The following is a 57671-nucleotide window of genomic DNA, read 5'->3' on the forward strand; positions in this document are numbered from 1 at the left end:
GCTCGGCGCGGGCGAGGGCCGCCCCGATCGTGGGGAACGCGCCGGGCCGCCCGCCGCCCACCGTCAGTACCTGTCGACTCATCAGGGGTCACCCCTTCTTCCCGGCAAGCGGTCGGACGAGACCGGGAAGCACGCCGAAGCGACCGGCCGAGGCGGTGCCGATCCGGCGACGGGGGTCCGCACCGGCCCACCGGTCGAGACTGCGACGCAGTGAGGTGACGGCCAGTTCGTCGAGCGACAGCCGGTTCCGGTCGACCCGACCGTCGTCGTCGATCTCGTTGGCGCCGATCTCGCGGAGCAGGACGGCCCCCCGACGGCCACCCTCCGGTTCCGTCACCTCCAGGATCTTGAAGTGGGTCCCGGGCAGGAACACCACCCGGTCCTCCACCCGTTCGTCCCCCTCCGGCTCGAGCAGGGCGGTCCGGCGGGCGGTCATCGACCAGACCAGTACGTCGGTGTCACCGTCCTGGCCGGCGCAGGGCGCGGTCAGCATGGTGACGAAGCCCCAGTCGGTGACCAGGCGGCGGTCCCGGTACAGGCCCCACTCCACGCTGCCCGGCGTCGCCCGGACGACGGTGCTGCCCCGGAAGGACGGCAGCCGGGACAGGCCGGAGACCGCGCACCGGGCCAGGGGCACGTGCGGGCCGTTCTCGCCGGACCGGAGGCCGGCGTCGATACCGGCACCCCGGGGGGTCAGGAACAGTCGGGCCGCCACCGAGTCGACCAGGATGTCGTCGTCGGCAGCCCGGTCGCCGCTGGACTTCATGCCCGGATGTTCCGACATGAGCCGGGACACCGAGCTGGCCATCGCGTCGAAGTCCCGGCTGAGCGAGCGGCGTACCCAGGCCCGCTCCTCGGCCAGCCCACGTCGGGGCAGCAGGGCGGAGGCGGCCGGCGTCACCACCGGCTGCAACCGGACCCCGGCCGACCCCGTCGGTCCGGCGGCCGGCGCGCCGGACACCCCCGGCGCGTCCGCCGGCCCGGTGGGCGGCACGTCCGCGACCGGTTGCCCGGGTGACCCGGCGGCGACCGCCGGTACGTCCGCTTCCGCCGGCGCGCCGGACGGCGGTGCCTCCGGCGGCGACGGAGGCTGCGGCGAAGGCTCAACGGGCGATGCAGGCACGACCGGTGGGACGGGCGGCGCTGGCACGACCGACGGGACCGACGGGACCGACGGGACCGACGACGAGGGCTCGGCCGACGGCGAAGACGCAGCCGGCGTGGACGACGCGACCGACGGTGAAGGCACGACCGGTGGTACCGGCGAAGGCGCGACCGACGGGGCCGGCTCGGCCGGAAACGACGGCTGGGCCGGCGGAGCCGGCTCGGCGGGGCCGTCGATCGCGGACGGGATCGGGAACGCCACCGGAGCGGGCGGCCCGGCCGGCCCGGCCGTTGGGGGCGGTGGCAGGTCGATCGGGTCGGGAATGGCGGTGACGTCGGCGGCCGGCAGGCTCGCCTGCGCGGGGCCGCCCGACTTCGGTGCCGGTGCCAGTACCGACGCCGGGAACAGCACGCTGTCCTGGCCCACGCTCCGCTCGATCCGGGCGGCCAGGTCCGCGGCCAGTTCCCGCATCCGGGCGGACCGCTCCGGGCCGGTGTCGTCGAAGATCATGGTGCTGCGGTCGGGGTCCAGCGGCGTCGCCCGGATCCGTTCGGCGTTGCCCGGCTCCTCGGCCGGACGGACCCACAACCCCGCCTCGATCACCTCGACCACGGCGTCCGGGGCGTACCAGTACACCCGGGGCGCGATCTCCTCGGTCCACTGCAACGGTCCACGGTGGCTGAGCAGGAGGGGGCGGCGGGCCCGGGAATGCGGGTGCACCCGCGGGGCGTAGCCCAGTTCGAGGGCGAACGGCGGCCAGCCCAGCACCCCGTCGGCGCGTACCGTCCGGATCTCGAACCTGCCCGGCGCGCCGATCGGCACCCCCGGATAGCAGACCACGTTGGTGCCGAGCAGGTCGGCGAGGGCCTGCCCGAACGACTCGCCCTCGGGCAGGCGTACCGCGCCGTACTGTACGAACCGGACGCGCAGCCGGCTGTCCGGGTCCAGGTCGCGCCAGAAGCGGACCACGTCGTCCAGCGACAGCGGCTCGGTGCCCGGACAGCCGAGCAGCACGGTCATCGTCTCCGACTGGCACGGCAGGTCGGCGACGAGCCGGTCCCGGTGTTCGGCGACGACCTGCGGGGCCCGTACGTCGTGCACCCAGACGCCCCCGGGCAGCGGCTCGATCTCGCCGGTGGAACTGGACGCCCGGCGTTCGGTGGCGGCGGCGTCCCAGGCCGGCGTCGGGTACCGCTTGGCGTCCCAGGCCGGTGGCCGGCCGGGCCGGAACCGCACCCAGCCGCTGCCCGGTGTCGAGTGCACGAACAGCGCGCCGGCCGCGCCCCGGACCAGGTCGCCGTCGGGGGCGATGACGGTCCGGTTCAGCCGCTCCGACAGCCACTGTCCGGCCAGGGCCGCCGTGTCGTGCCGCTGTCCGCAGGCGACCAGCCGGATGCCCCGGCGGCGGCGCGGCAGCACACTGGCCATCGACTCCCAGGAGCCGATCGGGATGCCACTGCCGAGGTCGAGCACCACCACGTCGTTCTCGGTGTCGGCCACCACGGACAGGGCGAGCGACTGCGCCTCGCCGCTGATCTCGTCCCGGTGGTGTACCACCAGCGCGTTGCCGACGGTGTGCTGCACCACGTCGCCGGACTCGCCCCGTCCGCCGCGCAGCAGGGTTCGGATGGATGCCATGGACGCTACCCCCTCGCGGGACCGTTGACGGCCGTACGGCTGAGCACGGGCCCCTGCGGCAGCACCGCCAGCAGGTCCCTCGGGAACGGAACGGCGGGTGCCGAACCGAGCTTCAACGCGGCGACCGTGTCCTGGTCGGCGAGCCGGTACACGACACCCTGGTCCGAGATCAACGCCACCTCGGCGGTGTGCGCCGCCGCGGGTACCGGTTTCACGGTCAGGCCGGACCCCGGCCTGGTCAGCACGGTGGTCGTACCGTCGGCGGCGACGCCCGAGACCCGCCGGTCGGCGAACACCACCCGGCTGGTGACCGCGTCCCCACCGGCCGGCCGCTGGCGCAGGCAGAGCACCCGGCCCGCCGGGTCCTGCCAGCGGAAGCCGGTCAGGTCGGGCAGCCGGTCGGTGAGCGTCCGGTCGGTGGACCGGGGGGCCCGGGCGACGGCGGCGGCGTCCAGGGTGACCGGCGCGGCACCGGGGCGTACCGCGGCGAGGGCGAACTCCATCCGGTTCAGCGGGGCCAGTCCGTCGGCCCGGAGCACGAAGAACTGTTCCGCGCCGCCGGCGGGTTGCTGCCGGAACAGCGTGCCCACCGGGTGGACGCGCCCGCCGACCCGGGGGCCGGGGGTGCCCGCGCCGGGGATGTCGGCCGGGCCGAGCCGGACTCCGGTCGGCAGCCGGTCCAGCCAGGCGGCCGGCGCGACGGCCAGCCGCGCGTTGGCCGCGCCGAGCGCCACCAGCACCGACTCGTCGGCCACCGGGAACTTGCCCGCGCCGGCGAGCAGGTAGGTGACCCCGTCCGGCCCGCGTACCAGCGCGAAGGTCTGGTCGGCCAGCGGTGCGGCCGCAGCCCCGGGGTCGAGGTTCACGCCGAGCCCGGTGCCGGGCCGGTCCACCACCGAGCCCGGCAGGCAGACCAGCCACGGCCCGGTGACCAGCGCGTCCACCGCCGGCACGGACTGCGGCGCGCCGGGGATGCCGAGCTGCGGGCCGCGCGGCAGGTCCTCCAGCGAGTTGCGGGAGATGAGCTTGACGGTGGCCGAGGGGCCCTGCGCCAGCATCGCGGAGGTCAGGTCGGCGGTGGGGTGCAGCACGCCGTCGCGGTAGACGTACCGGGTGCCGCTCTCCTTCTCCACCAGGATCGCGCCGGCCTGGCGGTACGCCGTGCTGCCGCCGGGGACGATCCAGCCGTAGACGGCGAACCCGCCGCCGACCAGGAGCACCAGGATGATCCCGACCAGCAGCCCGGTCAGCGCCCGCTGGCCGGGGACCTGCGCGCTCGTCGGGTCCCCCTGGACGAGGGCCGAGCTGAGCCGGCCCATCATGAAGCTGTGCGCGTGGACGTGGTCCCGTTGGGTCTGCACGGCGGCTACCCGAACAGCCCGCGGGCCCAGGCGTAGACGCCGAGGACCTGCGCCAGGACCGGCAGCACGGCGACGCCGGTGACCACGTCGAAGAAGGTGGCCGTGTACTCCCAGAACGGCAGCATCCGCCGGGGCCAGGGGCGCAACGCCGCCAGCACCAACGGCACCAGCAGCGCGACGAGTGTGCTGAGCAGCACCCATCGCCAGGCTGGCGACAACAGATCGGCGAGCGTCGTGATGACCATGAGGTAGCCGACGGTACCGGCGACGACGAGCGCGCCGCGCTGCCAGAGCCCCAGGAAGGTACGCGCGCGCAACAGGATTGCACTCGCGACCACCAGCACCAGGCTCCAGCCCGCCCAGCCGGGCGTCCGCATGGTGTGGTGAAACAGCACCGGCAGCACCAGCGCCGCCATGGCCATCACCACGGTCAGGTAGGTGTCCGCGTCGTCGGTGCGCTGGTGGACCTGGTCGGACGGGGCGGGCTCGATGTCGTACGACATGTCCTCGCTGGTCTTCGGCAATTGCGGGCCGCGCAGCCGGGCCAGCTTCACCACCATCCGGGGGGCCAGCACGACCACCAGCAGGACCAGCGTGACGGCGAGGGCGGCGGTCCGGGCCATGGTCATCCCGCTGGCCCAGCGGGTCAGCAGCACCGGGACGGTGACCAGGCCGGTCAGGCCGGCCACCAGCAGCGGCGGGGCCGGCAGGTGCGGCGCGACGGTCCGTTGCGCAAGCAGCAGGGCAGCGGCGACGGCGAGCCCGGCGACCGCGGCGGCGAGCACCGCCGGGCCGGTCGCCGCGATGCGGTCCGGGTCGCCGTCGACCGCGCTGGACGCGGCGACCGCCGCGAAGCCGGCCGCCCCGCCGGCGAAGAGCAGCGCGAACGCCCCGTCGTCCAGGTTCCGGCCGCTGACCACGGCCGCGCCCAGGAACGCGGCGGCCAGTACCCCGCCCGCGACGACCTGGGGCAGCGCCGGACCGTGCGCGGTGAGCACGGCGGCGACCGCGCCCATCGCCACCACCGCCAGCAGGATGAACAGGGTCCGCCGGTACTCGGGCTGCCAGCGGTCGCCGCGCCGGTTGACGGCGGTGGCGACGCCGTCGGCGAGGTCGTCGAAGTCCAGTTCGGGCAGCGGGTTCTCGGCCGGGCGGAGGTGCAGTTCCTCCCCGTCGAGCCAGTCCAGGCTCTCCGGGGTGCCGGTCAGGTCGAACGGGGCCTGGCCGAGCCGTTGCAGCACCCAGGATCCGTCACCGGTTCCCGGGTCGGCGCGCTGGCCGTCGGTGGTCTGCTGCACCAGCAGCGGCAGCAGACCGGCCAGGGTGGTGGTCACCGGTACCGCCAGGTCGACCCGGCGGGCCGGTCCGACCACGGTGATCCGGCAGAGTTCGGCGCTGAGCGTGGCGCTCACTCGTGGTCCTCTCTCATCCGACGTGCCCGGTCTGGATCAGCTTGACGCCGCGGCGGGTGACCAGTTGGGCGCGTCCGGGGGGCAGGCGGCGGGGAGCGGCGTCCCCGAGGAACTTGCCCTCCTCCTTCGGGTACGACAGCAGCGTGGCCGGGGTGCCCAGCTCCCACATCCGGCGCAGGACCGGGTCCATCATGGCCCGCATCGCCCCCGAGGTGCTGCGGGCGACGATCAGGTGGAGGCCGATGGAGACGCCCTGGGCGAGCAGCGGCAGCACCGGGTCGAGGGCGGAGCCCGGCCCCGTGGAGCGGGTCATCAGGTCGTAGTCGTCGACGATGACGAACAGCTCCGGTCCGTCCCACCAGTCGCGGCGGCGCATTCGTTCCGACGAGATGTCCTGACCGGGCAGCCGGCGGTTCATCGACACGGCGGTCTGCCCGGCCAGGTCGTGCAGCAGATCCCCGGTGAACCCGAACCCGACCTGGTAGTCGGCGGTGATGGCGGTGTCCAGGTCGCGGCGGGAGTCACCGAGGACCACCTTGGCCCGGTCCGGGGTGTAGTGCTGCTGGATGGCCCGCAGCACCAGCCGCAGCAGGTTCGACTTGCCGGTCTCGCTGTCACCGAAGACCAGCAGGTGCGGGGTGACCATGAAGTCGTGCCAGACCGGGGCCAGCCGTTGCTCGTCCCGGCCGATGCACACCTTGAACGCCGGTTCGGGCGCCGGCAGGCTCGTCACGGGCAACTGGGTGGGCAGCATCCGTACGCCGGGGGCGGCCGGACCGGTCCAGAACGTGCCGATCTCCTCGACCGTGGACTTGGTCGCCTCGGCCAGGTCGTCCACGGACGAGCTGCCGTCCATTCGGGGCAACGCCCCGAGGAAGTGCAGCCCGCCGCTGGTCAGGCCCCGTCCCGGCTGGTGCGGCACGGTGGCCGCCTTGCGGGAGCCGACGTCGGACTCCATCGAGTCGGCCAGCCGCAGCTCCAGCCGGGTGCCGAGCAGGTCCCGCAGCCAGGTCCGCAGCTCCGACCAGCGGGTGGTGGAGACGATCACGTGGACGCCGAACGACAGTCCCCGGGAGGCCAGCTCCTGGAACCGGGTCTCCAGGTCGGCGAAGTCCTGCTTCATCGTGTACCAGCCGTCGACCACCAGGAACACGTGCCCGTACGGGTCGTCGATCTCGCCCCGGGCGCGGGCGGCGAGGTAGGCGCTGACCGAGTCCAGTCCGCGCTGGGCGAACTCGTACTCGCGGCGCTCCATGACCTGCCAGACCTCCTCGATGGTCCGGACCACCCGGTCGCGTTCCATCCGGGTGGCGATGGAGCCGATGTGCGGCAGGCCGGAGATCGAGGCGAGCCCGCCGCCACCGAAGTCGAGTCCGTAGAACTGCACCTCGCGCGGGGTGTTGGTGAGCGCCAGGGCGAGGATCACGCTGCGCAGCAGGGTGGACTTGCCGCTCTGCGGCGCGCCGGCGATGCCGACGTGGCCGTCCGCTCCCCCGAGGTCGACGGTGAGCAGTTCGCGGAGCTGTTCGGCGGGACGGTCGACGATGCCGACCGGCACCCGCAGCCGTCCCTGCGCGTTCGGGTCCTCCACCGTCATGCCGCGCAGCGGGTCCGGGACGACGCTGGGCAGCAGCGTGTCCAGGCTGGGCGCGGCGGACAGCGGCGGCAGCCACACCTGGCGGGCCGGCGGGCCGGCACCGGCGATCCGGTCGAGCAGCACCTCCACCAGGCTCGGCCCGGTGACGGTTCCGGTCTCCTCCTCGGGTTCGACGGCCGGTTCGGCGGCCCGGCCCCGGCCGGGATCGTGCCGGACCGCGACCTGACCGGCGCTGAACGGGACGACCTCGGCGAGGATCCGTTCCTCCTCGTCGTCGCGTCCACCGGCCCCGGCGCCGCCCTGGTACGGGCCGGACACGTAGGCGGCCTTGAACCGGACCAGGTTGGTGGTGTCCACCTTCAGGTACCCGTTGCCGGGTTCCGGGGGCAGTTCGTACGCCTTGCCGACGCCGATCACCGACCGGGACTCCATCGAGGAGAAGGTACGCAGGGCGAGCCGGTACGACAGGTGTCCCTCGACCCGGTTGATCCGCCCCTCGTCCAGGCGTTGCGAGGCGAGCAGCAGGTGCACCCCGAGCGACCGGCCGAGCCGGCCGATCGACACGAACAGGTCCATGAACTCGCTCTTGCTGGACAGCAGCTCGCTGAACTCGTCCACGATGATCAGCAGGACCGGGAACGGCACCAGCTGCGCCCCGGCGGCGCGCGCCTTCTCGTAGTCGAACAGCGACGAGTACCCGCTGGCCCGCAGCGCCTCCTGGCGGCGGGTCAGCTCCCCGTTGAGGGCGTCCTGCATCCGGTCGACCAGGGGCAACTCGTCGGCGAGGTTGGTGATCACGGCCGAGGTGTGCGGCAGCTTCTCCATGCCGAGGAAGGTCGCGCCGCCCTTGAAGTCCACCAGCACCAGGTTCAGGATCTCCGAGGAGTGGGTGGCGGCCAGCCCGCAGACCAGGGTACGCAGCAGTTCGCTCTTGCCGGAGCCGGTCGCGCCGATGAGCAGGCCGTGCGGCCCCATGCCGCCCTGCGCGGACTCCTTCAGGTCCAGCTCGATGACCTCGCCGCCCTCGGTCACGCCGATCGGCACGGTGAGCCGGTTGCGCTGCGGCGCCCGGGTCCGCCACAGCGCGGCGACGTCGAAGGTGTGCGCGTCACGGATGCCGAGCAGGGTGGTCAGCTCGAAGCTGCTCTCCAGGGGCTCGTCGACCGCGTCGAGCACACCGCTGGTGCGTCGGGGCGCGATGATCCGGGCCAGCGCCTCGCACTCGGCGGGGCCGAGCCCGTCCCGCAGGGCGGAGCCGGTGGTGTCCCCGGCGGGGAACGTCACCCGTTCGCCGTCCACGCTGAGCCGCAGCACCCGGGGCCCACCGGGCATCTGGCCGGTGAGGTCGAGCAGCACCACGTTCCGGATGCCCGCGCCGAGCAGCCGTGCGCTGTCGGGCAGGTCCACCAGGTGCGCGACGATCACCACGAACGGCTCGGTGGACGAGGGTCGGGCGTCCCGGTCGTGGTCCCCCCGGTCGGCGATCTCCGGGCCGAGCAGGTCGAGCAGCTCGTCGTACCCGCCGGCGAACAGGCGGACCGGACCTGCGGCGTCGAACGCGGTCGGATGGGCGTTGTGCGGCAACCACTTGATCCAGTTCCACGGCTCCCGGTGCACCTCCGGGGCGAGCACCGCGACCCGCAGCTCGTCCGGCGCGTGCAGGGTGACCAGGGCGGCCACCATGGCCCGGGCCAGGTCGACGGCGGCGTCGACGTCACCCTCGAACTCCACACTGGTGAAACTGCGCAGCCCCACCGCGGTCGGGACGCCGGAGACCGTCCGGTACGCCTCGGAGAAGCGGCGCAGCGAGATCGAGGCGAGGGGTTCCAGGTCCTCGATCGGTTTGGTCTGCGGGGGCAGGAAACGCAGCATGGCGGCCTGCCGGCCGAGCCCGATCCGGACCCGGGCGAAGTCGTCGTGGCTGGGCCGCCGCTCCCACAGCCGGCTGCTCATCGCCACCGACCACAGCCAGGCCGGCTGCGGATGGTCCCAGATCACCGCCTGGCGCTGCTGCTCGGCCGCCGCCCGCGCCTGTCGGCGCAGTTGGGCGATGTACCGCAGGAAGTCCCGGCGTTCACCGCGCATCTGACGCTTGCGGTCGGCGGCGGCCCGGCCGATCTGCACCAGACCCATCAGCAGCATGCCGACGGCCATCGCGCCACCCATGACGTACAGCACCGGGGACCGGTTGTAGAGGCCGAACATGGCCATCATCGCGCCCATGCCGAGGCCCATCGGCACGATCATCACGAACGAGCGGAAGTCCAGCGGCGCCTCCTCCGCCATCAGCGGTGGCTCCTGGAGTTCGACCTCCCCGTCCGGGGCGTCCGGGCCGGACGCCCGGGGCGGACGCTTGACGGTGACCGTGCTCATGCCGGCGCTCCCCCACCCTTCATCCGAGCACCCCGGTTCCGGCACCGCCGCCACCCCAGGCCGACTCGTCCTGGCGGAGCAGGGTGACCGCGTACCGGTCGGGGTTCGGCCGCCCGGTGGCGTACTCGTCGTCCGGGTCGGCCGGTTTCGCGGCCCGGCGCTTGGCGGCCTCGCGCGCGTCGGCCTGCTCGGCCGCCTCCCGCTCGCGGCGGGCCGCCTCGTCCATCGCCCGCTGCTTCTCGCGCATCAGCTCCAGGCGCTGCGCGACGGTGTACTCCGGGCCGCCGCACATCGGTGGCCGCCCGGTGGGGGTGGCCGGCGGCGTCGGGCGTTCCCGTTTCCAGGCTTTCAACGGCACCGGTTCGATCCCGTCAGGCATCGGTTCTCCTCCCCGTTCGTTCCCCGTCCTGTTCCACCCGCCCGCCGTCCGTCTCCGTACGCCCGACGTGCGTTCCGGTACCGCCGGCGCGCGTTTCCGTGTCGCCGGCGCGTGTGCCGGTACCGCCGGCCTCGTCGCCGGTCAGCCACCAGGCGTCACCGGTGTCGTCCCAGCCCGACGTGTCGCCGGTATCCTCGACCGGCCGGACGATCGGTACCCGGTCCTGGCCGGATGGTGGCGGTGACCCGGTGCCGGTCCAGGTGCTCTCCTGCTCGCGGAGCAACTCGGCGGCGTCCGGCCGGGCGGGTGGCTTCCGCTCGTCGGCCCGGCCCCTGGATGTCGCGAGGGGCACGCCGAGGGTCGCCACCGTGACGACCGGCTCGGCCGGTGGCGGCGGGCCGTCGTCCGGTCGCGGCCCGCCGGCGGTCGCCCCGCCCGGGGGTACCGGGCCGGCGGACGCCTGCGGGTCCGGCCCGCCCACGCGGTGCACCTCGTCCGGGCTGTCCGGTGGGTGCGTCTCGGCTGTCGTGTCTACGCTGCCCGCCCGGTCCGGTCGGGCGGCCGGGGACCGGGGCGCGGTGTCCCGGTCCCGCGCCCGGACACCGGGCAGCACCGGGAACACCGGCAGCACCGGCACGTCGGTGAGGGGCAGGTCCGGCCCGGTGTCCGGACCGGCCGGCACGTCGGTGGGTGGTGCGGGCGGCTCGGACTCCGGACCGGCCGGCAGGTCGACCGGGTCGGTTCCGAGGCCGGCACCGCCGGCGGTGGTACCGGTCGGGGCGTGCGGGACGTCCGATCCGTCCGTGGTGGGTTTCCAGTCATCCGGGTCCCCGTCCACCAGACCGGCGGCATCGGGACGGTCCGGTGCCGAACGGTCGCCCGGACCCGCTCCCGGAGCCCCCGGGGCCCCGGGGAGCGGCGGCACGAACGGCAGCGGACCCGAGTTGGGCAGCGACGAGTCGGTGGTCGGCTCCCGCTCGGGGCTGCCCAGACCGGAGCCGCCGGAGGCGACGCCGCCGGGCGCGAACGGGTCGCCGACCTTCGGGTCGTCCTGGGCCCACGCCGCCGGGTCACCGTCGAGCAGGCCGGACGCGTCCGGGCGGTCCGTCGTCGAGCCGCCGCCCCCGGAGCCGGGCGCACCGGGCTGGCCCGGCAGCGGTGGGGCGAGCGGGACACCACCGGGCCCCTGGACGCCACCGGGTCTGTCGACACCGTCCGAGATGCCACCGGGCACGTCGATCCCGCCAGGCGCGTCGATACCACCCGGGGAGTCGATCCCGCCAGGCGCATCGATACCACCCGGGGCATCGATACCACCGGGGGCGTCGATACCACCGGGGGCGTCGATACCGCCCGGGACGTCGATACCGCCCGGGACGTCGATACCGCCCGGGATGTCGATCCCACCGGGGGCGTTGGGGTCGGGGACGGGGTCGACGTCCGGCAGGTCGGGGGGATCCCCTCCGCCATCGGTACCGTCCGGGAGACCGCCGATCGGGGGCGGTTTGAGCGTGGGCGGCTTGATCGGCCCCGGTCTGCTGCCTCCCTGGTCGCCCCGGGTCGGCGGATTCTGGATAACCGGCGGGACGAAGCCCGGCGATTCGCCGTTCCCGCCGGGGACCCGCGTCGGCGGCTCATCGACGGAAGGGGGACCGTCCAAGCCGGGCAGACCACCGTCGGAGGGATCCCTGTTCCCCGACGGCGGGTCGTCGAGCCCGCCGGGGCCGTCCACACCGGGCGGGCCGTCGAGGGCCGGCGGTGTCACCTCGCCGACCGGTGGGTCCACCGGCGGTTGAGTCGGCGGATCCACCGGCGGCTGGGTCGGCGGATCGGTCGGCGGTTGAGTCGGCGGAGCCGTCGGCGGTTGAGTCGGCGGGTCCGTCGGCGGCTGGGTGGGTGGGTCCGTCGGCGGCTGGGTGGGTGGGCTCGTGGGCGGATCGGTCGGGGGATCGGTAGGTGGCGACGTGGGCGGATCGGTCGGTGGTTGGGTGGGCGGCTTGGTCGGATCGTCGACGCCGAGGCTGCCGTCACCGCTGGGCGAGCTGACCTTGTCGATGATCGGCCGGTACGTCTTGGCCAGTTCCAGCGCGACCTCCAGCATCTGGTTCGTCATCGGTCGCGCGTACGGGGTGGAGCTGATCGCCACGTTGCCACCGTCGGTGTGGTTGGCACCGTTCGCGGCGGCGATCTGCGCCCAGGCCACGTCGAGGTAGTTCAGCTGGTCCTGCGCCCACTTGAGGTAGCTGCCGGCCTTCATCAACTGGTACGGCAGCCCGGCGGTCTCCGGCATGCCCAGGCCACCGGCCAACCGTTCGGCCTGGTTGCCCAGGAACTCGCTGAAGTAGTCCATCTTCGCCAGGAACGCCCGCGCCGCCGGGCCCTGCCACGCCTTCTCCTCACCGGCGATGGCGTGCGCGTGCAGACTGATGAACGTCTCCAACCAGATCAGGAGGTTGTACGCCTGCTGGAACGCGGAGGCCGCGTCGATCAGGCTCTGGTGGTTGATCAGGCCCGCGGCGTACTCGTGCCCGGCCTCGCTCTCGATCGCGGACCCGCCGACGACCGCCGCCTTGATCCGCCGCCAGCCGGGCGGATCCATCTGCGCCCAGATCTCCAGGTCGTTCTCGGGTTCGGTCTGCACGTCCAGCGGCGGGAAGGTCGCCTTCGGGTCTGCGGAGTTCTCCCACGAACTCCTCGGATCTTCTTCGTCCGCCATGACCTGTCCCCATTCCTATGCCCACAGCGGCGCGCCGACCCGCGCCGAGCACTCCGCGTCAGTCCGCGCGGTTACTTCTTGTCGTCGCCGCCCGACGTGTCGTCGCCACCGGACGTGTCGCCGCCGCCGTTGCCTCCGGAGGTGACCTGGCCGTAGTCGCCGATGTCGTCGATCTGTCCCCACGGACTGCTCATGGCCTTCGTGAACTCCGCCTCGGTCATGGTCCGGAACTTCTCGGCGTACTCCTTGAAGTCCTTTCCGGTGCGGGCGTTGCCGTCCTCGGCGTACTCGTAGGAGTTGGCCATGGCCAGCAGGCTCTCGCGAAGCGCGAAGAGGGTCTGGTGGATCTTGGTCAGCAGGCCCGCCGTGTCGCCGATAAGCCCGGCGTTCTCGTCGCCGCCGGCGAGCTTGCGGCGCATCTTCTCCGCCCGGGCGAACTTGCCCGGCAGCACGTTCAGCTCGTCGAGATTGCGCCGGACGTCGAGGATCAGGCCGCCGGGCTGGCCGCTGTCCGTCGACACGAGCTTGCCGATCGAGTTCGCGAAGTAGCGGATGGCCTCGGTGCTGACCTTCAGCTCACCGTCCTTGTTGTCGCCGCCGGTGTAGGTCTTGACCTCCGGCACCGGGACCTTTCCGTTGACGTCGAGATAGTCGTTCGGGCCGAACGCGTCCCATCCGACGTTGTCCTCGGCGACGGAACCTTCCTGGTACTTCTCGACCAGCGCCTTCCACTTCTCGTGCGGGACGACCTCGTCTTCGAACCACTCGTAGGCGGCCCGTTCCTCCGCGGTGTAGTTGCTCCAGTCGACCTTCTGGGACTCGTTGCTGTTGTTCAGGATCTCGTCGTGCACACGGTCGATGACGGCCTGGATCCAACCGTCCGGGTGCTTGTCCGGAAAGCCCTCGATCTCGCCATTGTTGAACTTGTCGAGAATGCCGATCTGCTCGTACGCCTCGTCGTGGGGGTAGCTGAGGTCGACGCCCATCCGTCCACAACCTTTCCGTGCGGCCAACTGTCAGAGGTGGTGTCGCTGAGAGGCGCCGGCTGCCGGGCGGGCGCACCGCCCAGCAGCCGGCCTGCGGTTCAGCCGCCGCGAACGTCGTTCCAGATCCTGGTGTGCCGCTGCTCGGTGGTCCCGTAGTTCTCCGAGATCGCCAGCAGCGTCTTGCGTGCCTGCTCGAGGTAGACCGTCATCGCGCCGGCCGCGCCCCGCCACTCGGCCTTGGCCGCGTAGTAGGTGGTCTGCGCGTCACCGGTCCAGTCCTGGAGGCTCCGCTCGACGTTGCGTTCCATCTCGTCCAACGCGCTGGCGATCCGCCCGTTGATCTGGTTCATGTCGTACAGGGTGGCGTCGGCCTGGTTGAAGTCGAACCGGTAGTTGGACACCGTCACGTCCTTTCTCAGGGCTGCGGAAGAGGTCAGACGCCGGGCAGCGCGGACATGAAGGACTGGGCGCTCTTCGCCGCCTCGTCCTCCGCGGCCCGGTAGCCGGAGGTGGTGGCGCCCATCACGTCCATCATGTGCAGCAGCTGGTTGATGACGGTCTGGAAGGACCGCTCCCAGTTGTCCATGGCCTGGTTGAAGCTGTTCGACGCGTCGCCCCGCCAACTCGCCTGCAACGTCGCCATCTGCGAGTTGACGCTGCGCAGGTGGCCGGTGAACTCCTGGGCCTTGGCCGCGAACTCGGTGGCCGCCGCCTGCATGCCCGGTTCGGAAGTCTGGACCATTGGCATGGTCACCACGACACTCCTTTCGTCGTACGTCGGGAAATGACGACGTCGAACGTGTGCGCTCGGCGGTCGCCTCCGCAGAAGGTTCCGGGCGGACCACCGCCGCCGACAAGTTCACGACGCCGGACATGTCCGAACGGCGCAGCAGATCTGCCTCATTCCCCCTTCGCCGCCGGTCGGGGCAGCGTGCGGTCGGGAAGAGCGGTTGCACGTTCGTGCCCGGAACCCCCTGGTGCCCTTCCCGCGTGCCCGGCCCGATCCCTCTACTTGACCGGGCGTAGGAGGGAGCGGCCGATGAGCTTCGACGATCGCATCGAGGAGCTGTTCGCGGAGTACGAACGTCAGCGCAGCAGCCTGACCGAGCTCCAGGAACGGATGAGGGAGATCACGGCTTCCGTCACCTCTCCCCGCCGGGAGGTCACGGTGACGGTCGGCCAGAACGGTGTGCTGACCGGCATCGCCTTCCCGACCGGCGCGTACCGGCGGATGACCCCGGTCGAGTTGCAGGCCGCCATCCTGCAGACCTACGCCGAGGCGAAGGAGCAGGTCATGGACCGGGCGGCGGACATCATCGCGCCGCTGCTGCCGGAGGGGATGAACGCGGCCAGGATGGTCCGGGGCGAGGCCGGCGCCGACATGTACCTGCCGCCCGGGGGACCACGGATGACCAGCGGTGTCCGGCGGATGCTCGGCCTGGCACCGGAGCAGCCGTGAGCCAGCCGAACGGTCACGTCTGGGTCGACCCCGACGGTGTCACCCGGGTCGGTGACGCGTACGCCGACCACCTCGCCCGCTACGACGGTTACCTGCGCCAGTTGTACGGGCTGCGGGACCGGTTCGCCCCCGCCTGGGGCGACGACGAGATCGGCAACCAGTTCAAGGACAAGTTCGACCAGACCATCGACGTCGTCGAAGGGATCATTCTCGGCGTCCGGGGGTCGGTGGAGTACGCGGCCGTCGGGTTGCGGCTCAGCGGACAGGGCTACGGTCAGGCAGACGACGACGCGAAACTGGCCGGTCGCACGATCGGCGGTGTCTTCGACGACCTGCCCGAGAAGCTCCCACGCTGGCGACCGGGTGCCAGCGAACCCGAGGGGATCCCCGACAAGCTGCCGCGCAACTCCCCCGCGCTGTTCTCGGAGCGGGACGAGGACGAGACCACCCTGGCCCGACCGGGCCTGTTGTTCACGGTCGACTCGACGGACCCGCTCCAGCGGGCCTACGACGCCCAGTTGCCTGCGGAACCCACCCGGTTCAGCCCGGCGATCTCCGCGTTCCGTGGGTACCCCACCACGGGCGTCCGGATCGACGGTGACCCGGTCCCCGCCGGCTACCAGCTTCGGTCGTTGACCACGCTGCCCGACGGCACCTCCCGGGCCGACGTCAACCACTACGACGCGATCGTCCCGCTGGGCGGCCGGACGGTCACCGGCCCCGACGGCCGGCCGCTCGACTCCGACGGCGACCAGTTCTTCCTGGTCAAACCGAAGGCGAACCTGGACTTCGACCCGTTCTCGCCCGACTACCAGCCGCTGCTGGTCAGTTTCCGCTCGGACGGGTCGGCCGCTCCGCTGCTCGTCGATCCGACCTGACTTCGGCCATGGGTGACTTCCACATCCCCAACGACCCCAACTGGCAGTGGGCGTACGACGCGATCCTCTACACCGTCGGTGAGGAGTTCCCCAAGGGCGACCCGTCCGCACTGAAGGACCTCAGCAACGAACTCGAGGGCCTCAGCCGGACCCTGTACGACACCATCGGCGCGACGCAGGCTCTCGGTTTCGGACTGCACGGCAACCTCGACAGCCCGGCCGGTGACGCGTTCCAGGAGTACCAACGGACGATCACCGGACCGCTCCCGCAGGGGTCCGGGAAGCTGCTGATCGCGGGTCACGTCGCCGACCAGGCCAACCAGCAGATCGACTACGGGCAGACCCAGATCGTCGTCGCGGCGTTCATGATCGTCGTGGAGATCGCCCTGGCCATGGCCTCCGGCTTCGGTGCCACGCTCATCCCGGCGTACATCAAGATCGGCCAGCGGGTCACCCAGGCGCTGCTCGACCGTCTCAAGAACGACCTGTACCTGCTGCTCCTCCGCCTCGCGCAGGAGGCGGCGGAGGAGGGCGCGCAGGAAGGCGCCGAGAACATCATCGCCCAGGCCATCGTGCTCGGAAAGGGCAACAAGGACGGCGGTTTCGACTTCTCGGACTTCTTCCTCTCGGTGGGCGCGGGTGCCTTCATCGGCGGCGTCGCCGGCGGTGTCCACCAGATCGGCGGTCGGTACTTTCCCAAGTTCAGCGGCACCGCACACGGCCAGGCCGGGCTGGGCGCGATCGGCGAGGTGCTCGGCGAGTTCGCGTTCATGGCGATGATCGGCGGGCTCTCCGACTTCAACGCGCTGGCCACCGCGGTGTCCTCCGTGGTCGGCTCCTACGCCACCCGGTACGCGCACGACACCGGCGAGTACCTCGGCGACGGGCCGCCGGACGCCGGCAAGCTGGACGGCCCGCCGGAGAACAAGAACCTGGCCGCTCTCGACGGCGGACCGGACCCGGCCGGGAACCGATCCTCCGGCGGGGACAACGAGAAGGGCCCTCGCCACGAGTCCACCCCGCAGGGTCCGTCCGGAACCGGCGACGAGCAGACCGACGGCCCGCACACCACCGGCGACGACACCACCCGCGACGGGCCGGGCGGCGACGGAAGCACCGGCGACGGGCCAGGCGACGACGACACCACCGGCGACGGAAGCGGCGGCGACGGACCGGGCGGCCAGGGACGGTCCGACCGCAGTGGACCGCCGCCGCTGCTGGACGCGCCCCCCGTCGTGCCGCCACCTGTCGTGCAGCCGCCCACCGCCAGGACCACCGATCCCGTGCCGCCGCCGGTCCTCGTGGACGCCACCCAGCCCCGGCCGAACGGATCAGGCGGTCCGACCGGCTCCGACGACCGGCCGCCACCGCCCGTCCTGTCGCCTTCCGGGCCGTACCCGGGGCCGACCGACGCCGCCGACACGCGTCAGGGGCTACCGGACTTCGAGACCCTGCCCGTCGGTCCCGGCCCGATCCGGGGCGACGCCGGCCCGCCGGGCGGCCCGGACCCGACGGTCACCGACGGTACGTCGACCACCGACCGGCCGCCGACCGTACGCCAGCCCGAGTCGGGGCCGCCCACCCAGCCCGAGACACAGCCACCGGTACGCACGGACGGCCAGGGGCAGCAGCCTCCGTCGCTGACGTCACCGTCGACCACCGATCCGACCACCGAACCGGTCAGCCCGACCACCCAGCCGAGCACCCAGCCGATCAACCCCGTCACCAACCCGACGAACGGCCCGACCGATCCCCCGGCGGACCTGACCCAGCCACGCGACACCCAGCCGACCGCCCCCGTCCCCGAGAGCACCACCGAGTCCGGGCCACCGGTCGGCTCCACCGATCGTCCGTCGACCTCGCCGATCGCGCAGGCCGGACCGACCGGCAGCGGACTCGATCCGACGGGCACCCAGACCGGTCCGACGGGCACGCAGACCGGTCCGGGGAGCAGCGATGTCGGTGCCGTGCCGCCGGTCGTCAACGGTGACCGTCCGACCCGGACGGACGCACCGCCTGTCCGGGCGGGCTCGGAGTTCAGCGCCAGCCCGGCAGACCCGTCGAGCACCGGAAACCCGCACCCGGTGGGCCGAACGCCGGTGGCCCCGGTGGTCGATCCGGAGGACGTGGTCTGGGGCAGCCGGGACAGTGGGTCCCCGGCAGTCGTCACGCCTGCCGGCCCGGTACCGGTGTCCACCGCGACCGACGCCACCCCGGCCGGCACGTCACGCTCCACCGGCCCGGCCAGCCCACCCCCGACCGAGACCGGACCCTCCGGACCCCCGACCCGCACCGCAAGCGGACCCAGCGGGCAGCAGACCCGTGCCGGAAGCGAACCCATCCGACAGCAGGACCAGGGCTCCGACGTCGGCCCGACGGACCCGGGGCCGTCGGACCCGGGGCCGGCCGCGCCGATCGCCGGCGTGACGGATCCCCCTGCCGTCGACGTCGACGCCGTGATCACCAGCCTGAACAGGCTGCGCATCGACGGTGTCGGCGTGTTGATCTCGGACCTGGAACACCTGCGCATCGGTGACGAGCCGGCCCCGGACCCGATGCAGATCGACCTGCCAGAGCCGCAGCCGGCAGTCCACGTCCAACCGCCCTCACCACGACAACCGACCTCCGACGAGCAGGGCTCGACGTCGGAACAACAACCGGCCTCAGGGCAAGAGCCGGCTTCGGAACAACAACCAACGTCGGAGCAGGAGCCGAGGACGGAGCAGGAGCCGACAACCGAACAGCAGCCGGCACGGGACCGGCGGTCTGAGCCGGAACCGGAGAACCAGCCACCAGCACAGCCGGAGTCGCAGCTTCAGCCACAGCCGCAGCTCGCGATGCCGCCGGCACCGCCGACCGCCCCGCCCAGCCCGCTGGGCGAGCAGTTCGTGCTGCTCCGGGCCGCAGCGGCGAACCCCGAACTGGGCGAGCAGGACCGGGCCGTCCTCATCGCACAGCGGGACGCGGCCTTCGTGGCGCTGCTGGATCACGTCTCGGTCGTACCGGGGCCGGGCCTGCCCCCGGTCATCACCGCCAACAGCATCACCCACCGGGACGCCAGCGGCGATCTGGCCATCGTCCGGGACGCCCTGATGCCGGACCTCGGCACGGTCAACCCGGTCAAGCTGGGCGGGCAGGACACCAACTGTCACCTGACGGTCCAGATCGTCGACCGGATGGCGGCGGGGCATCCCGCGCAGCCGGCCCCGAAGGCCGGTCTGATGCGCGGGCTGCACACGCTCGAGACGCAGATGGGCGGGACGTTCGGCCAGCCGACCGACATCTACGGGGCCGTCCAGACGCTGGGCGCGCTGCCGCCGGGCTCGCGTACCGTGCTGGCCTGGTCGTTCCCCACCGCGCAGACCGCCCAGGGCGCGCCGGTGGCCGGACACCTGGTCAACGCGTTCCGACTCGCCACCGGGCACGTGGTGATGGTGGACGGGCAGGCGGGCGACCTGGCGAGCCCGCCCAGCGGGGCGGAGAACCCGGCCTTCCACGTCATGCCGACCCACGTCCCGGCCACGGAGACGTCCCCGCAGCCGCCCGTCCCGCAACCCCGCACGGACCTGGAGGTGGCCGGGCCTCCCCCGCCCCAGGCCCAGACCGCCCCGCCCCCGCCACCGCCCCAGGCCCAGACCCAGACCCAGGCCGCCCCGCCCCACGCTCAAGAGCAGTCCGCCCCGCCCCACGCCCCCGAGCAGACCGCGCCGCCCCAGTCCCAGGAGCGGACCGACACACCGCCGGTCTGGTACGGAGCCCGAAGGTCCCCACCGGTCGCGATCACCCCCCGGCGCAACCAGGCGTTCGAGGATCTGGTGGCGGAGCAGAAGGAGGTGACCGGCGAGAACTACCCCGCGATACGGGACGAGTTCATCGCGCAGGGGCAGCCCATGGGCTTCGTGGTCAACATGATCGCCGAAGCGGACAAGATCGACAAACTACCGAAGGTGATCGAGGCGATCCTGGCCGGGCTGACCCAGCCACCACCCCGGGTCGCGATCGTGGTCTCCTTCAACGTCCGGAACCTCCAGGCCGGCCGGGAGTTGCAGGACGCGGTCGACCGGGCCGCCGAGGCGGTCGCCGACCTGCCGGTCCCGGTCGCGGTGCTGGGTGACCTGATCACGCCGACCGGTATCTTCCCGTTCGGCTCGGCCCGCAACAAGGTGCTGGGGTCAGCGGAGACCACCCAGGCCGTACAGGCGCTGGTCGCCCGGGGAAGCTACCCGTACGTCTCCATCCAGGACTACGAGGACGCCCCGCGGACGGTCCGGGGCCGGGACTCCGACGGTTCGCCGGCCACGTCGTCGGACGGTCCGCACATGTTCGACCGGCTGCGGGAGTTGACCGATCCGACGCCCGAGAGCGGCGACCTGATGGATCTGGACGAGCACGCCGACGCCGACCCGGACACCGACGACACGATGGACTGGGACGGCGTCGACGAGGAGGACCGGAACGCCGCCCTGCCACCGGCGCTCGACACGCCGATGCGCCCGCTGATGATGGTCGGCGGTTACCGGGTCGGCTCGCCCGAAAGGCTCGTCGCCGACGTCCGCGCCCGGTTGGAGAAGGCGATCCGGGGCACCGCGGACCCCGGCCCCCAGCAGAAGTACCGGGACCTGATCGGACTCCTGGACGACGAGGACTCGGCCCACGAGTTCGTCCAGGAGTTCACCAGGGAGATCGACGACGACATGTACACCCGCGACCGGCAGGAGCGGATCCACCCGCTGCTGCCGTACGCGCCGGAACCGAACCTCTTCGTCGACGGTCTGGTGGTGGTCGGCCATCCGACGGTACGGTTCGGCGACGCCGGGGCCGAGTTCAACATGCTCGGCGAACGGCTGCACCGCGTCCTCCAGGCCGAACTGCCCGCCCTCCCGGTCGACGAGGGCACGCCCCCGACGTCGGACGACGACACCCCCCGGTTCACCACGCACGCCGTACCGCATCCCACCCGGGGCGAGCCGTTCGTGGTCGACTTCTTCGACTCGGCCACCCCCACCGACCTGTCCCGGCTGGCCTTCCAGTACCTCACCGAGCACACGATCCGGCAGACCCACACCAACATGAGCGGGGTGTCCGGCCGCTTCTTCGGGCTCGACACGACGAACCGCCCCGGGGGCAGGTCGGCGACCATCAGAGGGGCCAAGAAGGGCACCAGCCTGACCACGTACGGGGAGAACAACGCGTCGAAGGCGGACCCGTACGCCCTACCGCTCGACGCCGGGCAGTCCACGTCCTCGTGGATCGGCGACCTCAGCGACGAGGACCGGAAGCACCTGGGCGACGCCGCGGTCAACACGCTCGCCCCGTCCATCTCGCTGGGGTTCCGCGACAGCGACGCGGGCGTCGGTCTGCCGCCCGACCAGAAGGTGTACGCCGCCCACCTGCTGTCGGTGTCCAACACCCGGGACACGATCCTCAGAGAGTTCGCGAACGCCGCCGCGACCAACCGCGGGACCCCCACCACGGTGCGGCCGGGCTCGCTGTACGACGTGCTGGGCACCGAGACGGGTACCGCGCCGACGACGCTGCGCCAGCAGGTCCTCGACTCCATCTCCCTTCCCGAGCGGCGCACGGGGATGACGGACAAGGAGCACAAGAGGGTCCGGGAGGCCTACCAGAAGGAGGTGTTGGAGCCGTTCCGGGCGCACCGCCTCGACAACCCGTACGGGTACGGGCACTTCGTCGCCGCCGCGATCGCCGCGCAGCCGCCCCGACCGCAGCGGATCGGGGCCACCGCCAACGCCCCGGAGGCGTTGCCGCCGGCCGACCCGATCGACGCGGCGGAGCGGCGGCAGCGGTACGCGGCGTCCGACGCGGTGGTGATGGCGGCGGCCCGGACACTGGGGCTGACCATCGTGGTGGATACCGAGGGGGTCGGGTCGACGACGTTCCCGGTCGCCGACGCCAGCCGTACGGTGCGGCTCACCCGGTTCCTGGACAGCCAGAACCAGGTCGTCTTCCGGTCGGCGTCGGTGTCGGACCGGCCGGCCCCGCGCGGCCGGGGACCGGTGCCGGGCGGTCGGGTCGATCCGCGCACCCCGGAGCGCACGCCCACCGTCGTGGACCGGGACACCATCGACCGGCTGCGTCCCACGGTCCCGCCCCGGCGCGCGCACACCACCGCATACGACGTGATCCCCACCGGCCAGCGGACCGGTCCGCTGCCCGACGTGGTGACCGGGTCGTACCGCGCGGCCGGTCTCGAACCCCCCACCGACGGCCCGGTGACCCGACCCACCCTCACCCACCTCGCCGGCCCGATCGCGTACCGGTACCGCCAGCTCACCACCCCCGACGGCGACACCGTGCACGACTTCACCGTCCGGATCCACCTGGCCCCGCAGGACCCGACCGCCCAGCTGCACCTTGCGGACGTCCAGGACCGCGCGCGGGCCGCCGTCGACGGGGTCTTCAACCACGGCTACCGGCTCGGCGACGGCCAGTTCCACGCCCACGTCGAGTTCGTCGGCCCGGACGACGCCGACACCACCATCCGGCTGTACGGCGAGAACCCGCCCCCCACCACCCAGACCACCTGGTCGGTCGACGGCCCCGACCAGGAGTACGCCCACGAGTTCGGCCACTACCTCGGCCTCTACGACGAGAACCTCGACACCCGGCTCACCGGCCCGGACGGCATCCCGGTCCGGCGGTTCTTCAACCAGAGCCCGACCTCGGCGCACGTGCACGCCGACGACTCGCTGATGGCCACCGTCGACCCCGACGCGCCCGGAAAGATCCACCAGCGTCACCTCGACCAGATCGCCGACACCACCGCGACCGCCCTCGACCCCGACCGGGGCGGCCTTCCCCCGCAGGTCAGCGGCCCCCGCCCCACCGACGGCGACACCGGCACCCGACCGGCGATGGGCATCGAGATCGAGGGCCGCCGGCACGAGTTCGTCTCGTCGGAGGAGATCGGCTACAACGACGTGCTGGTCACCCACACCAGCGGCACCGTCGAGGTCAAGGTCGACAGCTACCATCCCCGGACCGGCGACGGTCGCAAGGAAAAGGACAAGGCCCTCATCGGTGAGGTGGTGAGCGCGCCGTTCCAGGTATCGCGCCGGGAGGACCGACCCGGCCGCGCCGAGGCGGCAAAGCTGACCGTCGAGGCCAGCCGGCGGCTCGACGGCCTCACCGTGGGCGACGAGGTCTCCCTACGGGAGATGTTCCCGGAGTCCGAGGGCTGGCGGGTGACCCCGCTCGGCCAGGGCGTCACGGTACGGGGACGTGTGCTGAACCCGAAGGACGACCGCCCCTACACGCAGTACACCGTCGGTGTCCCCCTGGCGGGTGCGACCCGGTTGCTGCGGCACGTCTCCGACAACTCCTCGGCGGTGCCGACCGACGGTTCCCCGCGCAGCCGACGCGGCATCATCGAGGACGGCCTCACCGTCGTCGACCAGGTCCGTACCCGCTACCAGCAGTGGGCGGGTGACGCCGCGAACCCGCTGGACGCCGAGGAGATCGCCGGTGTCCTCGCGATCGTGTACCCGCACGTGGCCGCGCTCTCCTACTCCCACGCCGCCGAGGTCACCCGTCCCGGGCAGGGCCGGATGTACAAGAGCTACCTGGCGGCGGCGTCCCGGGTCGGACCGGCGGCGCTGCACGCGGCGCTCTCCCCGCCGGCGCGGGACTTCCTCGGCACCCACCGGGACGAAATCCGGGAGCTGATCGACCGGCAGGTCGGGGCCGCCTTGGCCGGCGATCCGGCCGTCACGACCGCCCTGCGCGACCATGGCCTGCTCGATCCCGACGGCGGTTTCCACCTCAGTCGGGCCCAGCCGGAGGAGGTCGACGGCACCATCGGGGACTACCTCGACAACGCGCTGCTCGGCGACCGGGCACCGACCCGGTTGGACCAGGAGATCTTCCTGTCCACCCACTTCGACCGGTTGGACGACAACGGGGGGCATCTCGCCGACCGGCCGCTCGCCCCGCTGGAGATCCGCGCCCTGCGCGCCCACCAGGATCTCGATGGCACCCGGAAGCAGACCGAGGAGCTCGCCACCCTGGTCGACCGGATCGGCAGGGCGCTCCCGGTCGCCACCCCGGACCGGCTCGACCAGCAGCTCACCGACACCGCCGCCACCATCGTGCCGAACGCCACGCAGCTCACCCGTCTCCGCGACGCGGTCGCCGCGCTGACCGTGGACCGGATCGCATCGGCCCGCACCCTCCACGACGGCCTGGACACCCACCTCGACCGCGCCTCGGCCATGCAGCACGAGATCCGGGACGCCTGGCAGCGGACCAGGGACGGGCTGGTCGAGGAGCGCACGGCCAGCCGGCTTCTGGACAACCTGACGCAACAGGCCGGGGACCACGGCGTCGACCCGGCCAGCCCGGACATGCGACGGTTCACCGCCCTGGTCGACCAGCACCGGGACACTCTCGAACAGGCCGAGACCGACGCCACGAAGGCCCGGAAGGCGCTGCGCCTGGCGCGGGGATACCTCGACTACGTCCAGGAGACCGTCCAGGAGACCCGGCGGAATCTGACCGAGACGCTACTCAGGACGGAACAGCTCCACCGGATCGCCCCGACGCTCGACGAGAACGCGAGGGAGGCCGAGCGGATCGTCGGTCGCCTCGACGACGCGCTGGCGTCGGTCCGCGCCGCGATCGACGGCTACCGCACCGATCCCGGCCGCGGCAAAGAGGCCCAGGGCGGCCTACGGGAGACGGTACGGGCCGCCGCCAAGGTCCGGGGCCGGCTCGACCACGTCCGGCGGGAGCTTGCGGACATCGGGGTGCCCACCGTCGCCGGCGACGTCGACACCGCCGTGGACACTCTCGTGCGGAGCCTGGACGAGGCCGACCAGCTGGGTCGGAACGCCGGCATCGACCTGGAGAACACCGCGTTGTTCCTCCGCGACGGCATCCAGGCCAGCCGGGCGACGGACACCGTCCTGGAGCGGGCGCGGGCGATCCGGGAGCAGGCGGTACGGCTCGCCGAGCGTCTGGGGTTCGGCCCGGACACCCTCGACCCCGGCTCCGAGTCGGAGCCGGACCCGGGCCTCGACCTCGACAACGAGACGGACTCCGACCTCGACGCCGATCTCTACTCCGACGAGTCCGGCGCCGACGACGAGTCCGGCGCCGACGACGAGTCCGGTGCCGACAAGGGCGGCTCGGATGCCGGTGACGGCTCCGACGTCGGGGGTGACAGCGAGGACGGTCGGGCGTTCAGCGCCGACGAGAACCAGGTCGGTCGCTGGCGGTTCGGGCCGGAGGACGGCACCGGGTCGCCTCCGGCCGGGGACCCGGACGGCCCGCCCCGAGCGGTCGACGTGCCGGCCGGCATCCTGCTCGCCGCCCCGGGCGACACCGGCATCCCCCGACCGGCCCGCCGGTTCCCGGCCCGCGACGACCGCTTCCACGTCTTCGCGCACGCCGGCCCGGACAGCCTGCACGTCGGCGCGGACCGGATCTCCCCCCGGCAGTTGGCCCGGATGATCCGGGAGAACCCGAGGTGGCAGGGCCGGCCGGTGGTGCTGATCGCCTGCGACACCGGCCTGGACCGGCGGGACGGGTTCGCCGCCCGGCTGGCCCGGGAGCTGCCCGGTACCCGGATCGTCGCGCCGCAGGGCGTGGCGTTCGCCGGGACCAGCGGCCACGCGATCGTCTCGCTGACCGACTCGTACGACGAGCACGGCGTGCCGCTGCCGGGCGCGGTGACCGACGACACCCGGTGGTTGGGGTTCGTCGCCGGCCCGGACCCGGACGCCGACGTGACGGTGACCGAACTCGACCACCTGCTGGGCCCGGACACCCCACTCGGGGAGTTCGACCCGGCCGGGACCCGTGCCCTGCTCGACGACCTGGTCACCCAGACCAGCACCGACCTGGACGACGTCGCCCCGACGGCGCGACGGATCGTCGACGACATCGCCCCGCTGCTGCCGGCCACACCGGACGTCGAGCGGTGGCAGCACGAGGCCGCCACACTGTCCACCACCGCCGATCAGGTGGCCGCCCAGGTCCGGCTGGACGTACAGCAGATCACCGAGCGCACCGACCAGGCCCACTGGCTCGACCAGACGGCCGACCGGGCCGTCGAGGAGGCCACCGGCCGCTACGACCGGCAGCGGACCGGTACGTTGCGCCAGGCGGCGGAGCGCGCCCACGCCGAGACGACGCGGGCCCGACGGCCGGTCCAGCAGGCCCTCGCGGCGGCGGACCGGGAACGCGTGACCCTCGACGACCATCGTGACCTCGCCGGACGCGCCCGCGACCGCATCGACGACACGGCCGATGACCTCGCCGCGCTGCGGGACGTGCACGACCGGCTCGCCCAACTGCTGGCCGAGGGACGCCGGCACCGGGCGGAGGCGGTGGCGGCGGCCCGGGACGCCGCGCGCGCCGAACGGGCGCTCGCCACCCTCCCGTCCGACGACCGGGTCCGACGCGCCGCCCGGCAACTCGACATGGCACGGGCCGCGCAGCGGGCCCTGTTCGCCGCCGCGGCCGGACGCGACGTCCGCGACAGCGTCGCGGACCTCGTCTCGGCGTACCGGCAGGGACCCCTCGCCCAGGCCCAGCGGACCCTGCCCGGCCGGCTCGCCGCCGCCCACCAGACCCTGGCGCGGGCCCGGGCTCAGCAGCCGACGGCCATGGCCGCCTACGACCGGGCCACCGCCCACCTCGACGCAGCCCACGAACGGATGAGCGGTGTCGAGGAAGCCCTGGCCGACGTCGCCGACCTGGCCGACGAATTGGACCTACGGACCGAGTTCCGGACCACCCCACCGGGCAGCCCCGGGGCCGACTCCGACCCACCGGCCGAGTTCCTGGCCGAGACCGACTCCTTCGACGACCCAGCCGCCGGGTTCCTGACCGGGGAGACCTCGGACGACGACGACCCGCCGGCCGATCTCCTGGTCGGTTCCCTCTCCGACGACGACGATGACCCACCGGCCGACCTGCTGGTCGAGACCACCTCCGACGACGACCGGGACGGTTCCGGGCGGCTGGTGCCGTTCGCGCCCACCACCGCCCCGGCGCAGCCCTCGACCGACCCGGCCGACGACGGGACGGAGTTGCTGCCCCCGCTCCCGCTGCGCGACGCCACCGGCCGGGTGTTCGGCGTCAGCTACGCCCAGCATCCGCCGAACCGCCAGCGGACCGCCGCCTGGGCGCGGCGGCAGCAGGTCACGACCGTCGGCGACCTCGACGGGTACGACGGCACGGTCGGATCGGGCCCGCCGAGGCGGCAGACGGCGCAGTGGGCCGCGAGCCGGGGCCGCCGGCCGTTCGTCGTCCACTTCGACCAGTCCGACGGGCGGTACGCGTACGCGCCCACGGTCGGCGGTGGCCGGCGTCGACTCGGCGCCGACGACGTGATCAGGATGGTCAACGGCACCGGGCTGCTGGACGTGCGGAACGCGGACCCGACGACGTCGCTGGTGCTGCTGTCGCCGTACGCGGGTTGGCACACCGAGCCCGGCAATCTCGGCTACGACCTGACGGCGGCGGCGCAGCGCAGCTACGGCTACCGGGGCGACGTGCACGCCGCGCAGACCTCCCCGTCGGTCGTGGCCGGCCGGCTGGCGCTGGACCACGGCGGCGACTTCGCGGTGTTCTTCCCACCGCCGGTGACCCACGGATACCATCCGCCGGCCCCGTCGGCGTACCCGCAGTCCGCGCCGCCGGCGTCTCCGGTGCTTCCGCCGTCGTCGCCGACCGCCGCCCCGCTGTCGCCGACCGCCGACTCTGACGCTGACACGGACAGCGGTTCCGAGTTCGGATCGGACACCGGCCCCGACCCGAACGAGGAGATGCTGGACCGGGAGACCCCGTACCAGCCGACCCGGTTCACGGCGGCGGAGTTGACCGACCCGCTGTCGGGCGGTACGCCGCCACCACCGTCGGCGAAGCCCCGGATCCGGCCGGTCCTCGACGCGCAGGGCGAGGCGTTCGGCATCTCGCTGCTCAGCGACGACGCGGACGTGCGGAAGCTGACCACGTACGCCAGCGACACCAGCGCCGCCGCCCGCAACACCGTGCTGCACTTCGACGCCAAGGGCGACCGTACCTACTCGCTCGCGCCGTGGGCCGCCGACGCGGACCGGCCGGGCGGCCGGCCGCTGTTCCTGTTCGTCAAGGGCGCCCCGGACGGCCGGTCGCTGCTGCTGCCCCGGCGGGACGGCGGCACGGTCACCGTCCCGCCCGCGGACCTGCCCGGCGTGCTGGCCGCCGACCCGGACTTCCGCAAGGTCGACGACGGTGACTTCGACCGCCCGATCGTCCTGGTCGTCCTCGACGCCCCGCCGGGCAGCCCCTTCCCCCGTCAGGCCGCCGAGAAGTTCCTGGACGGCCAGACCGCGCTGGGCGGCTACCGCAAGGTCTACTACCCGACCGGGAGGGCCTCGCTGCCCCCGTCGCAGGCGGAGAACGCGCTCCGCGTCAACGAGGGTGGGTACGAACTGGTCCGCGAGCCCACCGTGGACGACCTGCACATCGAGGAGCTACCCGGCCGGCGGGGCATCGTGCTGCCGCTGGCCGGTGATCCGGCTGACGTGTCCGTCGCGGTGAAGGGCCGACGCGGCGTGCCCGCACCCGGCAACGATTTCGTCGTCGGGGTGGCCGGTGACGGCCGCCGGGTGTGGGTGGGCACTCCCGGTGGACGCAAGGTCGAACTGGACGGCGTCCAGTTCGGTCGGGCCGTCGCCCGGCATCCGGCGCTGCGGGCCGTCCTCGGCGGTCCACCGACGGTCGCGGTCACGCTGGCCTCGCCCCTGGCCGGGGTCCGTGACGACACCGGTCACACCGGTTACGACTTCGCCCGGGGCCTCGGCGTGGACACCCGGCAGCGGACCGTCCGCGCGACGACCGGGGTGCTGCCGGCCACCGGGCCGACCGCCCCGATGGCGCAGGTCCCCTCCGACGGCGTCCGGGCCCTGAAGATGACGAGCGGGAAGTCCTTCGGGGGCGACGTGGGGGTGCTGTACCCCACCGCCACCGAGTACTTCCACATCATGCCCGACACCGCGTACGACCGGTGGTTGCAGGAGACCAGCTACATCCCGATGGAGTACTACGGCAAGCCCGACGGGGCCATGCTGCTCGACCGCGCGCCGTGGGGCAAGACGCTGCCGGTGATCGTCCGGGTCGGTTCCCTCGACGACCAGAACCTGTCGGTACGCGACGGGCACGACACCGGCCGCCACTACACGCTGCCGGTCACCGGCCTGCCCCGGGTGCTGGTCGGCACCCGCGCGTTCCGCGACGTCGCCGGCCGGTACAACGACCGGTCCGTGCTGGTGTTGCTCCCGGCGACCTTCTCCACCCGGCACGCCGAGCGGCTGGCCGGCAGCCTCCGGGACGACCTGCGCCGGCTCGGGTTGTTCCGGACCGTGCATGTCAACGTCGGCTCGCAGGTGACCGACACCGGCCGGATCACCAGGCCGATCTGGCATCGCAGCCACGAGCCGACCCCCCTGCTGCCCCGCGAGGTCGACATCCGACCGCTGTACTACGCCGACGGGGTGCTGGCCGGGGTCGCCTTCCCCACCAAGATCGACGACTCGAACGCCGACGCCCAGTTCGTGTTGAACACCACCCCGGGCGGCCCGCTGACCTACAGCAGCAAGCCGGCGACGAACGCCGCGAAGGGCACGCCCGGCACCGAGCACCGGCTACGGCAGGCCCACGAGAAGTGGGACGCGCTGCTGCTCGCCCACGGCGCGAAGGACAACTTCTGGATCCGGATGCGCAACGGGATCAAGCCGGACGTGATCGGGGTGCCCGGTGACGTCGTCGTCGACCTGCTGAACAACGCCCGCTACCTGGCGAAGTTCCCTCCCGAGAAGTTCCGGGGCTTCCTCGGTGTGGTCTGCTGGGTCGGCACGCACGCCTGGCCCACCGGGCCTGCCGCGCAGTTCGGCCGCCGGCTGCACGAGCTCGGCGACCATCGCGGTCTCCACGGCGCGAGCAACGTCGTGTCGATGAACTTCGTCACCGGCAAGCTCTCCGTGGCAGACCAGGGCCGCTACTCGCTGTTCCCGCCGAAGGGCACGGTGGTCCCGGCGGACCCCAACCGGGGGCGGGTGCTCGGTGAGGTCACCGACGACGAGCCGCCGACCGGGCCGACGCCGACCCGGCAGACACCACCGGTGCCACCGCCGACCGCTCAGCACGAGCCCGGCCTCACCCTCACCGACCTGCGGGTGATGGAGTTCACCGATGCGTCCGGACGGGTCGAGGGCCTGGCGTTCCCGGTCAGCGACGACTTCGCCCACCACTTCTCCCAGATCATGCCGGGTGCCCGGGCGGCCACGTACCGGACCTTCCCCACCGGTTTCGACGGCACGCCCCGGCAGCAGCCGGTGGCCTGGCAGCACGACGGGCCGGTCTTCTCGCTGTTCGTGGCTCCCATCACCGGGAACGGGGTGCGGGTACGGCACAAGGACCGGGGCGTGCTGCTGATCCCGCTCGCGCAACTGGGGCAGCTGCTGGTCGACGCGGGCGTGCTGAAACGGCCGGGCGTCAGCGCGTACACGCCGTTCGTGCTGTGGACCTCGCGGGCCGGCGAGCACTCCGGTCGCGGCCCGGCCGAGGAGTTGCACGGGGCGCTGCGCCGGGGCGGCCACCAGGGCCAGGTGTACGCGCCGACGACGAACCTGAAGCTCGACCCGACCGGCGCGGCGCTCAGCGGCGGCGGCAGGTTCCGCCGGTACGGGGACCCGCCGGCCCGGCGACCCGTTCCCGACAGCGAGCTGGTCGTCATGCCGCCCGGCCCGGCACCCCGCACCCCGGCCCCGGGCCCGTACCCGTGGCAGCCGGACGCCGCCTACCGCCCCGCGCCGCCGCCCCCGCCACCCAGGCCGTCTTCCCGGCCGGTCCCGGTCCCGTACCCGCCGTCCGGGCTCCACGTTCCGCCGACCTCGGCCCACCGACCACCTGCCCCGCCGGCCTCGCCACCACCTGCCCCGCCGGCCTCGCCACCACCCGTCCCCCCGGCCTCGCCACCACCGGTCCCGCCGGCGTCACCGCCACCCCACCGGACGCCGACGTCGACCCCGCCGCCGGCGGCCGACCCCGGGCCGCTGACCACAGTGCGGGTACGTGACCGGCGGAATCGGGTGATCGGTTTCGGCATTCCCCACGGCGCGCGTACCACCACCCGGATCTCAGACAACCTGCAGCAGATCGACAGCGGCTCACATCGGTACTACACCCGGTCCGACGGGCGGCGCGACGTGGTCAGCCGCACACCGTGGGGCGGACGACGCGGGCTCGGCGGGCCGCCGCTCTGGGTCGACACCGTGGGCATGGTCGACGACGGCGACTCCGCACTGGGCACGGTGCCGAACGCGGTCACCGGCGGCACCGTCGCCAGCCTGATCGTCAACGGCGGCTACCTGGCCATGGGCGCGAACTCGACCTGGCACACCCCGATCATCCTGCTCGTCTCGCGCGCGGGGCAGGCGGACAACCCGTCCGGCGCTGCCCGCAGGTTCGTCGACCGGCTGCGGCAGCTCGGCTACCGGGGCACCGTCTACGGCGTCACCGGCGAGTTGGCCCGCCGCGCGTCGTCCCGGCACGAGGAGGACTGGCTGCGGGTCGTGGACGGCAGGTTCGTCCGGCTCTCCGCCGGGACGGCCTGACCGGCGCGTGGACCGGGCCACGCCGGGCCGGTCGGCGCGCGACCCGGGTACGAACGGGACCGGTGCGGGGAACGCACGGGCAGTCGTACCCGCCGCACGGGACGCCCGGGCCGGTGGCGTGGTCGAATGCCCGAAGGCGGACACCGGCGGGCAGCCGGACCGGCTCGCTCGTCTCCGGATCGAGTCGAGTCGGGAGATCCAGCCGGTGACGTCCCGGCGAAAGCGAGGGGAGAATGGTCGACCACGACGACGCGGTGGCCACGGCCCACGTGCGCCTGCTCGAACTCGCCGGCCGGGTGCCGGACGACGTGCTCGCCGACGCGCGGTTCCGGCTCGCCGACGGTGTGCTGCCGGGACCGGTGACACCGGTGCTCGCGCCAGTGACAGCGTACGCGTTCCGGGCCGCCACCGACGCCGGAGCGCCGCCGCTGCTGGACCTGACCGGCGCGGAGGTGGACCCGCCCGACCGGGCCGCGACGGCGGCGGTCGCCGGGCTGGCCGGCGCGACCGCGTTGTGGCGGACCTGGCGGGGGCCGGCATCCTGGGATCCGCCCGGCACCGCCCCGACCCGGGTGTACCTGCTGGCGGCCGACGTGCCGCTCGGCCGGCTGCCGGCGCTGGCCGCGACGCTGATGCGCGCGCTGGCCGACGCGGGCGTGACCGCGCCACAGGTCGAGGCGTACCCGCCGGGCGACGACCTGCCCGGCTACCAGCGGTCGGCCCGGGGCGCATCGGCGCTGCTCTGGGCCGCCGGCGTCCGCCCGCCGGTCCGGTTGGCCCGGGTCTTCGACCGGGGCGGCGCGGACGGACCCCGGTTCGATCCCGACCACCAGCGGTTGGCGGCCCCCGAACGGGACCGGGTGGCCGCCTGGCTGGCGGCCGGCGAACCGATCCTGGCCACCACGCAGACCGCCACCGACATCGTCGACCCGGCGCGCGGCGCGGTGGTGCCGCTGAGCTTCCGTACCGACGGCCAGTGGGTGTGGACCGACACCGTCACGTACTACCTGCGGCGGTACGGGCTGGCCCCGGACCGGGAACTGCTCGACCACATCCGGGCCCGCGAGTACACCGCGGTCGAGGTGGACGCGGTCGGCGAGCACCGCGCCCTGGCGACGCTGCTCGCCCGTACCGGACGGGGGGCATCGTGACCGACGAGCCGGAAGGCCACTTCTTCCTGCTGATGGATCCGGAGTGGCAGCGCCGGCCGGACGAGGAGGTGCCGCCGCTGCGGTCGGTGGTCGGCCTCTGGCCGGTCACCGTGGACGGCGCGGTGGGGCCGTTCCGCACCAACCCCGGGTACGTCCCGCTGCGGCCGGAGTCACCGACCGATCCGGTCGACGCGCTGCTGCGCCTGGCCGGACGCGGCGACGCCCGGGTGGAGCAGTTGCAGCTGATCCTGCGGGACACCCTGGTCGACCTGGCGATGAACGGTGACGGACGGCCGCTGGTGGTCCGCTCCCCCGACGACGTGCCGTGTGCGGTGGTGACCACCGCGACGCCGCACCAGGGCCGGGTGTCCGCACCGGACTGGCGGCGGGTCGAGTTGGCGGAGCTGGTCGAGCAGCTCGCCGACGGGGTGGACGTGCTGATCAACCCGGGTGGCCCAGCTCCGGTCCGGCTGACCGGGGACTTCCTGCGGCACACTTTGCTGCTCGCCGACGGGGAGCTGGCCGCCCTGCACGACCGGTTCCGCGAGGCCGAGACGGTGGCCGTCCTCGACTGGGACACGGCCGACGACCGGTGAACACGAACCACGACCCCGAAGCCGAACCCGACGACCGGAAGCGCACGATGGTGGACCAGGTGGACAGCTACTTCCTGCTGATGGACCCGGACTGGCAACCGGCACCCGACGACGAGACGCCCGACCCCGCGGCCCTGCTCGGCCTGTGGCCGGTGGAGGCGGACGGCAGCCTGGGCGCGTTCCGCGCCAACCCGGACTACCGGCCGCGCGACGCCGACGCCGTGGCGGACCCCCTCGACGCGCTGTTCCGGATGGCCGTACGCGGGCAGGCACAGGCGGAGCAGATCCAGTTGGTGCTGCGGGACACCCTGTTCGACGTGGCGCTCAACGGCGACGAGCGGCCACTGATCATGCGGTCCCCCGACGGCGTGCCGTGCGTGGTGATCGCCACCAGCGCGCCGCAGCGGGAGCGGGTCAGCGCGCCGCAGTGGCGGCGGATCGACCTGGCCGAGCTGGTGTCGCTGCTGCCGGACCGGGTGGACACCCTGTTCAACCCGGCCGGCCCGGTGCCCATGCGGCTGATCGGTGACGTGGTCCGGGAGACGCTGCTGATGAGCGACGAGGAGATCGCCGAGGCCCGCGCGGTGGTGCTGGCCGCCCTGCCACCGGACCGGGGCGTCCCGGTCCTGCCGTGGGTCGCCGGTGCGCCGACCGGGTCGGCGGCATGACGGCCGGGCGGGCGCACCGAGCCGACGGGGCGGAGCAGGGCGCGGTGGACGCCGACGAGGCCCGCCGGCTGGCCGGGGCGGCACTGCGCGAGCTGGCGGACCCGGCCGAACCGTTGCGGCTGGCACCCGGTCCGCCGGCCGAGTACCCGTGGTGCTGGGTGTTCCCGTTCAACACCGAGCGGTGGTACCGCACGCGGGTGTTCGCCGACGCGGTGCTGGTTGGTCCGCTGGTGGTGGAGAAGGACGGCGGGCGGGTGTGGCAGGCCCCGTCCGCGCCGCCGCTGGAACGCTGGCTGAACGGGTACGCCGCCCAGCGGGGCCTGCCCGCCGTACCTGTCCCCCCGCCGGCGAGCCCGTGGTGAGCATCTTCGTGTCGGTCGCGGCGTACCGTGACCCGGAGCTGGTGCCGACGGTGCGGGACTGCCTGGCGAAGGCCGACCGCCCGGACGAGCTGCGCGTCGTGGTCAACTGGCAGCACCTCGGCGGCGAGGACGTGTCGGCGTTGCGGGCCGACTCCCGGGTCACCGTGCTGGAGTTCGACGCCCGGCACAGCCGTGGGGTGTGCTGGGCGCGGGCACAGATCCAACGGCACCACGTGGACTCCGACTGGTACCTCCAGGTGGACAGCCACACCCGGTTCGCGCCCGGCTGGGACACCCGGCTGATCGCCATGGCGGCGCGGACCGGAGCGGCGAAACCGATCCTGAGCTGCTATCCCCCCACCTACGACCCGGCGGCGGAGTTCACCGGTGACGGCGAGCCGACGTTGATCTTCCTCACCGGCTGGACGCCCGACGGGCTGCCCCGGTTCGGGCACTTCCGCATTCCGGACTGGCGGGAGGCGACGGTGCCGGTCCCGGCGCGGTTCGTGGCCGCCGGGTTCCTGTTCGCGCCGGGCTCCTTCGTCCGCGAGGTGCCCTACGACGAGCGCATCTACTACCAGGGTGAGGAGATCAACCTCGCCACCCGCGCCTTCACCTGGGGCTACGACCTGTTCCACCCGGTCGAGGTGCTGGCCTGGCACTACTACATCCGGCAGGACCAGGTCCGGCACTGGATGGACCACCGCACCCCGGGCGACGACTACTGGCACAAACTGGACCGGGCCGGCCGACGTCGGGTGTCCACCCTGCTGCGGTACCCGATGACGGGCGGCTTCGGGGCCGGCCCGGTCCGCACGATGGCCGACTACCAGGCGTACGCGGGCATCGACTTCGGGGCGTGCACCGCGACGGACGAGACGCTGGCCGGGCGGCTACCCGACGTCGGAATCCCTGGTCAACCGAGGTCGAGGATGCTCCAGCGTTCCGGCAGGACGGCTGCTGCGGCCTTCGGGTCGGTCGTCGCGTAGTGCGCCTCGTGGGTGAGGGCGACCACAGCCGCGTGCCCCAGGGCGATGTCCCCGTCGGCGGGCCGGGCGAGTGCTCCCGACTGGCGTGCGTTCTCCGGCCCGAGCGGCATGACGCGCACGACCGGGGAGGCCATGAGGAGGGCCAGCATGGCCGTGTCGAGGTCGTCGCGCCCGGCGGCGTAGGCGGCGGCGAGGCAGGCGGCGGGCACGGCGACGTGCCGCCCCTCGTCCGCGACCTCAGCCATCAGCTCGCCGACCGCGACCTGACCACGGGTGTAGGCGGTCAGGGCAGTGGCGTCCAGCACCACCGCGATGTCGCCGCTCACGCGGCCTCGTCGAGGATGCGGCGTCCCTCGGCGAGGACCTCGGCGGGGATGGGCTGGGCCAGCCGGGACCGCCAGCGGGCCTTGCCCTCGTCGGTGACGTCCATGCCGACGCGACGCAGCACGTCCTCGAGGCGCCCCGCCGCGATTTGCAGGCGGACGGCGTCGGCGATGGCAGCGGAGATGTTGGGCTGCTGGTCGAGGTATCTGGCGACGTCGTCGGGCAGGCTGACGCTGCGCTTCGTGGTCATGGACCGATCGTACGCCGCCGGTAGCACCGCCGGTGCCACTGACCGGGCGTGTCGACGCCACTACCGAAAGCCAGCAGGAGCGCGGGATCTTCGCCGGAACGCCTGAGGCGGCTGCCGGAGTCAAGGCACCGTGTCGGAGTAGACCTCGACGTCGTAGAGCAGCCGCACGTGACGACGACCGTTCGTGACGCCAACAAAGACCGGGTCACCGGACGGGGTGCGGCCTTGACGCCACACCTGCTCCCGGGCCGCTTCCCGCGACTCGTGATCGATTCCGCCCTCCTGGTGCAGGCGCAGAACACGACGCGCGGTGATCGGATCGGTGTCGAGCTGGATCCGCAGCAGAGGCACGCGGTGACCTCCATGCCGGTCCGTCGGTAAGCCGTTCGCACCGCTAGCTTAACGTCGTTAAGTTACCTGTCGAGTGTTTTAGAGTAGTGCGATGACCACCGCAGACCCGGGCGCGCCCACGCCGCCTGCCGCCGGGCACCAGCACGGCCGCACCCCGCAGCCGGTGTGGCTGCGTACCGAGCCGACGCGGCCACGACGGAAACCGCCGCTGGTCCTCGATCGCATCGTGGACGCGGCGGTGACCCTGCTGGATGAGCAGGGCATCGAGGGCCTGACGATGCGCGGCCTCGCCCAGCGGCTCGACGTGACGGCCACCGCGTTGTACTGGCACGTGAAGACGAAGGACGACGTCCTGGACCTGGCCGTCGACCGGATCTTCGGCGACGTACCGATCCCCGAGGTGAGCGGCGACTGGCGGGAGGACGTCCGTACCCTCACCCGGGCCTGGCGTCACACCATGCTGCGCCACCCCTGGGCACCGGGGCTGATCGGCCGCCCGATGCTCGGTCCCAACGTCCTGGCCCGTACCGAGTTCCTACAGTCGGCGCTGACGCGCGGCGGCTGTGGCGGGCTCCAACTCGCGGTGGCCACCCGGATCGTGGCCAACTACGTCATCGGCGCCTCGCTGACCGAAGCCACCTGGCACCGGACCGCCGACCCGCAGGCGAGAGCGGCGGCCCGCGACCACATCACCAGCCGAGCCGACGACTATCCGACGCTCCACGCCTCCGGCCACCTCGACGACACCCGCTGGAGCGACGACCTGCTCTTCGAGGAGGGACTCGACGGCATCCTCCGGGCAGTGGCCCGGACCGGTACGCCGGCATGACCGCGCACTCCGGGACGGACATGCGGGAACCAGGCACGCATGACCTCAGCTGACCGGGGAAAGATCGGCTTCGGCCGCCCCTCCGCTGCAGCGCAGCGTCAGGGTTGGCGGGTCAGACCGACAGCGGCGGCGAGGCAGGCGACGTCGGCGGGGGTGGTGCCGGTACGGACCACGGTGGCGAGCACACTGTGAGCCACGGGCCGGAGGCGTACCTCGGCGGGGGCGATTCGGTCGGCGGCGACCAGGGCCCGGCCGGCGGCGTCGGGGTCACCAAGGTCGAGGCAGGTGCGGGCCGTCTCGATCAGGTGGGCGGCGCGGTGTTCGGCGGGAAGCCGCTGCCAGGCGTCCCCTTTGGCGGCGTCGCGGTGCAGGTCGAGCGCAGTCTGGTGGTCGCCGAGGCGGGCGGCGACCAGGGCGCGGGTCAGGTCGACCACGATCGGCCCGAAACCGTCGTCGTCGTGGTACTGCCGGTCGGTGTGGGTGGCGGCCAGGTGAGCGGCACGGTCGGTGAGGCTGTGGGCGGTGGTCGGGTCGCCGCTGGTGGCGGCGGCGATGGCGGCCTCGGCGAGCAGGGTGCCGGCCAGGGCAAGCTGTTCGGGCGACGCGTCGCGGCCCGGGGTCGGGTCGAGACCGCGTACGGCGCTGGTGGCCGCGCCCAGGGCCAGGCGGCCCCGGTTGAGCGCGCGGAACGCCTGAGCCAGCGGAACGGCGGCGTACCCGGTGAGGCGGGGATGGCCGCCGGCGGTGCCGAAGGCCCGGTCGGCGGCGAGCCAGGCGAGCTGTGGTTCGCCGAGCTTGACCAGCAGACCGGCGGTGAGCGCGTACACCCGGACCAGCAGCGGGCCGACGGGCCAGGCGTCCGCCGTCGGGGTGGGTCGGCCGGCGTGCCGGGCGGCGGCGAGCAGGCCGGGCAGCATGCGCAGCACCTGCGCGTGGTGGGCGTGCCGGTAGGCGGTCTGGGCGTAGCGGGTCTGCCGGTCGAGTTCCGCGACCGAGGACGGCCAGTCGCGGCCGACGGGGCCGTCGTAGTCGGCGAGGGCCTCGCGGACCCGTTCGACGGCGGCGGGGGTGCCGGTGGCCGGGGTTCGGGGAACGCGGCGACCGAGCAGCACCGCCGGGGCGACACCGAGGGCGGCGGCCACCGTCTCGATCATGGCAAGCCGGTCGAGGGTACGGACACCGCGTTCGACCTTGTCGACCCAGCTCTTGGACCTGCCGATCCGGTCGGCGAAGACCTGTTGGCTCATCCCCCGCCGGGCGCGGAGCTGGGCGACCCGCCGGCCGATGGGCAGGTCCCGGGGACTGTCGGGGCGGCCGGGCGAGATCATCGCCGCACCGCCCGACGCAGGTCGTCGGTGGGTCCACCGCAGCGTGGACACCATCGGGACTTGACCCGGAACGCCAGGAGCCCGCAGACGAACCCCGGCACCAGCCCACCGAACACCATCGACACGACCTCGGACACCACGATCACCCTCACCTTCCGACGAAGCCGAGGAGCCGGGGCGTTGTGCACCCCAGCCGTCGACCGTCCAACCGCAACCCCGGATCGGGGGGCGATCCGACGGCCTCCAGTCGACCCCACCGGGATCGTGGTGGAAGGAGGTGCGCGAGGTGCCTACCGGTGCGGACCCGTGCCCGGTGTCTCGGAACCGCCACGATCTCCGCTACGGTGCGTACGAGTGCAGTTACGCAGGAAGGGTCGATGGTGTGGCACCCAGCGGAGAGGCGATCACCCGTCTGCTGGCCGAGGCGGGCTGGCAGCCCGAGCACCTCGCCCGGCGGCTCAACGAATGCGCCGAACGGCACGGCCGGCCGGAGCGGCTGCACCTCAAGACGCCGTACAAGTGGAAGAAGGGCGACGTTCCTCGTAGTCCGTGGCCCGCGTTGGCTACGGCGTTGCTGTCGGAGCAGCTACAGCGAACGGTCATGCTCGATGAGCTGGGTTGGCCGGACGACGGATTCGAGGCCGTGCCCGCCTCGGCCGGGCTGGAACTCCCCTGGTCGACGGCAGGGGCCTTGCAGGCGGCCGAGGTGGTGAACGAGTCTGAGGGAATGATGCACCGACGGATGTTCCTGACTCTGCTCGGTTCCGCACTGACGTCCCCGGCCCACGAGTGGCTGATCGCGCAGCCACCACAAGCCGTCGCGTCACGTACCGGGCGTCCGCTGGCCCCCGAGGTCGTCGACCACCTGGACACGGTCACGGCAAGCCTGCGGCGCATGGACGACCACCTCGGCAGCGGGCAGACCCTCGGCCTGGTGCGCCAACATCTCAGCACGGTGGTCGATGTGCTGCGCCACCGGCGGTACACCGACAGCGTCGGCCGACGCCTGCACGGCACCGCTGGTGAGCTGCTGCGCCTCGCAGGTTGGCTCTCGTTCGATGGCGGCCACCACAGTCAGGCTCAGCGGTTCTGGATCGCCGGTCTCTACCAGGCCAACGCCGCCGGTGATCGTGGGCTCGGTGCGAACATCCTGGGTTTCATGTCCTGCCAGGCCAAGGATCTCGGCCAACTCCGCCAGGCGGTCACCCTCGCCGAGACCGCGAGATCCAGCTACCCCGCCACCAGCGCGAAGGTGTCGACCATTCTCGACCTGCGGGCCGCCGAGGCGTACGCCAACAACCGGTCGACGGCCGACACCCGGCGGGCCCTCGACAGCGCGTTCGACGGGCTGAACGGGACCCGTCCGGAACACGGTGACCCTGACTGGTCCTACTGGATCAACGAGGCACAGGCCCACGCCCAGGCCGGCTACTGCTACGTCAAGCTCGAAGACTGGTCCCGCGCCCGGGACCACCTCCGAGCCGCGCTGCGGCTCCAGGGAAACGAGTACACCCGCGAAGGCGCCCTACGAAACGCGCTGCTCGCCACCACCTACGTACAGCAGGCACATCCCGAGTTGGACAAGGCACTCGCCCTCGGCGACCAGGCCGTCCAGACACTCACCGGACAGGTCACCTCCGCGCGGTGCATCAAACACGTACGCAACCTGGTCGGGGCGCTCGGCCCCTATCGGCGCACCTCGTCCGTCCGCCGCTTCTGTCAGGACGCGAAAGACCTGATCGCGGCCTGACGCCTCGCCCATGGGCCAGGGCGCTGGTGGTGGCGAGGCGGACGACGTCGGCCGGGGGCGGGCACCGCAACGGCCGACACGCTGGCCGGTCGACCGCCCGGCGTACCGGTGGCACTGACGATGTGACCGTGCCGGGTCAGTCCGGGACGGCGGTGCCGGCGGTACGGACCGCCTCCCGGCCCTCCTGCCGGCCCTCGTCGCGGGCGCGGGCGAGCAGCAGCGCGAGTCGCCGCCGACGTCGCCGGGCCACGCCCCGGTAGGCGAGCACGAGCGCGGCGAGCAGGACCAGCAGCGCCAGTTGCGCCCAGGGGACCGCCCACACCGTCACGGTGGTCCGGCCCGGTCGGATCTCGATGCCGGTCGGGTCGCCGCCCCGTACGGCCGGTGTCAGTTCGACGGTGGTCCGGACCGGGCCCCAGCCCCAGACGCCGCCGACCCGGGCCCCGCCTTCCCGGCGGCCACCGGGCAGCAGTTCCTCGACGTCGGCCCGGACGTCCCGTTGGCCCAGGCCGAACAGCCCGGCGGCGGTCACCCGGCCGGTGCCGGTCACCGCGACGCCGCCGTCGTTGACGGCGGTGTACCGGACCTGGAGGGTGCCGGCCGCGAACGGGTTCCACGTCGGCCGGTACGTGGCGGTGAGGTCGGTGACCGTGAGGGCCGCGGCGACGGTGCCGGTGGCCCGCAGCAGCACCCGGAATCCGACCCGGCTCTCCACCGCGACCGTGCCGCCGGTGCTGGTGACGGTCGCCGCGATGCCGGCCGGATGGTCTCCCGGGGTGGCGTCGGCGGGCACGGTGATGGTGAACGGGACCACCCGCGTCGACTTCGGGCCGACGGTCACCGTCTCCTGGACGGTGATCCAGGTGCCGCCGTCCACCGACTTCTGGTGGGACGGCAGCATGTTGAACCGGCCCTTGTCGGTCAGGTAGCCGTCGGCGGCCTTGAGGGAGAAGACCACCGGGGCGTCGCTGAAGTTGCGGACCGCCAGGTGTTCGGTCACCACCTGGCCGGGGTCGAGGGTGCGTTCCACCCACCGCCGGCCGTCCGGGCCGTTCCGGTCGGCCGGCTGCACGGCCCAGGTCACCGACGGTGTGGCCGGTGCCGCCCGGACCGCCCCGGCCGGCAGGGCCGGCAGCCCGACGAGCACGGCGGCCAGCAGGGCGAACACCCGCAGCCAACTCCGGTTCTTCACGGACGGATCCTCCCACTGGCAGGTGGTGGGGGCCACCGCACGGCGGCCCCCACCACCGGAGGTCACTCGAAGAGGGACAGGGTCAGGGTCGAGGTGTACTCGCCGGCGGCGACGTCCGCCGGGGTGCGCAGGAACAGGTCGGCGTTCACCGCGTACGCGTCGCCGGCGGTGGTGCCCGAGTCGAAGCTGGAGACCAGCAGTTCCTGGTCGACCAGGCCCACGTTGTTGCCCGGTTGGGTCGGCTCGTCCAGTACCGTCACCACCTCCTCACCCTCGCTGACCAGGCCGGTGTCGCCGCCGTCGAGCAGGCGCGGCTTCCAGCCCAGGTGGCCGGCTCCGATCGGGGCCTGCCCCGCCTGGCCGACGAAGTCGGTGGCGCTGCCCAGCACCGCCCAGGCCGCGTTGGCCGGCACCTCGTCGGCGGTGCGGGTGTCGGTCACCGTGACCGTCGGCAGGCTGCCGGTGAACTGGCGTACCAGCAGGGTCGAGCCGTTCTCGGTCAGTGCCACCGAGTCACCGGCGACCGACAGCGCCAGGACGCCCGGTTCCCGGATCTCCTCGATGTCGACCGTCACCTCGACGTCGGTGCCGTCCCCCGGCGCGGCGGATGCCGGTTGGGCCGCCACCGCCCCGACCAGCAGGGCCCCGGCGGCACCTGCGGCGAGCAGCCGTCTGTGGTTCCACGTGCTCATGTGATTCTCCATGTCTGAGGTCTGATGGGATGTTCGGGTTGGGATCAGGTGCCGCAGTTGGTGGCGGGGTACGTGCTCTCCCGGACGGTCGTCACGGCCCGGCCGTCCACCGACCCGGTCACCCGCACCGTCGCCGAACCCGCCGGCACCGCCACCGACCGCGACGCGAACTGCTGGTACGCGTTCGCCCCCGGCGCGACACCCGACACCGACCGCTCGCCGTACGCCGACCCGAGCATCACGTCCACCGGACCGTCATGATCGTTACGCGCCTGCACCGCCACGTACGCCTTACCGGCCACACACCGCACCTGCGCGCCGACCGTCACCGGCACCTCGACGTCGGTGGCGGACGCGAAGGTCCAGGTGTCCAGTTCGAACAGGTCGGTGTTCGCCGGGCCGGTGTAGGTGAAGTACACGTCGTGCGTGCCGGTGACGCCGCCGAGCTGGGCGGTCAGTTCGGTCCACTGGCCGAGCGGCCCGTCGACCGGGATGGTCGCCACCACCGGCGCGGTGGCCTGGTCGAGGCGGACCTGGATCTGGCCGCCGGCGGCCAGCGGACGCACCTTCGCCGTCACGCTGCCGGCCCCGGCCCCGAAGTCCACCGACGACAGCGCCGTCCAGTCACCGGCGTCGACGTCCCGTACCACCAGGTTCGGGGCGGCGGTGCCGAACTGGGCGGACCCGCCGTCGGTCTTCGCGGTGGCGACGCCCTTGCTCCAGCCGAACGTCTCGGCCTCGAACACCCGGTACGGGTCGAAGTCGCGGACCTGCTGGACGCCGGCGTAGGTGCCGACGACCTGCTGGATGGTGCCGTCCGGGTTGAAGGTCAGTTCCTGGATGTGCGGGCTGCGGTAGCCCTGGGTGGTGTTGCCGTTGATCCGCTTGTTCAGGGTCGGGGCGTGGTACGTGAAGTAGTGCTTCCCCTCGAACTCGAACACCGACTGGTGGTTGTTGCCGCCGGTGCCGGCACCGAAGAACTGCGACTGGTTCGGGAACAGCACGCCCGCGTAGGTCTCCTTCGGCCAGGACATCGGGTCGTCGGAGATCATGTAGCCGATCTGACCGCCGCCCGGGTAGCCCGGCAGCGGGGTCTGGGGGCCGCCGAAGTCGTTGCCGCCGAAGTGCGAGGAGTACGACAGGTAGTACCGGCCGTCCCGCTTGAACACCTGGGCCGCCTCGAACGCGACCGGGGCGTCCACCACGGCCGAGGTGCCCTCGGTGGAGACCATGTCGTCGCCCAGCCGGATGGCCCGGATGTTCTTCGGGTTGTTGAAGCGCTCCGCCGGCGGCATGCTGGTCGCGGCGGGACCGCCACCGAAGTAGAGGTACGCCTCACCGTCGGAGTCCACCAGCGGCGCCGGGTCGAACTTCCACGCGACGTCCTCGGCACCGGGGGTACGGCCGTCGATCAGGGTGCTGGTGCGCTCGCTGGTCCACGGTCCGAGCGGGGACGCGCCGGTGATCACGTTGCTCGATCCGCCGCCGTTGGCGTAGTACAGGAAGAACTTCTCCTGCCCGTTCACCGTCTTCTTGGCCATGCCGGGGGCCCACGAGTTGTTGGTGAACGGCGCGACACCGTTCGGGCCGGCGACCTGGATCTCACCGTGGTCGGTCCAGTTGACCAGGTCCTGCGAGGAGAGCACGGTGATCTGGTTGATCTGGCCGTAGTTGATCCCCGGCGAGATTCCGGTGACCGGGTCCGGGGCGTACCCCTGGGTGTCGTTGGTCAGGTACAGGTACACCCGGCCGTCGTGCACGAAGCCGAAGCCGTCCGCGCCGAACTTGTGCCCGATCAACGGGTTGTGTTCGCCGGGCAGCTTGCCGACGACCTCGATGGTCTTCGACGGCGGCGGGGGCGGCGCGGCACCGGTCAACGACACGTCGTCGAGGCTGAAGTCCATCAGGTGCAGGGCCGGGTCCGCGGACGGGGTGCTGGTCCACGGCGTCTCGAAGAACAGCCGGGCGGTGGAGACGTTCTGCCCGGCCGGGATGGTGAACTGGCCGGCGAACTGGGCCCACTGGCCCTTGGTCGCGGTCACGCTGACCAGGTTGGTGTAGGTGGACGCGCCGTAGTGCATGGTGGCGAAGAACTGCTTCGTCGCCGGGCCGGCCGCGTTGTCGTACCTGATCCGGGCGTTGAGGGAGTAGGTCTGCCCGGCCTGGACCTTGCCGGAGAGGTCCTGCATCGGTCCGGAGCCGGTGGTCGCCCGGTCGGTGACGCGGACCGCGCCGGACCCGGAGTAGGCGTCCGGGGTGAGGGTGAGGGTGGCCCGGTCGGTCGCGTTGCCGTTGTTGACGAACCAGCCGGTCAGGTTCTCCTCGAAGCCGCCGTTGACGACGAGGTTGGTGTCGGCGGCCTGGACCGGTGCCGCCGTGGCGAGTGCCGCGGCGAGCATGGTGCCGACCGTGGCGAAGGCGACGACCCGTCGTCGGGCCGACCTTCGCAGGCGCTGGGTCACGAGATGGTTCTCCTTGGTCTGTGGCGGACAGGGCTGCACCGGCTCCGGGGCCGGAACGGGCCCCGGGGGCGGTCCGGTGGTTCGTCAGGTGCCGCAGGTGGTGGCGGCGTAGCTGGTCTCCCGGACGGTCGTCACGGCCCGGCCGTCCACCGACCCGGTCACCCGGACCGTCGCCGAACCCGCCGGCACCACCGCCGACCGCGACGCGAACTGCTGGTACGCGTTCGCCCCCGGCGCGACACTCGACACCGACCGCTCCCCGTACGCGCTCTGCAACACCACGTCCACCGGACCGTCATGGTCGTTACGCGCCTGCACCGCCACGTACGCCCTACCGGCCACACACCGCACCTGCGCGCCGACCGTCACCGGGATCTGCGGCGGGGCGGCCCGGAGCACGCCGAGTCGGGCCAGGTGGTAGCTGAGCGCGCGTTCCGGGGCGTCGATCTGGTTCTGGGTGCCGAACGCGCCGGCCCGGGCCGTGGTCGCGGCGGTCAGGGCGGCCCGCATCGCCGCCCAGGCGTCGGCCGGGTACGCCGACTCGTCGAGCGTGCCCGCGTACCCGATGGCCGCGTCGAGGGCGCCGGTGTCCAGTGGCCGGCCCTGGGCGGTGAGCGTGTCGCTGAGCAGGTAGTGGTCGAAGTCGACGTGCCCGCCGGTCTGCCGGGTGGCGTAGTTGAACAGCCCGACCCGGTGCCCCATGAAGTGGGCGAGGCTGCCGTCCAGGTTCTGCGGGCCGACCCGGTTGCCGAGCTGCGTCCAGGTCAGTCCGTCGAGGCTGTAGTAGAAGGTGGTCCAGAGCTGCCCGGTGGGGGCGGCGAAGTCGAGGTCGGCCTTGACGTGCACCTGGGTCGCGTCGCCGAGCGCCACGGTGGTGCCCGGCAGCAAGGTCTCCAGGGTGGCCTGGTCGAGGTCGACCGCGAACGGCTGGACCCGGTTGACCACGCCGAGGGTGTTCACCCCGTTGGCGCGTTTGACGGCCACGTACGAGAAGCCCCGGTTGTAGGCGGCCAGCCCGGCGACGTCGCCGTCGCGCATCCCGGAGATGTCCATCCTGGTCTCGGCCGACTGCCGGGGGCCGAAGGTCCGCTGGGAGAGGGTGTTGCGGGCCTCCTCGAACCAGGCCAGCTCGGCCCGGTTGGAGAGCTTGGTGTAGATGTAGTTCCCGGTCACCACCTTGCCGGTGGTCAGGCGCAGCCAGCCGTCGCGGTCGGTGAGCGACCAGTACCGGTTGTCCGGCGCGTGGTTCCACTCCCAGGCCAGGTCCAGGCGGGATCCGTTGGGCCTGATCTCCGCCTCGGTGGGGTGTTCGTTGGTGGGTCGCTGCCCGACGACCGAGACGTCGTCGATCAGGTACTCCACGCTCGACGAGGGCGGCTGCGGGTTGGCCCACGGGGTCTCCACCGCAAACCTGACGTTGCCCAGGTTGGCCGAGGCCGGCACGGTGTACTGACCGGTGACGGTGGTCCACTGTCCGACCGGGACGGTGCCGAAGGTCATCACCTGCACGCCGGATCCCCAGTCGGCGGCGAGGTTGAACCGGATGCTGCTCGGGCCGGAGGTGTACTTGATCTTCGCCGACACGGTGTAGGTGACGCCGTGTTGCAGCTTGCCGTTGAGGGACTGGTTCGGCCCCGAGCCGTTGAGCGTACGGTCACCGACCCGCAGCGCCGCCGTGCCGGTGGCCGGGTCGGTGCGGTCCAGGGTGAGCGTCGCGCCGTACTGGGCGGCCCAGGGCGTGACGGCACCGGCCTCGAATCCGGCGTTGTCCAGCAGTTCGACGCCGAGCAGCGACTCGTCGAGGTCCGGCGGCGTCGGGATGGTCCACTGCTCGTCCTGGTACGCCTTGTGCGGGGCGTCGTTGGCGAAGTCGTCCGAGGCGACGATGCTCTTCTGCCGCTCGAACAGTTCCTCGGCCGGGCTCAACGCGATCGGCTTGGGGAACGCCCCGTCCACCGGCACCACCCCGTTGGTGCCGAAGGTCGGCCAGCCGTCGGACCAGGTGGCGGGGATGAGCGCCGGGATGCGCCCGATCGGGAAGGTGTCCCGGAAGAACATGCCGTGCCAGTCGGTCCGGCCGTCCGCCCGGCTGATCGGCACCAGGCTGCCCTGCGCGAAGCCGTTGGAGTTGAGGACGCCGCGTGCCTCGTAGGTGTTCACCCCGCCTGCGGCGGTGTAGCGGCCGAGCAGCTCCCGGGAGCGGAACATGACGACCTGCCGTCCCTGGCCGGAGGGCCAGGTGATGATGACCGCGTAGTACCAGCCGTCGATGTGGTAGAACTGCGCGCCCTCGAACAGGCCGCCGATGAACGGCTGACCGGCGTAGTCGCTGGCGGTGAAGATGTTCGGGTAGTCCTGGGTGATCGCGGTCAGGTCGGCGTTGAGCTTCACGGCGCTGGTGCCGCCGGAGCCGTAGAAGATGTACGGCGTGCCGTCGACGTCGAAGAAGAGCGACGGGTCGTGCAGGCCACGGCCGAGGGCGGTGCGCTGCCACGCGCCGTCGTCGATGTCGTCGGTGCGGTAGATGTAGGCGCCGCCGAGGTTGTTGGTGTTGAAGGCGACGTAGAACATGCCGTCGTGGTAACGCAGCGACGACGCCCACTGGCCCTGACCGTACGAGTTCTGGCCGTTGCGCAACGAGAACGCGTCGCCGATGCTGGCCCGGTCGAAGACGTAGTTGACGGTCTCCCAGTTGACCAGGTCGTACGACTTCATGATGGGCGCGCCGGGGCTGAGGTGCATGGTGGTGCTGATCATGTAGTAGAGGTCGCGTCCCTCGTCGTTCTCGGCGGCCGGCACCCGTTCGACGCTGATGTCGGGGACGTCGGAGCGCAGCAGCGGCACGGTGTAGCTGCCGTCCCCCCGGTCCGTCGAGGTGTACGACGACCGGGGCGACCAGTCGTCGGCGGCCTGGGCCGGACCACCGGTGGCGACCGCGCCGGCACAGAGCAGCGCCCCGGCCACGAAGCCCGCGAGCACGCGGGGCCGGCTCGCGCGGGTCGCCCGCGTCGGGCCGGGCCGGCGGGTGCGGCTGCCGGTGAACCGGCGCAGCAGGACGGTGGCAGCGTCCGACAGGGAAACGGTCCGGCGGGCGGGGGCCCGAGAGCCAACGGATACCTGCATGGCAGCTCCATAGCCGAGGGGGGCGGGGGCCCTCATCCTGTTAGCGCTAACATCGCATCGTCAAGAGCTGGATCGATACTCGTCCGAAATGACCGCGTAACCCACCCCGCCCGCGGCCCACGGGAGCGTTTCCACAGGTGACGGCACCGACCGCCGCGACCGACCGGGCTGTCGCCGGGGCGGCTACCACCCGTCCCACGATCGAGGGGCGGCGCCCGACACGCCACCGAGCCACCTCCGGCGCTCGACCGAGGACCCGCCGCCGGCGACGGCCGCCGTCGGCGCGCGGCGCGCCAGCCCGCACCAGGGCAGCGGCGGCTCCACGCTCGGCGGGAATCCGCAGTGGATCCAGGACGCCGAGCACGCCGACTGCGTCACCTCCGGACAGCCGACGACGATTACTCAGCGCAACCACCGGTTGTCAGATGTCGACCGGCGAGCGGCCGTACCCCGTCGACGCATTCGCTAAACCTGCAGGTGACGGGGATCACGCATATGCGCCTCGGGTAGTCGGTCTGCATATTCGCGCTAACCTGGGGTACTCGACCTCCACCAATACGAGGTCTGACTACTCACTGTATCGGACAGGTGACATGGAACATCTCCTGGAGGCTCCGGCCTACCAACGCAAGAGGTTGAGTCGACGGCTGATGCGGACCCGACGGTCGACCGGCCTCACCCAGCAGCAGGTGGCTGCGGAGTTGCGCTGGTCGCAATCGAAGGTGACCCGCATCGAGAGCGGCGACGTCGGGATCTCCCACACCGACCTGCTCGCGCTCCTCACGCTCTACGGACTCTCCGACGACGGCACCGTCCGGGAACTGACCAAGATTGCCGACATCGCCCGACGGCCGAGCCTTCCCCAGATCAGCGACGTCCACTCGAAGGCGTTCCGGGAATACCTCGAGAACGAGCAGATCGCGCAGACCCTCCACTCGTTCGAACCCACCTATGTCCCCGGTCTTCTCCAGACGCCCAGCTATCGGATCTCGGTACTCAAGAACGACTACCGTTTCTCCTCCCTCAGCACCGCCGAACAGGAGGAGGCGGAAAGGAAGATCGCCCAGAAGGTCGAGGTGATGCAGTGGCGCCAGCAGATTCTGCTCGAGAACGGTTCGCTCGCGAAGGCGAGTTTCGTCGTCGACGAGGCGGTGATCCGGCGGACGGTGGGTGCCGAGGTGGGCGACACCACGATCATGCGGGAACAACTGGAGCGACTTCAGGCTGTCCTGCGCAACCCGAAGGTGGATCTGCGGGTGATCCGCTTCAGTAGTGGCGCGCACGTCGGGATGGGAAGCTCCTCGTACATTCTGTTGGACTTCCCGGACATCGACGACCCGACCCTTCTCTACGAGGAGAGCACCACCGGCGAACTCACCACCCGCGAGGACGAGGCACGCATCAAGGACGCCAGTTCGTCGTTCGAGAACCTCCAGATCCTCGCCTGCCGTGGTGCCGAACTGGAGTCCCTCCTGGACGAGGCGCTCGCGGCCCTCTAGCCGCTCGACCCCCGTCCCGCAGCCGACAACCGAACTCAGACCGGAGGAGGTCACCCGCATGACTCGCGGAGGCGACATGCCGGCGACGTGCGCCCTGTGGCCTGCCGTCCGGTCTGAGACCGCCGGCACCGGCGGCGTGGCAGGCCCTCGTGGCTGATCTCGACCGCGACCTGCCCTTCCGTCCGGCCGTCCAGGAGCCTCAGGCGGCGGGTCACCTCACGCTGCTCGGGCTCGTGCGCGAGGTCCTCGACAAGCCCCACATGCTCGCCGGCGCGATGGCCCTGACGCTGCTGTTCGCCTGCCTCCTCGGGGCGCTGCTGGCCTTCGTCACCGGGCAGCTCTGGGGATTCCTGCTGTTCTTCCCAGCCGCGATCACCCTGGTCGTGTGGGCCGCCATGCGGGCGCGTCGGGCGAACCGCCAGGTCAGCGGCGATGCCGGCGCTGCGCGGCGGCCAACGAAGACAGAATAGGGTCCGCCAGGACGCCGGCGAGACACCCGACGGCGATCATCATCATGACGAGCGTCGCCGCTCGCGCCGTGTCGTTGTCGGCGAAGAACGCCACACCGAGGCCGTTGCCGGCAGCCAACGCGATCACTCCCGCGCTGACCGCGTAGAGGGCCAGCCGAACGGGTGAGGCCGAATCGTCGTGGAGAGGTGAGCCGCGCTCGTCCTCGTGTTGCCCGGGCTGACCGCGCGTCGCCTCCGAAGACACCGGCGTCCGCCTGTCGGTAAAGCCGCTACCGGGCACCACACCTCCTCTGGGTGGCCCGTCCTTCCCGGCCACCGTACCGGTCATGCCAGTTTATCGAAACCAGCCGGACGCAGCATACCGACGTCGTCCTTCAGGCGGACCCGCTCTCGGAAGAGAAGACGGTCTCCCGTGGACAGACTAGCTTGCACATCGATGTCTATCTAGACTCCAGATTGCTGCAGAGTCGCGGCTACCCAGGATTCGACGTCACCGTCACGGGCTGCCCGCCCGTATCGACCATGACGAGACATTCGGCCGCCAACCGAGGAGGACCGTTGGGCGACACGCCTACGCCCGTTGCGTGGCGCAAGAGTTCCCGGAGTTGCCAGGGAAACTGCGTGGAGGTCTCGACGATGAGCCCGTTGGTGCTGGTACGGGACAGCAAGGATCCGGACGGCCCGGCGTTACGGATCAGCCGGACCGCCTGGCGGACGTTCCTGAACGGCATGGCCGGCACGACGGGCGGGCCGGTAGTCGCCCGGTGACGGACAGCCGGCGGCCCGGACCCCACCGGGTCCGGACCGCCGTCGCGATGGTCCTGCCGGGCCCGGTCACCCCCGCCGGGCGGACCGCACGGCCCGCCGCCGGCGGTTCCGGGAGACCAGCCGCCGGTACGCCCGGACGGCCGGCGGCGTCGCCGCCACCAGTCCCGCGAGCGCCGACAGGAACTTGAGGACCACGGTGATCGACGGCAGCCAGCTCAGGATCTGCGCCGGCTCGACCACCGTGAGGCAGTACGCGATGAAGGCAGCCACTGGATAGTTCCCTTCGGTGAAGTCGTCACCCCGGGTGGAGCGGACAGGAATCACACTGCTGCTGTCCCGGAGGCCCACCAACGGACTGGACGAGGTCACTCCGAAGTGGTCCAGGCGACCGCCGGTACGGGACGTCCTGACGCCACCCTGAGTCGGATTCGGGACAGCCGTCGGCCTGTCCCGGGACGGAGTGCGACCCTCTACTGTCTCCGGGACAGCCGTCCCGGGACAGTGCGGGACACGGGGGGACGCATGAACACCGACTCCGCAGTCGCCGAACGGGCCGCCCGGGTAACCACCCTCGGCCAGTTACGCGGGCTGCTGCGGCAGGTCCAGGAGGAGTCCGGCAAGTCGATCCGGGACCTCGGGACCGAGAACAGCCACGCCAAAGGCCAGGAGGGCCTGTCCAAGTCGAGCATCAGCCGGCATCTCGGTGGCGACGGTGCCCTGCCCCTGGCGTTCGTCCAGCGGTTCTCGGCTGCCTGCGGCCTCGCCGAGGCGGAGCGGGACGCGCTGGTGACGGCCTGGCGGCGGGTCCGCGCCGACTCCGCCACGTCGACGAGCGTCCCGGGTCAGCCTCCGGAGGACGACCTGGCCGCCCGACCGGATCCGGACCCGGCACACCTGGACACCCTCGCGGTGATGATGGACGTCGCGGCCCGGCTCGACGGGGAGAACGGCCTGCCCGCCGCACGGAGTCTCTACGAGCGGGTCGGGACGGCCCGGTCCGAGCTGCTCGGCCCGGACGATCCCCGCACCCTGGAGGCCACCCACAACCTCGGTACCGTCCTGGGCCAGCTCGACGAGCACGACACGGCCTGCCGGGTCCTGTCCGCCACCCACCGGGCCCGCACGCGGGTACTCGGCCCGGATGCTCCCGCCACCCTGAAGACGCTGGAGAACCTCGCCATTGCCAGGGCGGAGCTGGGCCAACTCGACGCCGCCCGGGAACTACTGGAGGAGGTGCTCGCCGCGCGGCGGCCGGAGGGGAGCCCCGGCCACGCCGGGTACGCCGACACCGCCGAGAAGCTGATGACCGTCCTGGGCCGGGCCGGCGACCAGGTCCGGCGACGGCAGCTGGCAGCGGAACTCGAACGCGCCCGGACGGCGTCCCGCGACGCGTCGACGTAACAACCCGCACCGACGGCCCTGCCGGACCGGGACCGGGGTGACCTATCGTGACGCCGGAGGTGGGCGGATGGGCTACGTGCGGGACCGGGTCCGGGCCGCGGTCGACGCGCTCGAACACCTCGTCGGCGGCCTGGGCACCGCGCTGCTGGCCGTGGGGGCGCTGCTCTGGGCGCTCGGCGTCGCCGCCGCCTGCCTGGTCGGGGTGGGGCTGCTGCTGGTGCCCGGCGCGCTGCGGACGGTGCGGGCGGTGGCCGACCGCGAACGCGCCCGACTGTCCCGCTGGGACGGCCCGGTCGTCTCACCGGGGCCGGTGCCGGCCCCACTACGGGCGGCGGTGCGGGACCCCGCCATCCGGCGGGAGTCGGGCTGGGTCGCGGTGCACGCGCTGCTCGGCTTCGGGGTCGGCCTGCTGGGCCTGGCGCTCCCGCTGTACGCCGTGCAGGACCTCACCTTTCCGCTGTGGTACCGGCTGGTCCCGCCCGGGGTCGGCCCACCGGGGATCGGCGGGTGGCGGATCGACGGGCTGGGTGACGCGCTCGCGGTCGGGGTACGCGGCGTGGGCTGGCTGGTCGTCGTGGTGTGGATCAGCCCGCTGCTGGCGCGCGTCCAGGCCGGGCCGGGACGGTGGCTGCTGACTCCCCCGCCCGGAGCCGACCTGTCGCTGCGGATCGCCCAGCTCACCGCGACCCGGGCCGCCGCCCTGGACGCGCACGCGGTGGAGCTGCGCCGGATCGAACGGTCGCTGCACGACGGCACCCAGAACCGGCTGGTCGCGGTCACCGTGCTGCTCGGGGCGGCGCGGCGGGCACTGCGGCGGGACCCGTCCCGGGCCGACGAGATCCTCGGGCAGGCCCAGGACGCGGCGGAACAGGCGCTCGGTGAACTGCGTACGGTGGTGCGGGGCATCCTGCCGCCGGTGCTGGACGACCGGGGCCTGGCCGGGGCGCTGGCCGGGCTGGCCGGTGGATGCGTCGTGCCGTGCCGGCTCGAGGTGGACGTGGCGGTGCGCTGCGCCGCGTCGGTCGAGGCCACCGCGTACTTCGTGGTGGCGGAGACGCTGACCAACGCGGTCCGGCACAGCGGCGCGGGCGGGGTGGACGTGGTGGTGCGCCGCGAGCGGAACCGGCTGCTGGTGACCGTCACCGACGACGGGCACGGCGACGCGGACGAGGCACGCGGTTCCGGCCTGACCGGCATCCGTCGGCGGGTCGAGGCGTACGACGGCCGGATGACCCTGACCAGCCCACCGGGGGGACCGACGAGAGTGCACGTGGAGCTGCCATGCGGATCGTGATCGCCGAGGACGACGCCCTGCTGCGCGAGGGGTTGGCGCTGCTGCTCCGGGCGGAGGACCTGACCGTGGCGGCCACCGCCGGCACCCCGGACGGCTTGCTGGCCGCGGTGGACGAGCACGCCCCGGACGTGGCGATCGTCGACGTGCGGATGCCGCCCACCCACACCGACGAGGGCATCGTCGCCGCGGTCGAGGCCCGACGGCGGCGACCCGGCCTCGCGGTGCTGGTGCTGTCGGCGTACGTGGAGCAGGCGTTCGCCACCGAACTGTTCTCGGTCGACGCCGCCGGGCTCGGCTACCTGCTGAAGGAGCGGGTGGGCCGGGTCGAGGAGTTCCTCGCCGCGCTGCACCGGGTCGCCGCCGGTGGCAGCGTGATCGACCCCGAGGTGGTGGGGCAGCTGCTGGCCCGCCACCGCCGGCCGGACACCGCGCTGGCCGGGCTGTCGCCACGCGAACGGGAGGTGTTGGGGCTGATGGCGGAGGGGCTCGGCAACACCGCGATCGCCGAACGGTTGTTCGTCACCGACGGCGCGGTCCACAAGCACATCCGCAGCATCTTCGCGAAGCTGGGACTGCCGCCGGACGACCGCGCCGACCGTCGGGTCACGGCGGTGCTGCGCTACCTCCACGAGGGTCGTGGGTAGGCGGCGCAGCACCGTCGGGTCCCCAGTCGGTCAGCGGGTGGTGGCGCACAGCGCCGCGTCGACGCTCTCCGAGACGTTCCTGGTCATCTCCAGGGAGGTCGGGAGCCCGGTCACCGCGACGACCGCGCTGCGTCCGTCGGTGGTGACCAGGTTGCGCGTCTCGAAGCCCTGGATGTCACCGCCGTGGCCCCAGGCGTGGCCGCCGCACGGCAGGGTGTGCCGGGCGATGCCCAGGCCGTACGCCCAGCCGTCGGTGGGTTCGAACCCGGGCGCGGGGACGGTCGTCAGCAGGGCCCGCTGCTGCGCGGGCTGGAGCAGCCGGCCGGCGAGCAGCGCCTCGAAGAAGCTGCGCAGGTCGTTCGGCGTCGAGATCAGCTGGCCGGCGGCCCAGCCCAGGGAGGGATCCATCCGGGTCACGTCGACCCACGGCGCGCCGGGGGCGACCGCGACGTACCCCTGCGGGTGCCGGCCGGGGATCCGCTGCTCCCCCACCTGCGGCCAGTACGTGTCGCGCAGCCCCAGCGGCGTGACGATCCGCCGGGTGATCTCCTCGCCGACGGGCCGCGCGGTGACCCGTTCCACGATCAGGCCGGCCAGGATGTAGTTGGTGTTGCTGTACTCCCACCTCAGCCCCGGGGCGAAGCTCGCGGGCCGGGTGAGCGCCGCGTCCACCAGCCGGCGGGGGTCGTAGTAGGAGTGGCTCAGCTCCACCAGGTCCTGCGGCACGGTGAACAGCACGTCGTCGTAGTCGGGCAGGCCGCTGGTCTGCTGGAGCAACTGCCGTACGGTGATCCGCCGGCCGTCGATGCCGTTGCCGCGTACCACCCCGGGCAGGTAGTGCTCGACGGTCGCGTCCAGGTCGATGCGGCCCTCCCCGACGAGTTGGAGCACGACCACCGCGGTGAAGGTCTTCGTGTTGCTGCCGATGCGTACCCGGCCGTCGGTGGGGACCTTCCGGCCGGTGTTCAGGTCACCGACCCCGGCGGTGTAGTCGCGGACCCGCCCGCCGGCGTACCGGACGGAGGCCAACGCGCCGGGGAAACCGTCCTCGGCGACCAGCCGGTCGAGGCGGTGCTGGACGGTGTCGGCCCGGTCGCGCTGCGGGGCGTCGGCGGATGCGGCGGTGGCGGCGGGTGCGCCGAGCGCGGTGGCGGTGAGGACGGCCACCGCGCCGGCGGCCAGCGGGAAGGATCGGCGGGTCATGGGGAAACTCCTCGACGGACGGGCTTGGCGGGTACGGCCTCCAGCCTCGACGGGCCGGGCCGTGTGCTGAATCCCGCCAGCTACCGAACCACCGGTACAGCACGCACTACCGGACGTCGTCGAGGAATCGGCTGTGCGACAACGCGGTTGATTCGCGGCTCTCGTCCGGTACATCGTGGACTGTCCCGGGCTTCGAGGAAGCTCGATGAGATCCCAGTGAGGAGAAGGCATGCTTCTGCGACGTACCACCGCGCTACTCGCCACCGTCGGTCTCGCCGCCGCCACGTTCCTGGCCCCGGGCAGCCCGGCGGTGGCGGCGGTGACCTCGGGCGCCGTCTTCAACAACCCGACCGTGGCCGGTCAGCAGTACGCCGTCGTCGAGCACCTCCAGGCGTTGATCCGGGGGGCCGCCACCGGGTCCACCATCCGGGTGGCGATCTACCACTTCTCCCTGACGCGGGTGTCCGACGACCTGATCGCCGCCCACGACCGGGGAGTGAACGTCCGCGTCGTGGTCGACAGCGAATCCCGTGACTATCCCGCCGTGACCAGCCTGACCGGCCGGCTGGGCAGCAACCGGGCCAACCCGTCCTGGGTCACCGTGTGCACCAGCGGACGCGCCTGCATCGGCGATCTGGGCACCCCGATCATGCACAACAAGTTCTTTCTCTTCTCCAACACCTCCGGGTCGACGAACGTGCTCGTGCAGAGTTCGGCCAACCTGACCAACGCCAACGCCGAACGCTACTGGAACAACGCGGTGACGCTGGTCGGCAACACCGCCGTCTACGACGCGTACGCCGCCTACCACAGCGACCTGGCCGCCCAGGTCAAGAACAACGACTACTACCGGACCACGTCCAGCGGCAACGCCAAGTCGTACTTCTTCCCCCGCGCCGGCACCACCCAGGACACCGACACGATCTACAACATGCTCGACGAGAACGTCACCTGCGAGGGCAACACCTCCACCGGCACCGAGACCGGTCGCACCATCATCCGGATCGGTATGTGGTACTTCAGCCGCAACCCGATCGCCACGAAGCTGCGCGAGCTGGCCGACCGGAAATGCTGGGTGGAGGTCGTCTACACCGACTCCGACGCCGACGTGCCGGCCATCCTGTCCGGCCACGACCGGATCAGGCTGTACCGGATCAGCGGCGACTACATCGTCCACTCCAAGTACATGCTGATCGAGGGAACGTACGCCGGGCAGAGGGACACCAAGTGGGTGATGACCGGCAGCCACAACTACTCCAACGCCGCGCTCCGGGAGAACGACGAGGCCCTGCTGCGTATCCAGTCGGCGACGATCCACGACCAGTACCGGTCGAACTTCTGGGCGCTGCGGGACGCCGCCGTCCCGGTCAGCTGAGCAGGACCGGTCAGATCGCGCCCCGGTCGACCAGGCTGAAGGTGGTGCCGATCTCGGCGTCGCCGAGATGCTCCACGTAGATCTTCTTCTCGTCCGGGCTCCACTGCACCACGCCGTAGGTGTCGCTGATGATGGAGTAGGAGGTGCGGCCCTTGTCGTCCCGGCCCTCGCGGGTGATCCCGAACAGGGTGGCCTCGGTCGGCTGGCAGTCGGTTCCCACCAGCGACGCGTACCCCGCCGAATCGATCTTCACGCCGAGGCACGGCCGGTGCGCGACGTCCGGGTTCAGGGATTTGATCATGTAGTCGACGCCGACCGGGTCGAGCATGAACAGGGCGTCGGCGCCGGTCCCGTCACCGACGTGCACCTGGCCGTCGAACGGCAGGGTGAGGTCGCGGTCGATCTCCACCAGGTGCAGCAGGATGCGCCGCTGGCCGGCCAGCATGGCCCGGGTACGGTCGGCTGCGGCGGACGGCGACCCGCTGGCCGTACCCGGGGCGGGCGCGGCGGACGTCGGACTCTCCGGAGTCGGCCCGCCGGTCGCCGTGCCGGTCGGATCCGGAGCGGCCCGGCCCCTCAGCAGTTCCGGGCCGAACAGGGCGACGGGCACCAGCACCGCGACCACCACAGCGGTCACCCCCACCCCGGCCAGCCAGCCACGCCGTTTCGCACCCGCCCCGGCCAGCACAGCAGGCCGCTCCGCGTCCGCGCCGTCGGCCACGCCCGCCGACGCCACCGGCCGGCCCTGGTCGTCGGCACCGGCACCGGGGCGCGCACCCGCCAGCGGGGCCGGGAGCCGGACGCCTTCGGCGTCGGCCCGCGCGGGTGCCACGGTCAGCAGCCCGTCGAGCAGCTCCCGGGCGGTGGGCCGGGCGGCCGGATCCTTCTCCAACGCCCGGGAGACCAGCTCCCGCAGGGGCCCGTCGAGTCCGGTCAGGTCCGGCGGCTGGGTGAGGATCCGCATCGCGGTGGCGGTGGGAGAGTCACCCCCGAACGGGTTGCGGCCGGTCGCGGCGTGGGCCACCACCGCGCCCCAGGCGAAGATGTCGGACGCCGGGCCCACCGGCTGGCCGGCCGCCGTGTCGAGCCGCTCGGGGGCCATGTACGACACCGTGCCGACCATCTGGTTGGTCCGGGTGTGCCGGCTCGTCGCCTCGAACGCGCGGGCGATACCGAAGTCGATGACCTTGATCCCACCCGGAGCGACCAGGACGTTCGCCGGCTTCAGATCCCGGTGGATCACGCCGGCACCGTGGATGGCGGTCAGCGCGGTGGCCACCCCGACCGCGATGCCGTGCAGTCCCCCGGCCCCCAGCGGCCCCTGCTCCCGGATCAGCTGGGCCAGGCTGGCACCCTCGACGTACTCCACCACCAGGTACGGCGGGTCGTGGTCCGGGTCGGCGTCCAGGACCTCCGCCGTGCA

40 protein-coding genes (2 of these 40 running past the window's edge) are annotated in these 57671 nt (G+C 72.6%); 17 read left to right on the forward strand and 23 right to left on the reverse strand.

The features are described 5' to 3' along the window. From PVK37_RS25210 to PVK37_RS25255, 10 genes are all read right to left on the reverse strand, one after another. On the reverse strand, window positions 1-82 hold the 5' end (the start) of the coding sequence (locus PVK37_RS25210; protein WP_275030292.1) for a right-handed parallel beta-helix repeat-containing protein. It extends 3236 nt beyond the left edge of the window; 82 of the gene's 3318 nt are visible here — the first part of the coding sequence; it begins with the start codon at window positions 80-82; the stop codon falls past the left edge of the window. A gap of 6 nt (window positions 83-88) precedes the next feature. Next, window positions 89-2743: a hypothetical protein gene (locus tag PVK37_RS25215; RefSeq protein WP_275030293.1), complete on the reverse strand. Its 2655-nt coding sequence runs from the start codon at window positions 2741-2743 to the stop codon at window positions 89-91. Window positions 2744-2748: 5 nt separating this feature from the next. Then, the gene (eccB, locus tag PVK37_RS25220) at window positions 2749-4104 is read right to left on the reverse strand and encodes a type VII secretion protein EccB (RefSeq protein WP_275030294.1); all 1356 of its coding nucleotides are present in this window, start codon (window positions 4102-4104) and stop codon (window positions 2749-2751) included. Window positions 4105-4109: 5 nt separating this feature from the next. Then, on the reverse strand, window positions 4110-5516 hold the full coding sequence (gene eccD / locus PVK37_RS25225) for a type VII secretion integral membrane protein EccD (RefSeq protein ID WP_275030295.1): 1407 nt from the start codon (window positions 5514-5516) through the stop codon (window positions 4110-4112). Window positions 5517-5529: 13 nt separating this feature from the next. Further along, a complete protein-coding gene (eccCa, locus tag PVK37_RS25230; RefSeq protein WP_275030296.1) occupies window positions 5530-9486 on the reverse strand; it encodes a type VII secretion protein EccCa in 3957 nt (1318 codons plus the stop codon). Window positions 9487-9505: 19 nt separating this feature from the next. Next, complete coding sequence (locus PVK37_RS25235) at window positions 9506-9865, reverse strand: hypothetical protein (protein WP_275030297.1); 360 nt, start codon at window positions 9863-9865, stop codon at window positions 9506-9508. Continuing rightward, on the reverse strand, window positions 9858-12581 hold the full coding sequence (locus PVK37_RS25240) for a hypothetical protein (RefSeq protein ID WP_275030298.1): 2724 nt from the start codon (window positions 12579-12581) through the stop codon (window positions 9858-9860). The genes PVK37_RS25235 and PVK37_RS25240 overlap by 8 nt, the downstream gene beginning before the upstream one ends. Window positions 12582-12652: 71 nt before the next feature. Continuing rightward, the gene (locus tag PVK37_RS25245) at window positions 12653-13567 is read right to left on the reverse strand and encodes a hypothetical protein (RefSeq protein ID WP_275030299.1); all 915 of its coding nucleotides are present in this window, start codon (window positions 13565-13567) and stop codon (window positions 12653-12655) included. A gap of 98 nt (window positions 13568-13665) precedes the next feature. Then, window positions 13666-13968: a WXG100 family type VII secretion target gene (locus tag PVK37_RS25250; RefSeq protein WP_275030300.1), complete on the reverse strand. Its 303-nt coding sequence runs from the start codon at window positions 13966-13968 to the stop codon at window positions 13666-13668. Between the two features lie 32 nt (window positions 13969-14000). Next, window positions 14001-14321, reverse strand: a complete 321-nt coding sequence (locus PVK37_RS25255) for a WXG100 family type VII secretion target (RefSeq protein WP_341483398.1) — start codon at window positions 14319-14321, stop codon at window positions 14001-14003. A 285-nt stretch (window positions 14322-14606) separates the two neighbouring features. On the opposite strand from PVK37_RS25255, the gene PVK37_RS25260 reads away from it, so the two are divergent. The 8 genes from PVK37_RS25260 (at window position 14607) to PVK37_RS25295 (ending at window position 35293) form a co-directional block, all read left to right on the forward strand. Then, on the forward strand, window positions 14607-15026 hold the full coding sequence (locus PVK37_RS25260) for a YbaB/EbfC family nucleoid-associated protein (protein WP_275030301.1): 420 nt from the start codon (window positions 14607-14609) through the stop codon (window positions 15024-15026). Next, window positions 15023-15904 carry a hypothetical protein gene (locus tag PVK37_RS25265; protein WP_275030302.1) on the forward strand — a complete coding sequence of 294 codons (882 nt, stop codon included), beginning with the start codon at window positions 15023-15025 and terminating at the stop codon, window positions 15902-15904. Before PVK37_RS25260 ends, PVK37_RS25265 begins: the two co-directional genes overlap by 4 nt. Window positions 15905-15912: 8 nt before the next feature. After that, window positions 15913-31527 (forward strand): WXG100-like domain-containing protein, encoded by a 15615-nt coding sequence (locus PVK37_RS25270; protein WP_275030303.1) that lies wholly within the window; start codon window positions 15913-15915, stop codon window positions 31525-31527. 233 nt (window positions 31528-31760) lie between these two features. Then, window positions 31761-32678, forward strand: coding sequence for a hypothetical protein (locus tag PVK37_RS25275; RefSeq protein ID WP_275030304.1), 918 nt, complete (start codon window positions 31761-31763; stop codon window positions 32676-32678). Next, window positions 32672-33274, forward strand: a complete 603-nt coding sequence (locus PVK37_RS25280; protein ID WP_275035228.1) for a type VII secretion system-associated protein — start codon at window positions 32672-32674, stop codon at window positions 33272-33274. The genes PVK37_RS25275 and PVK37_RS25280 overlap by 7 nt, the downstream gene beginning before the upstream one ends. Next, complete coding sequence (locus tag PVK37_RS25285) at window positions 33271-33942, forward strand: type VII secretion system-associated protein (protein WP_275030305.1); 672 nt, start codon at window positions 33271-33273, stop codon at window positions 33940-33942. The genes PVK37_RS25280 and PVK37_RS25285 overlap by 4 nt, the downstream gene beginning before the upstream one ends. Continuing rightward, window positions 33939-34304 carry a YrhB domain-containing protein gene (locus PVK37_RS25290; RefSeq protein ID WP_275030306.1) on the forward strand — a complete coding sequence of 122 codons (366 nt, stop codon included), beginning with the start codon at window positions 33939-33941 and terminating at the stop codon, window positions 34302-34304. Before PVK37_RS25285 ends, PVK37_RS25290 begins: the two co-directional genes overlap by 4 nt. Further along, on the forward strand, window positions 34301-35293 hold the full coding sequence (locus PVK37_RS25295; RefSeq protein WP_275030307.1) for a GlcNAc-transferase family protein: 993 nt from the start codon (window positions 34301-34303) through the stop codon (window positions 35291-35293). The genes PVK37_RS25290 and PVK37_RS25295 overlap by 4 nt, the downstream gene beginning before the upstream one ends. Here the strand turns inward: PVK37_RS25295 and PVK37_RS25300 are convergent. The 3 genes from PVK37_RS25300 to PVK37_RS25310 all read right to left on the reverse strand — a co-directional run bounded on the left by PVK37_RS25300 (window position 35221) and on the right by PVK37_RS25310 (window position 36218). Further along, the gene (locus tag PVK37_RS25300) at window positions 35221-35619 is read right to left on the reverse strand and encodes a hypothetical protein (RefSeq protein ID WP_275030308.1); all 399 of its coding nucleotides are present in this window, start codon (window positions 35617-35619) and stop codon (window positions 35221-35223) included. The genes PVK37_RS25295 and PVK37_RS25300 overlap by 73 nt on opposite strands. Further along, a complete protein-coding gene (locus tag PVK37_RS25305) occupies window positions 35616-35867 on the reverse strand; it encodes a hypothetical protein (protein WP_275030309.1) in 252 nt (83 codons plus the stop codon). The genes PVK37_RS25300 and PVK37_RS25305 overlap by 4 nt, the downstream gene beginning before the upstream one ends. Before the next feature lie 120 nt (window positions 35868-35987). After that, complete coding sequence (locus tag PVK37_RS25310; protein ID WP_275030310.1) at window positions 35988-36218, reverse strand: hypothetical protein; 231 nt, start codon at window positions 36216-36218, stop codon at window positions 35988-35990. A gap of 91 nt (window positions 36219-36309) precedes the next feature. On the opposite strand from PVK37_RS25310, the gene PVK37_RS25315 reads away from it, so the two are divergent. Then, window positions 36310-37047 (forward strand): TetR/AcrR family transcriptional regulator, encoded by a 738-nt coding sequence (locus PVK37_RS25315; protein ID WP_275030311.1) that lies wholly within the window; start codon window positions 36310-36312, stop codon window positions 37045-37047. Between the two features lie 98 nt (window positions 37048-37145). On the opposite strand, the gene PVK37_RS25320 is transcribed toward PVK37_RS25315, so the two are convergent. Further along, on the reverse strand, window positions 37146-38375 hold the full coding sequence (locus PVK37_RS25320; RefSeq protein ID WP_275030312.1) for a helix-turn-helix domain-containing protein: 1230 nt from the start codon (window positions 38373-38375) through the stop codon (window positions 37146-37148). Then, window positions 38372-38512, reverse strand: coding sequence for a hypothetical protein (locus PVK37_RS25325; protein WP_275030313.1), 141 nt, complete (start codon window positions 38510-38512; stop codon window positions 38372-38374). The genes PVK37_RS25320 and PVK37_RS25325 overlap by 4 nt, the downstream gene beginning before the upstream one ends. A 245-nt stretch (window positions 38513-38757) precedes the next feature. On the opposite strand from PVK37_RS25325, the gene PVK37_RS25330 reads away from it, so the two are divergent. Beyond that, window positions 38758-40125, forward strand: a complete 1368-nt coding sequence (locus tag PVK37_RS25330; protein ID WP_275030314.1) for an NsdA family TPR-like regulatory protein — start codon at window positions 38758-38760, stop codon at window positions 40123-40125. Between the two features lie 136 nt (window positions 40126-40261). Here PVK37_RS25330 and PVK37_RS25335 read toward each other — a convergent pair whose 3' ends face one another. The 4 genes from PVK37_RS25335 to PVK37_RS25350 all read right to left on the reverse strand — a co-directional run bounded on the left by PVK37_RS25335 (window position 40262) and on the right by PVK37_RS25350 (window position 47594). Further along, window positions 40262-41317 carry a WxL protein peptidoglycan domain-containing protein gene (locus PVK37_RS25335; protein WP_275030315.1) on the reverse strand — a complete coding sequence of 352 codons (1056 nt, stop codon included), beginning with the start codon at window positions 41315-41317 and terminating at the stop codon, window positions 40262-40264. 62 nt (window positions 41318-41379) lie between these two features. Beyond that, on the reverse strand, window positions 41380-42009 hold the full coding sequence (locus PVK37_RS25340) for a hypothetical protein (protein WP_275030316.1): 630 nt from the start codon (window positions 42007-42009) through the stop codon (window positions 41380-41382). Between the two features lie 44 nt (window positions 42010-42053). Next, entirely contained in the window at window positions 42054-44471 is a 2418-nt protein-coding gene (locus PVK37_RS25345) for a family 43 glycosylhydrolase (protein ID WP_275030317.1), read from the reverse strand. Between the two features lie 84 nt (window positions 44472-44555). After that, window positions 44556-47594: a family 43 glycosylhydrolase gene (locus PVK37_RS25350; RefSeq protein WP_275030318.1), complete on the reverse strand. Its 3039-nt coding sequence runs from the start codon at window positions 47592-47594 to the stop codon at window positions 44556-44558. Between the two features lie 593 nt (window positions 47595-48187). Here PVK37_RS25350 and PVK37_RS25355 point away from each other — a divergent pair. Both PVK37_RS25355 and PVK37_RS25360 read left to right on the forward strand, forming a co-directional pair. Next, window positions 48188-49093 carry a helix-turn-helix domain-containing protein gene (locus tag PVK37_RS25355; protein ID WP_275030319.1) on the forward strand — a complete coding sequence of 302 codons (906 nt, stop codon included), beginning with the start codon at window positions 48188-48190 and terminating at the stop codon, window positions 49091-49093. Between the two features lie 149 nt (window positions 49094-49242). Then, on the forward strand, window positions 49243-49563 hold the full coding sequence (locus tag PVK37_RS25360; RefSeq protein WP_275030320.1) for a hypothetical protein: 321 nt from the start codon (window positions 49243-49245) through the stop codon (window positions 49561-49563). Here PVK37_RS25360 and PVK37_RS25365 read toward each other — a convergent pair. After that, on the reverse strand, window positions 49517-49891 hold the full coding sequence (locus PVK37_RS25365) for a hypothetical protein (RefSeq protein ID WP_275030321.1): 375 nt from the start codon (window positions 49889-49891) through the stop codon (window positions 49517-49519). The two genes, PVK37_RS25360 and PVK37_RS25365, sit on opposite strands and share 47 nt — an antisense overlap. 194 nt (window positions 49892-50085) lie before the next feature. Here PVK37_RS25365 and PVK37_RS25370 point away from each other — a divergent pair, with 194 nt between their 5' ends. Then, window positions 50086-50331, forward strand: coding sequence for a DUF397 domain-containing protein (locus tag PVK37_RS25370; protein WP_275030322.1), 246 nt, complete (start codon window positions 50086-50088; stop codon window positions 50329-50331). 66 nt (window positions 50332-50397) lie between these two features. On the opposite strand, the gene PVK37_RS25375 is transcribed toward PVK37_RS25370, so the two are convergent. Continuing rightward, a complete protein-coding gene (locus tag PVK37_RS25375) occupies window positions 50398-50601 on the reverse strand; it encodes a hypothetical protein (protein ID WP_275030323.1) in 204 nt (67 codons plus the stop codon). 252 nt (window positions 50602-50853) lie between these two features. On the opposite strand from PVK37_RS25375, the gene PVK37_RS25380 reads away from it, so the two are divergent. The 3 genes from PVK37_RS25380 (at window position 50854) to PVK37_RS25390 (ending at window position 53670) form a co-directional block, all read left to right on the forward strand. Beyond that, window positions 50854-51732 carry a tetratricopeptide repeat protein gene (locus PVK37_RS25380; protein ID WP_275030324.1) on the forward strand — a complete coding sequence of 293 codons (879 nt, stop codon included), beginning with the start codon at window positions 50854-50856 and terminating at the stop codon, window positions 51730-51732. Between the two features lie 67 nt (window positions 51733-51799). After that, complete coding sequence (locus PVK37_RS25385; RefSeq protein ID WP_275030325.1) at window positions 51800-53026, forward strand: sensor histidine kinase; 1227 nt, start codon at window positions 51800-51802, stop codon at window positions 53024-53026. Beyond that, window positions 53014-53670 (forward strand): response regulator transcription factor, encoded by a 657-nt coding sequence (locus tag PVK37_RS25390; protein ID WP_275030326.1) that lies wholly within the window; start codon window positions 53014-53016, stop codon window positions 53668-53670. The genes PVK37_RS25385 and PVK37_RS25390 overlap by 13 nt, the downstream gene beginning before the upstream one ends. A 30-nt stretch (window positions 53671-53700) precedes the next feature. Here PVK37_RS25390 and PVK37_RS25395 read toward each other — a convergent pair whose 3' ends face one another. Beyond that, window positions 53701-54873, reverse strand: coding sequence for a serine hydrolase domain-containing protein (locus PVK37_RS25395; protein ID WP_275030327.1), 1173 nt, complete (start codon window positions 54871-54873; stop codon window positions 53701-53703). Window positions 54874-55102: 229 nt separating this feature from the next. Here PVK37_RS25395 and PVK37_RS25400 point away from each other — a divergent pair, with 229 nt between their 5' ends. Then, window positions 55103-56248, forward strand: coding sequence for a phospholipase D-like domain-containing protein (locus PVK37_RS25400; RefSeq protein WP_275030328.1), 1146 nt, complete (start codon window positions 55103-55105; stop codon window positions 56246-56248). Between the two features lie 10 nt (window positions 56249-56258). Here PVK37_RS25400 and PVK37_RS25405 read toward each other — a convergent pair whose 3' ends face one another. Continuing rightward, window positions 56259-57671, reverse strand: partial view of a serine/threonine protein kinase gene (locus tag PVK37_RS25405; protein ID WP_275030329.1) — the 3' portion only. It continues 219 nt past the right edge of the window; the window shows 1413 of its 1632 coding nt (coding positions 220-1632); its start codon lies beyond the right edge, outside the window; its stop codon occupies window positions 56259-56261.

This window comes from Micromonospora cathayae, from assembly GCF_028993575.1.
GTDB lineage: Bacteria > Actinomycetota > Actinomycetes > Mycobacteriales > Micromonosporaceae > Micromonospora > Micromonospora cathayae.

Bases quoted from the DNA above. Each gene is read 5' to 3' on its own strand.
- PVK37_RS25215 (WP_275030293.1), bottom strand. From the start codon at position 2,743: ATGGCATCCATCCGAACCCTGCTGCGCGGCGGACGGGGCGAGTCCGGC.
- eccCa (WP_275030296.1), bottom strand. From the start codon at position 9,486: ATGAGCACGGTCACCGTCAAGCGTCCGCCCCGGGCGTCCGGCCCGGAC.
- PVK37_RS25235 (WP_275030297.1), bottom strand. From the start codon at position 9,865: ATGCCTGACGGGATCGAACCGGTGCCGTTGAAAGCCTGGAAACGGGAA.
- PVK37_RS25240 (WP_275030298.1), bottom strand. From the start codon at position 12,581: ATGGCGGACGAAGAAGATCCGAGGAGTTCGTGGGAGAACTCCGCAGAC.
- PVK37_RS25245 (WP_275030299.1), bottom strand. From the start codon at position 13,567: ATGGGCGTCGACCTCAGCTACCCCCACGACGAGGCGTACGAGCAGATC.
- PVK37_RS25260 (WP_275030301.1), top strand. From the start codon at position 14,607: ATGAGCTTCGACGATCGCATCGAGGAGCTGTTCGCGGAGTACGAACGT.
- PVK37_RS25270 (WP_275030303.1), top strand. From the start codon at position 15,913: ATGGGTGACTTCCACATCCCCAACGACCCCAACTGGCAGTGGGCGTAC.
- PVK37_RS25275 (WP_275030304.1), top strand. From the start codon at position 31,761: ATGGTCGACCACGACGACGCGGTGGCCACGGCCCACGTGCGCCTGCTC.
- PVK37_RS25290 (WP_275030306.1), top strand. From the start codon at position 33,939: ATGACGGCCGGGCGGGCGCACCGAGCCGACGGGGCGGAGCAGGGCGCG.
- PVK37_RS25305 (WP_275030309.1), bottom strand. From the start codon at position 35,867: ATGACCACGAAGCGCAGCGTCAGCCTGCCCGACGACGTCGCCAGATAC.
- PVK37_RS25315 (WP_275030311.1), top strand. From the start codon at position 36,310: ATGACCACCGCAGACCCGGGCGCGCCCACGCCGCCTGCCGCCGGGCAC.
- PVK37_RS25320 (WP_275030312.1), bottom strand. From the start codon at position 38,375: ATGATCTCGCCCGGCCGCCCCGACAGTCCCCGGGACCTGCCCATCGGC.
- PVK37_RS25340 (WP_275030316.1), bottom strand. From the start codon at position 42,009: ATGAGCACGTGGAACCACAGACGGCTGCTCGCCGCAGGTGCCGCCGGG.
- PVK37_RS25350 (WP_275030318.1), bottom strand. From the start codon at position 47,594: ATGCAGGTATCCGTTGGCTCTCGGGCCCCCGCCCGCCGGACCGTTTCC.
- PVK37_RS25355 (WP_275030319.1), top strand. From the start codon at position 48,188: ATGGAACATCTCCTGGAGGCTCCGGCCTACCAACGCAAGAGGTTGAGT.
- PVK37_RS25365 (WP_275030321.1), bottom strand. From the start codon at position 49,891: ATGACCGGTACGGTGGCCGGGAAGGACGGGCCACCCAGAGGAGGTGTG.
- PVK37_RS25370 (WP_275030322.1), top strand. From the start codon at position 50,086: ATGACGAGACATTCGGCCGCCAACCGAGGAGGACCGTTGGGCGACACG.
- PVK37_RS25380 (WP_275030324.1), top strand. From the start codon at position 50,854: ATGAACACCGACTCCGCAGTCGCCGAACGGGCCGCCCGGGTAACCACC.
- PVK37_RS25385 (WP_275030325.1), top strand. From the start codon at position 51,800: ATGGGCTACGTGCGGGACCGGGTCCGGGCCGCGGTCGACGCGCTCGAA.
- PVK37_RS25390 (WP_275030326.1), top strand. From the start codon at position 53,014: ATGCGGATCGTGATCGCCGAGGACGACGCCCTGCTGCGCGAGGGGTTG.
- PVK37_RS25395 (WP_275030327.1), bottom strand. From the start codon at position 54,873: ATGACCCGCCGATCCTTCCCGCTGGCCGCCGGCGCGGTGGCCGTCCTC.
- PVK37_RS25400 (WP_275030328.1), top strand. From the start codon at position 55,103: ATGCTTCTGCGACGTACCACCGCGCTACTCGCCACCGTCGGTCTCGCC.